Here is a 56,241-nt window from a genome sequence, read left to right on the forward strand (position 1 = left end):
GGCGCGACGGCGTCCCCGTGGCGCACAGCACCTTTCTGCTGGGGCTGCCCGGCCGCTATACCCGTGAATGGGATGCCCTCAAGGCCGACGACCGCACCCTCGGCGACCTGCATCGGGTGCAGGGCCGCTGCCAGGTGTTCGACTGCCGGGACGTGACGGCCTCGCCGAGCCTGGCCGCCCTAGGGCAGCGGTATGGCCTGGCCCACGGCCTGCGCATCGTGCTCACCGACGACCAGACCCGCCTGGGGGTGCACCTCACGCTGTTCCGCGACGATCCCGCCACCCCCTTCACCGCCCTGGAATGCCAACTGGTGGAATGGCTGATGCCGCACCTGCTGCATGCCGAGCGCGAGAGTTGCCTGCGCACCCTGGCGACCCTGAGAGACAGCCAGGGCAGCTTCGACGAACTGGCCCTGGCGGTGTGCGATCGCTATGGCGTGCTGCTGTCCATGGAGCCCGGCTTCGCCGCCCTCCTGGCGGGGGAGTGGGAGGGCTGGCAGGGCAATCGGCTGCCGCCCGCCTGCGATCCCCAGGGCACCTACCAGGGCCGTACCCTGCAGCTCGATGCCCAGCCGCTGGGCGATCTGCTGCTGCTCAAGGCGCGTCGGCGCAGTTCGGCGGAACGCCTCAGTGCCCGCGAACTGGAAGTGGCCCAGTGCTTCGCCCTCGGCCAGACCTACAAGGAAGTCGCCCGCAACCTGGGCATGGCGCCGGCCACGGTCCGCCATCACCTGAGGCGCATCTACGAGAAGCTCGGCGTCAACCGCAAGGCGCAGATCGCGCAACAGGTCGCCGCCGCGCCGGACTGATCTCCCCCTGATCCCCACGCCAAGACCGGGCGCCTCGCGCACCCGGTGAGGCCTCGCTCGCCCGCTCGAATGCCCTGAGGAATCCCGCCATGCCGTCTCTGCCCGGAATGCTGACCCGCGCCGCCGTCCTGTCACTCGCGGCCCTGGCCGCCACCAACCACGCCACCGAGAAGGGCATGCCGACCACCGCCGCCGGGGTGCAGGACTTCGGCGCCGGCTTCATGCCGCCGTCGACCCCGGTCGGTACGATCGGCATGCGCTTCAGCGATTACCAGGCCCGGGTGATCAAGGACAGCCATGGCCGGGACGACGGCAACGATTTCAACATCAACGTCCTGGCCATCGGCCTGGCCTACCTGCGCATGACCGATCAGCAGCTGTTCGGCGCGCGCTACGGCTTCGGCGCGGTCTCGGTGTTCTTTCGCATGGACGCCGACCTCGGTATCAACGCTGGCGGGCAGCGGGTGTTCAGCGACAGCGCCGAGCTGTTCCGCCCGGCCGACCTGCAGCTGATTCCGCTGATCCTCGCCTGGGAGCCGGCGCCCGGTGTGGGCATCAACACCCAGCTGTCGATCCAGGCGCCCACCGGCGACTACGACAAGAATCGCCTGGTCAGTCCCGGGACCAACCACTGGACGGTCTCGCCGATCTTCAATGCCAGCTACATCAGCCCCAGCGGACTGGAGCTGTCGTCCAGCTTCCAGGTCGACATCAATGCGCGCAACTCGGCCACCGACTACCGCAGCGGGGTGGAGTATCGCCACGAATTCGCCGTGGGCCAGCACGTCGGTCCCTGGACGGCGGGACTGGGCGGCTACTACTACCGCCAGCTCAGCGACGACGACGCCCCCGGTCTGACCCGTGGCAACCGCGCCCGGACCCTGGCCCTGGGTCCTGCGCTCAGCTACTTCGACCCTGCCTCGGGGCTGCCGGCCATCTGGCTGCACGCCTACAAGGAGTTCGAGACGCGCAACCGGGCGGAAGGCTATACGGTGGCGCTGAAAATCGGCGCCAGCTTCTAGCGGGCTAGCCGCCCATCATCTCGCGCACCCGCGCCGCCAGGGTGTCCACGGCGAAGGGCTTGGTCAGGATCTCCATGCCGGGATCCAGGTGGCCGTTGCCGATGGCGGCGTTCTCGGCATAGCCGGTGATGAACAGCGTCCGCAGCCCCGGGCGTGACTGGCGACCCGCATCGGCCATCTGCCGGCCGTTCATGCCCCCGGGCAGGCCGACGTCGGTGATCAGCAGATCCAGGTGCACATCGGACTGCAGGATCTTCAGGCCGGTGAGGCTGTCGGCGGCTTCGATCACCGCGTAGCCGAGGTCTTCGAGGATATCCACCACCAGCATCCGCACCGTCGGCTCGTCGTCGACGATGAGCACCGTCTCGCCCTGGGCGCTGCCGGCCATGTCCAAGCGCGTGGCCAGGTCTTCATCGGCCGGTGCCGCGCCCAGGTAACGCGGCAGGTAGATGCACAGGGTGGTGCCCTGGCCGACTTCGGAGTAGAGCCGCACCTGGCCGCCCGACTGGCGGGCGAAGCCATAGATCATCGACAGGCCAAGGCCAGTGCCCTGGCCGATGGGCTTGGTGGTGAAGAAGGGCTCGAACACCCGGGCCGCCACCTCCGGCGGGATGCCCACCCCGGTATCCGTCACGCACAGCGACAGGTACTGGCCTTCCAACAGGTCCTGGGCGCGGGCGGTCTCGCGGTCCATCCAGCGATTGGCGGTCTCGATGGTGATGCGGCCGCCGTCGGGCATGGCGTCGCGGGCATTGATGCAGAGATTGAGCAGGGAGTTTTCCAGCTGGCTGGGGTCGACCAGCGCCGGCCAGAGCCCCGTGGCGCCCACAGTCTCGACCTGGATGCCCGGGCCGACGGTGCGCTGGATGAGTTCGGTGAGGCCATCGATCAGCTGGTTGACGTCCACCGGTCGTGGCGCCAGGGTCTGACGCCGGGAAAAGGCCAGCAGCCGGTGGGTGAGGGCGGCGGCGCGCTTGGCCGCGCCCTGGGCGGCCACCAGGTAGCGATCGAGTTCGCGCAGCCGACCCTGGGCGATGCGCGTCTCCATCAGTTCCAGCGCGCCGGAGATACCGGCCAGCAGGTTGTTGAAGTCGTGGGCGAGGCCGCCGGTGAGCTGGCCGACGGCTTCCATCTTCTGCGCCTGGCGCAGCTTTTCCTCGGCCTGCATCAACTCGGCCGAGCGTTCGGCCACGCGCACCTCCAGGGTGTCGTTGAGGGTGCGCAGGGCGGCCAGGGCCTTGTCGCGCTCGGCCTCGATGGCGCGGCGCTCCTCGACGTCGATGAGCACGCCGGGAAAGCGCAGCGGCGTGCCGTCGGCGGCATGGTCGACCCGGCCGTTGGCCTCGATCCAGTAGTAGTGGCCGTCGGCCCGACGCACCCGGTACTGATGGGCGAAGGAGCCGGCCTGGGCGATCACCACCGCGATGGCCCGGGCGAGGCCCTCCTTGTCATCGGGATGGACGTTGGTGACCACCTGCGCCAGGCTCAGGCCCTCGCGGCCTAACTGCGGATCGAGACCGAAGACCGTGGCGAAGGCTTCGTCCACGGTGAATCTGTCGGTCGGCAGATCCCAGTGCCAGGTGCCGATGATGGCGCCGGCGGAAAGCGCCAGCTGCACCCGCTCGATGTTCTCCCGCGCCAGGGCCTCGCTGATGCGCAGCCGTTCCTCGGCGTTGCGCCGCTCGGTCACGTCGCTGAAGAGGATGGCGATCTGGCGCTCGTCCGGGTCGCCGACCCGCACGGCGCGCACGTCGAACCAGCGTTCGAAGGTGTTGGCGTAGTTCTCGAAGGTGGCCGGTTCGCCGGTCTTGGCCACATGGCCATAGGTGTCGAACCAGAACTGCTCCAGATTGGGGGCGAACTCGGTCACCCACTTGCCGCGCAGATTGACCCCGGCCTGGCGTTCGAAGGCCGGATTGGCCTCCAGGAAGCGGTAGTCGATGGGCTTGTCGTCGGCATCGAACTTGACCTGGACGATGGCGAAGGCCGAGCCGATGGTCTCGATGATGGCGCGAAAGCGCTCTTCGCTCTTGCGCAGGGCAGTTTCGGCCGTCTGCAGCTGGCTCATGTCCAGCAGGGCGCCGATCATCCGCAGCGGGCGGCCATAGCTGTCGCGGATCACCCGGCCGCGGTCGAACACCAGCGCATAGGAGCCGTCGGCCCGCTGGAAGCGGTATTCGTCGGTCCAGACCAGGCCGTCGCCGTCGATCACCGCGTGGATGGAGGTGCGGATGCGCAGGCGGTCGTCCGGATGGATCTGCTCCAGCCACCAGTCGGCGGTGGAGTCCTCCTGCCGCAGGACGTGGCCATAGGCGGTGTGCAGGGCCTCATTCCAGAGCACCTGGCCGGTGCTGAAATCCCAGTCCCAGATGGCATCGTTGGTGGCTTCGGCGACCAGCCGATAGCGCTCCTGGGTTTCCTTGAGCGCCAGGCCGGCCATATGTTCGACGGTGCGGTCGCGCAGGATCTTGACGAAGCCCAGCGGCTGGTCGTCGTCATCGGTCAGCGCCAGCATCTCGCCGGAGGCCCAGAAGCGCTGGCCGTCCTGGCGCAGATGCCAGCGTTCGTCGAGGGCGCTGCCGTCGCGCAACACCTTGGCCATCTCGTATTCGGCGCGGTAGTTGGCGCGGTCCTCGGGGGTGAAGAAGCGCGAGGCGTCCTGGCCGATCATGTCCGCGGCGGTCCAGCCCATCACCTGTTCGGCGCCCGGATTCCAGTCGGTAATGCGGCCCTCGCGGTCGCTGACCACGATGGCGACCTGGGTGGTGCTTTCCAGCACCGCGCGATTGCGCGCCTTGCCCAGGCAGGTGGCGTCCTCGTCCGGCAGGGTCTCCTGCAGGGCGGCACGCAGGCGCAGCACCTCGGCTTCGAGTTCGGCACGCGTCAGCGTGGCCAGGGGTCCCTCACTCATCTTGCTGGGCATCCTCGGGGGAAGAGATCTTCAGGGTCGTTCGACCGCAAAAAGTCGCAGAGTTTGGCAAGGGCCCGCAGGGGCGAAAAGGCCCTGCCGCTGATCGGCAAACCCGACGGATCGATGGCTTGCCGGTAGCCGGGCGAAACCGCTGCATGCCAGCGAAACGCTGCGCGCGCGCGGGCTCCCGGGCTAGACGAGGGCAAGCGCAGCGGTGGCTGACCGGCAGTTGGGGCTCAGGATCGCGCCACGCCCGCGCGCCTGCCCGTCCGGTCCGGGGGACGAACGGTCAGGGGCTGGAACCCGGTCGGCGCGCGGGCTCTCTACGGTTGCACGCGACGGGTTCGGCAAGGGCCCGCGTCCGTTTCTTCGACCGCTCCAGGAGCACCACGCCATGGCCACGGAATTTTCCCCCGCACCCACCACGCTCAAACGTGCCATCACCCTGCCCATGCTGCTGTTCTTCATTCTCGGCGACGTGCTGGGCGCGGGCGTCTATGCCCTGGCGGGGACCATCGCCGGGCGGGTCGGAGGCGCCATCTGGGCGCCGCTGCTGATCGCCTTGCTGTTCGCCCTGCTGACCGCCGCTTCCTATGCCGAGCTGGTCACCAAGTACCCCAGGGCAGGCGGCGCGGCGGTCTTTGCCGAACGTGCCTTCGGCCGACCCTGGCTGTCCTTTCTGGTGGGTTTCTCGATGCTGGCCGCCGGCGTCACCAGCGCTGCGGGGCTGGCGGTGGCCTTCGCCGGTGGCTATCTACAGGCGCTGGTGCCCTGGCCGGCCGGCTGGGTCTGCCTGGCCTTCCTGGTGCTCATCGGCCTGCTCAACGCCCGGGGCATCAGGGAATCGCTGTCGGTCAACCTGGTGATGACCCTGGTCGAATTGTCGGGCCTGGTGATCGTCATCGTGGCGGCGGCCTGGTTCGTCGCCCAGGGGCAGGGCGAGCCGGCGCGGCTGCTGGAGGTGGATGCGCCCTCGGCCACGGTGGCCATTCTCAGCGCCTCGCTGCTGGCCTTCTATTCCTTCGTCGGCTTCGAAACCTCGGCCAATCTGGCCGAAGAGGTGCGTGACGTCAGCCGCGTCTATCCGCGGGCGCTGTTTGGCGCCCTGGTCATCGCCGGCATCGTCTACATGCTGGTGGGGGCGGGCGCCGCCCTGGTGCTGCCGGTGGCGCAGCTCAAGGCCTCGGGCGCGCCGCTGATGGACGTCCTCGGTGCCTCGGGGCTGGGCGTACCGACCCGGCTGTTCGCCGTCATCGCCCTGATCGCGGTGGCCAATGGCGCGCTGCTGACCCTGATCATGGCCAGCCGGCTGGCCTACGGCATGGCCCGCCAGGGGCTGCTGCCGGCGGTACTCGGGCGGGTGCTGCCGCGGCGGCAGACCCCGGGGGTCGCCATCCTCGTCACCACCGCGGTGGCCATCGCCCTGACCTGTACCAGCGCCCTGGATGTGCTGGCCGAGACCGTGGTGCTCTTGCTCCTGGTGGTGTTCATCAGCACCAACCTGGCGGTGCTGGTGCTCAAGCGCGACCGGGTCGAACACGCGCATTTCCGCGTGCACTGGCTCTTTCCGGTGCTGGCCCTGGGTTCCTGCGCGCTGCTGCTGGCCCAGCAGGGTGCGGCGACCTGGTGGCGCGCCGGCCTGATGCTGCTGGTCGGCGTGGCGCTCTATGGGCTGACGCGATTGGCCGGTACGCGCCGGGTCACCGCCTAGGCGCCCACCAGTGCGTAGAGGGTCTGCATGTCGGCCGGCTTGGTCAGGTGATGATCGAAGCCCGCCGCCATGGCCTCGGCCTTGTCCTGGGCCTGGCCCCAGCCGGTCATGGCGATCAGCGTGACGGCCTGCCCGGCCGGGGTCTCGCGGATCGCCCGGGCCAGTTGGTGACCGGTCAGCCCCGGCATGCCGATGTCGGAGATGACGATGTCGGGGCCATAGCTGTGGAACAGTGTCAGCGCCGCCTGGCCGTCGTAGACGACCCGCACCTCGTGGCCATCCAGCTCCAGCAATTCGGCGATGGTGTCGGCGATGTCGGGGTTGTCGTCCGCCACCAGGATCCGCCGGGTGGCCGGCCGCGCCGGCGCCGCTGCGACGGGTTCCGGGGCGGCCGCCGGGGGCGCCACGGTCAGCGGCAGGCTCACGGTGAAGCGGCTGCCCTGACCCAGGCCGGCGCTGGTCGCGGTGATGTCGCCACCCTGCAACCGCGCCAGTTCGCGGGAGAGGGCCAGGCCGATCCCCAGGCCAGGCGAGCGTTCCGCCAGGCGTGGATCGATCTGGCCGAACATCTGGAACAGGTCGGTCAGGCGTTCGGGCGCGATGCCGATACCGTTGTCGGCGATCTCCACCCGCACCTCGTCGTCGGCCGCCCACACGGAGAGGGTGATGCGCCCACCCGCCGGCGTGTAACGGGCGGCGTTGCCCAGCAGGTTGATGAATATCTGCTCCAGACGCAGCGTATCGGCGTACAGCCAGAGCGGCGCCTCGGGCAACTGCAGCGTGAAGCTCTGGCCCTTGTCCTGCATCGGCGCCTGGGCCGCGTCGGCCGCCGCCTGGAGCACCGTCTGCAGGGTGACGAAGGCGTTGTGCAGGGTGATGCGCCCAAAGGTGATGCGCGAGATGTCCAGCAGGTCGTTGAGCAGGGCGCCCATGCGCTCCACCTGCCGCTCGATGGTCTGGCAACTGCGCTGCTGCTGTTCGGGCGAGACCTGGGGCGCGGCGATCAGCGCCGCCGCATGGCGGATGGGCGCCAGGGGATTGCGCAATTCATGGGCCAGCACGGCGAGGAATTCGTCCTTTTGCCGGTCGTTGTCGCGCAGTTGCTGTTCCTGGCGCTTGCGCTCGCTGATGTCGAGAAACCAGACCGCCACGTTGCCGTCGAAGGGCGTGGCGCTGATCTGCAGCCAGCGCCTGGCGCCACTGGCGTCGGCGCCCTGCACTTCGACGGACCAGGCCTCGTCGGCCTGGTGCTCACCACAGGCCTGCAGGATGCGCGGACCGGCCCAGGGCAGGCTGGGAGGCTCGCCGCTGCCGTCGTGGCCCAGGGTGGCGGCGCCGATGGGGTTGAGATAGTCCCAGACGAAGCCGCCTTCGGCCTTGGGCACGGCGATGCCAAAGGACACCTGCGAGCTTTCCAGCGCCACCCGCAGACGGCGTTGCGAGCGTAGTGCGGCCTCCTGGATCCGGGCGCGATCGATCACCAGCACCGCCTTGGAGGCGCACAGATCGGCCAGGCGCTGCTGGCGCGGCGTGGGTTCCCCGGCCTCCGGCAGGTGCACGGTGAGGGCGCCGAGGGTGCCGTGCAGGGTGCTGCGCAAGGGCACCGCATGCAGAGCGGCGAAGCCCAGGCGGTGGCCGAGCCTGGCCAGGGCGGCGAACTCGGGAGCGGTCGCCAGCTCCGGTACCACCACGCGGGTACCGCTGCGCAGGGCGGCGGCACAGGCGCTGTCCTCGGTCCGCAGGGCGGCCAGCTGCGCCTGCTCCTCGGCCGCGAAGCCGGGCGCGAAATACAGCTGCGCCGGCTTGCCGTCTTCCAGCAGCGAGACGCAGCCCTTGGCGGTCTGATGAAAGCGGCAGAGCACCTCGACGATCTCCTCCAGCTGTTGCGACAGCGAGGGCAATTGCAGCAGGCGATGATTGAGCCGCTGCAGGACCTCCAGATCGGCGACCTGCAGCTGCAACTGTTCCTGACTCAGCTGCAGGCCCCGCAGGTAGTCGTCACGCTCCTCTTCCAGCAGCCGGCGGGCGTCGGCGGCGGCCTGCAAGGCTTCGCCGACTTGGCGGATCTCCAGGACGTCACTGTCCGGCAGCACGGGTGGCTGGCGCTGGCCCAGGGCCTGGGCGGCGGCCTGCAGCGCCTGTACCGGCTGGCTGATCCGCCGCGACAGCAGCAGGGCCACCGCCCAGGCGAAGACCACCGACAGCACCAGGCCACCGCCATAGAGGGCGAAGGAGCGATTGGCGGCCGCGGTTACCTCCTCGGTAGGGATAGCCGTGGTCACCGCCCACCCCGACTCGGGCAGGCGGACGAAGGCGGTGTAGACATCCTGGCCTTCACGGGTTTGGGCGAGACCGACGCCCTCGTCGCCGGGCTGTGCCAGCAGCCTGGCCAGGCCCGGTGTGGCGCCCTGGCCGAGGGTCTCGTCGTGCAGGCTGGTCCGGGCGATGCGCAGGCCGTGGCGATCGAACACCGAGCCAACCCAGTTTTTGGGCAGGCTCCGGGTCATGCGGGCAACGCGGATGCTCTCAGGGGTCATCACGGCGGTCAGCACGAAGTCCAGCTGGCCGCGGCGCTGCACCGGCACCCGCACCGGAAAGGCCAGCTGGCCGGAGGGCCCCTTGCCCAGCTGGCCAATGACCGGGCGGCGCTGGGCGACGACCTCGGCGAAGCTTTCCGGCTCGGCCAGCGGCCCCGCGGGCTGCCGGTTGTGCGTCGAGATGCGGCGGACCACCTGGCCATCCGGCGTGGCGAGCAGTACCGTGCGCCACCCCGGCACCAGCGGCAGGACCCGCTCGACCAGGGTGGCGAAGCCTTCCAGGTCGCCCGCCGCCAGCAGGGGCGACTCCGCCAGGGCCTGGAGGATGGTCACTGAGCGGTGCAATTCGCTCTCGATGGTGGTGGCGGCCTGGCGGCTGGATTCCAGCGCCCGCTGTTCGGCTTCGTGCTGCTGGTGATGGACGAGCAGCCACAGCCCCAGGCCGGCGACCAGTGCCAGGGGCACGATCCCGGCGAAGGCGATGGCCAGCAGACGGTTGCGCAGGGGGACCAGGTGCGCCGGGCGGGGCTTGGTGGACGGCATAGGGATTTCGATGGTGGAAAAGGCTCAGTCTAGCCTGAGTTCGAGTGGCTCTTTGCCAGGACCATGATCAGGTCGTCGCCTCGGCGTATGGCGCTGGAGGCCGCGTCAGCTTTAGCCTGAGCCTTAGGGTGGCACGCCACTGATCGCCGATGGGTGGCTATTCAGCCAGAGGTGTTCAGCGCCGACCAAAGGGGTGAATACGCCTTTTCTGCCCGGAGTCATTCCATGCGTACCCTGAAACTGTCGGCCCGCTCGGCCGTGTGTTTTGCCGCCGTCACCCTGTTGCTGCTGGTGCTGGCGGTTACCTCGGCCGTGGGCCTCAACGCCTTGTACAAAGCCGAACAGGATGTCGAGACCAACTGGATGGCCAGCATCGCCCAGACGGCTAAGATGGATAGCCTGGTGCTGAGACTGCGCCTGGAGACGTTGCGCATGGTGGCCTCGGAAGAGGAGCAGATGAAGCAGACCTCCGCGGCGACCATCGCCCAGGCCCGCGGCCAACTGCAAAAGGAGGCGGCGGCGTACCAGGCGCTTGTCGCTTCGCCTGAAGAGCAGCGCCTGGCCGATGCCGTGTCCGCCGGTATCAAGGCGTACGATGCGCGCCTCGACGAGATCGTGGCTATCGCCCGGACCCGTCCGGCCAGCGAGGGAACCGCCTACATCAATGCCAACATCCGTCCCCTCACCAACGACCTGCAAGAGAGGATCGTCGCCCTGGCCACGTTCAACGAGCGTGGCGCCAAGCAGGCAGGTGAGCTGGCCAGCCAGACCTACAGCCGTAACCTTTGGCTGCTCGGGGTGATCTCCGCCGTGGCCGTGCTGCTCACCGTGGTGCTGGCCGTGCTCTACACCCGCAGCGTCCTGCAGCCGCTGCGCCAGGTGCTGGCCATCAACCGTCGTATCGCCGACGGCGATCTGCGGGTGTCGGCCGTGGCAGAGGGTCGCGATGAGATGGCCGACCTGATGCGCGCCACGGTGCAGATGCAGCAGACGCTGCGCGACACCGTCAGCCACATCGGCGAAGCCTCGACCCAGCTGGCGTCCGCTGCCGAAGAGATGAATGCCGTGACCGAGGAAGCCAGCCGTGGCCTGCAGCGCCAGAACAGTGAGGTGGAGCAGGCTGCCGCGGCCGTTAACGAGATGACCGCCGCCGTGGAGGAGGTGGCGCGTAACGCCGCCTCCGCCTCGACCTCGGCGCAGCAATCCGAGCGCTCGACCGGCCTGGGCACGGCTCGCGTCACCGAGACCGTCAATGCCATCCATTCGCTGACCGACACCGTGTCCCACACCAGCGAGCAGATCGTCGCTCTGGCCGGACAGGCGCAAGGCATCGCCACCGTGGTCGATGTGATCCGCGGCATCGCCGAGCAGACCAATCTGCTGGCGCTGAACGCCGCCATCGAAGCCGCCCGGGCCGGTGAACAGGGTCGTGGCTTCGCCGTGGTCGCCGACGAGGTGCGGGCCCTGGCCCACCGAACCCAGGAATCCACCCGCGAGATCGAGCAGATGATCGGCGGCATCCAGAGCGGTTCGGAAGGCGCCGTCCAGGCCATGCAACGCAGCCGCGACGAGGCCACCGCCACCCTGAAGATCGCCCACGAAGCCGGCGCCGCCCTGGCGGAGATCGCCCGCTCCATCACCGAGATCAACGAGCGCAATTTCCTCATCGCCACGGCGTCCGAAGAGCAGGCCCAGGTCGCCCGGTCGGTGGACCAGAATCTGGTCAGCATCCGCGACCTGTCGATCCAGACCTCGGCCGGGGCCCACCAGACCGCCGCCGCGGCCCATGAGGTCTCGCGCCTGGCGGTGGACATGAATCGCCTGGTCGGTCGCTTCTCGGTCTGATCCAGCTGAACGCCTGGAAAGGCCCTGCCGAGAGCCCCTCGGCAGGGCCTTTTCGTTGCCTGCCCACCGGCAGGCAGGCATGGCAGGACCCACGGCCGGGAACCGGTCCGGGGTGCCGAGGGGTCTGCAGCGAAAGATCCCAGGAGAGACGGCCATGTACCTCGTCCAGTTGCTGCTACCCCTGAACGACAACGACGGCCAGCGCCTGCCCGGGGCGCTGTTCCGGGAGGTCCGTGAGGAACTGGTGGCGCGCTTCGGCGGGCTGACCGCCTTCAGCCGGGCGCCGGTGGAGGGCCTTTGCCAAGGCGAGGCGGAGCGCGTCGAGGATGACGAGTTGCTGGTCTACGAGGTCATGACCGAGGCCCTGGACAGGGCCTGGTGGGCGGACTATCGGCGCCGGCTGGAAACGGCCTTTCGCCAGCGCGAAATCCTGATCCGCGCCCAGCCGACCGAACGGCTCTAGGCCTCGGCCAGCACCACCCGCGCCCGGCCGGCGCGCTTGGCCTGGTACAGGGCGCCGTCGGCGCGGCGGATCAGTTCATGGACATTCAGGCGGCCATCGGTGCAATGGGCGATGCCGATGGAGGAGGTGGTCTCGAGGCTGATGCCCTGCAGCTGCCAGGGTTGCTGCAGGGCGCTGCACAGGCGCTCGGCCAGGACCAGGGCCGCCGCGGCGGAGGTCTCGCGCAGGAAGACGATGAATTCGTCGCCGCCGATCCGGCCGAGCAGATCCCCGGCCCGCAGGCAGGCGCTGACCCGAGCGACGAAGGCCACCAGCAGCAGATCGCCGAATTCGTGGCCGAATTCGTCGTTGATCGCCTTGAAGCGGTCGAGATCCAGATAGAACAGGGCGCAGGGCAGGTGGCCGGCAGCGCCAGCCCGGTAGTGGGCGATCTGATCGAGGATGCTGCGGCGGTTGGCGATGCCGGTCAGGGCATCCAGGTAGGCCAGCGAGCGGAAGCGCCTTTCGCTTTCCTGCAGGGCGGTCTCGGCCAGTTTGCGCTCGGTGACGTTGCGGCTGACGATGGTCAGCAGCCGCCGTCCATCCCGGGCATCGAAGTGCGGGGTCTTGACCACTTCCCAGGTATTGATGCGGCCGTCCGGGCCCATGAAGGACTTTTCGATCTGGGTGGGCGCGCCGTTCTGCCAGGCCTGTTCGTCGGTCTCGATGTTGTAGCGAAAGGCCTCGGCATGGGCCGGAAACCGCTCGATCAACTCGACATCGGTGATGCCCACGTAGTCGAAGCCGACCATGGCATAGGCTTCGAGCACGATGCGATTGACGAACAGCCAGCGCCCCTGGCCGTCCTTGGCGACGATGAATTCCTGGATCGAATCGAGGAGGGTGCGCAGATCGACGTCGGAATCGGCGGGGGACATGGGCAGGGCCTGGCGGTCGTATGGATTTCCAGGCTATCGGCCTGCCAGGGTGGGAAATGAGGTCTCTCGTCAGTTCACCCGTCGCTTGGCTTGCCGAGCGGCAACGGGCGCAGCGGCGCGGATCGGCCGCCGACGAATGGCAGCGGCCGCAGGCCTGCGCCTTTGACGGCCACAAGCGAGGCGGCGCAGTCCTGGCGTGGGCTTGGCCAGGAACCAAGGCCTTACCCATGGGCCGAACGAGGTATTCATCAGCTGCCAGATGTGCCCCTCATGCAGACCACGACAAGAGCCGTTACCGGCCAGCGCACCGCCTCGAACCCGGTCACTCTCGAACCCGCCAAGGCGCTTTACCAGGCGTTGCTGGTAGACCACCCGGGTGTCCAGGCGCAGGAGCGGGCCCGTCTCTTTCTCGACGACCAGCTGCAGGCGGTAGCCGGTATGAGCGCCGACCTGCCGGAAGACTCCGACGGCCTGGAGGCCTGGGTGCTGGAGAACAACGCCCGGGTCGGCGCCCAGTACCGCGACTACCTGGCCGCGCGCAAGGCCGGGGCGCCGCGCCGCTATTTCGGCAGCAAGGCCCATGCACTCTATTTCCTGCGCGGCGTGGCGCCGACCAAACTGGTGGATGGCGCCTGGCTCTATGGCACCCTGGCCCACTGGGACGACCTGCGCTATCGCGCCGCCATCCAGATCTACCTCGAAGAACTGGGCGACGGCCAACCGGACAAGAATCACGTGGTGCTCTATCGCAAGCTGCTGGCCAGCCACGGCTGCGAGGACTTCGCCGAGCTGAGCGACGACCACTATGTGCAGGGCGCCATCCAGCTGGCCCTGGCCCATAACGCCGATCACTACCTGCCCGAGGTGCTGGGTTTCAACCTGGGCTACGAGCAGTTGCCGCTGCACCTGTTGATCACCTCCTACGAGCTCAACGAACTGGGCATCGACCCCTATTACTTCACCCTGCACGTGACCGTCGACAATGCCGGCACCGGCCATGCGCGCAAGGCCCTGCAGGCGGTGCACGACGCCATGCCCGCCGACGGCCGCGCGGCCTTCTACCAGCGCGTGGTCCAGGGCTATCTGCTCAATGAATTGGGCGCCAGCACCACCTCGGTGATCGCCGGCTTCGACCTCGAGCAGGCGGTGATCGAGGTGCTGGCGGAAAAGAGCAGCGTCGGCCGCTATGTGCATTCCGACTACTGCCGCATCGGCGGACGCAGCGTCAGCGACTGGCTATACGATCTGGCGCAGATTCCCGACTTCCTCGCGGTGATGCAGGAGCAGGGCTGGATCAAGCGCCATGAGGATCCCACCAACAGCCGCTTCTGGCGGCTGATCCAGGGCGAACGCGCGGAGATGTTCGGCGTCTTCACCGCCTACGAGCAGCAACTGATCCACGACTGGATCGCCGGCGACTTCGTGCACAACGGCGCCCGCAAGCAGGCCACCGGCGAGCGGGTGGCCGTGCTGCCGCGCCGCGAGGTGAGCTTTCGCGCCCGCCAGCGCCAGCAGGAACGCCTGTGCCCGGCGCTGGAAGCGGAGCAGGGCGGGGCGGCCAATGCGAGCAGGGCCCAGGCCAGCGATTTCGACAGCGAGGAGGCCGCACTGGAGCAACGGCTAGCGAGCCAACCCAGTCGCGCCGCCGCCATGGCGCTGCTGGTCGAACAGCTGTCGCCGGCGCGCCATCACAGCCGCGCCGGCCTATTGGCGACGCGGCTGTTCGTCTCGCTGTTGGGCTGACGCCCAGGCCAGGACCCCCGAGGGTCCTTTTTTCATCTTGATTGCCACCTAAGGACCTGCCCGTGACGGCCATGGAACATCCCGAACACCCCGCGACGACCCCGGACCCGACCAAGGCATTGGAGCTGCTGGTCGAGACGCTGCGTGCCGCCGACTATCACTTCATCACCCCGACCCCGGCCTCTCACGCCCGGGTCAATGCCCGACCTGGCAATGCCTGGGCGCGGGATCTGCAAGGCGTCTTCGGCTGGAGCCGGCCGTTTTCCCGCGAGGTGCTGCCGGAGCCCCTCATCGACGCCCTGGCCGCGGCCGAGCTGCTGACCCCGGTGCCCGGCGGCTGGCGCAGCCGGGTGCGAGTATCCAGCCTGGGCCACCAGCTGTTCGTGCATTCCGCCTATCCCACCGAAGAAGCCGACGCGGTGTTCTTCGGCCCCGATACCTATCGCTATGCCAATGCCCTGGAAGCCCAGTTGTGCTTCGAGACCGGCACCATCCGCCGTGCGGTGGACATCGGCAGTGGCGCCGGTCCCGGTGCCATCCTGGTCGCCCTGGCGCGGCCCGATGCGGAGGTGCTGGCGGTGGACATCAATCAGCGCGCCCTGGCGCTGACCCGGGTCAATGCCGCGTTGGCCGGGGCCGACAATCTGCAGGCGTGCTACAGCAACCTGCTCAAGGACGTGGACGGTGACTTCGACTTCATCCTGTCCAACCCGCCCTATCTGGTCGACCCGGGCGAGCGCGCCTATCGCCATGGCGGCGGCCTGCTGGGCGCCGGCCTGTCGCTGGCCATTCTCGACACGGCCCTGGAGCGCCTGGCTCCGGGCGGCACCCTGCTGCTCTACACCGGCGTCGCCATGGTCGAGGGGCGCGATCCTTTCCTGGAGGAAGTCCGCACCCGCCTGACCGGCCAGGACGTGGCCTGGCGCTATCGCGAACTGGACCCGGATGTCTTCGGTGAAGAACTGGAGAGCGGCGTCTATGCCCATACCGATCGCATCGCCGCCGTGGTCCTTACGGTGACCCGACCGCACTGAGGGCGTACGCCAGCGGCTACACTGGCGGGCACGTCTTTACTGCCCACCCGTGTCCCGGAGTCCGCCATGCAACTGCTGCTGAACCAGACCTCGCCCTATGCCCGCGCCGCGCGCGTCACCGCCCTCGAAGCCGGCTTCGGCGCGCGACTGACGCTGGTGTGGAGCGATCCCTGGAACGACGATTCGACCCTGCTGGCGGCCAATCCGGCCAACAAGGTCCCGGTGCTGATCACCGACGAGGGCATTGCCCTCAGTGAGACCCTGCTGATCTGTGTCCACCTGCACCAGTTGGGTGAGGGCAGTCCGCTCGCGGCCGAGCGCCTGCAACTGGCCGGCCTGGGCCAGGGCCTGATCGACGCCGCCTTCGGCACGGTGATCGCCCGCAAGCTTGGCGGTGCGGCTCAGGATGACTCGGTGCTGGGCGCGCGCCGGCTGGCGGCCATCGACCGGCTGCTGGCGCGCTTGGCGGAGACGTCCACGCTGGAGGCACAGGACCTGGATTTCAGCCACTACCTGGTGGCCGTCGGCCTGGACTACCTGAGCTTTCGCCTGCCGGAGATCGACTGGTCCGGGCACCGGCGGTTGGTGGCCTTCTACCAGCGGCTCACCGCACGTCCGAGCTTTGGCGCGACGACCTTCCAATAATGCAGGAAGAATTTGTAATGGCCGTATGATAAATGACTAATAGAATGACTATTTGATTTTATGGTTTGCTGTCTGTAGCTATGCAGTGAAGGACTGCTGGTCTTAAAGTTTCTGTTCGCGCTCTGGTGTGTGGCAGGTGCTATTGCTTGCTTTAATCGGCAATAGCATTTGCCACTTTTGTGTCATGCTTTGCTGGGGGTGGCTCTATTATGGAAGGCCGAAGACGTCCAAATTGGCGGGGTTGTAAAGAACTAACGGGCGCTTCATTGCAAGCTGTGATGGAATTATTTCGCGGGCGAATATGCTTTTAAGTTGTGTGAAGTCGAACATTAGGCGAGGATCATGCGTCTGGTGAAATGCCTCAGTTATTGATTTCGCTAATTCAGGGCTTTTAAGGTTGGAAATCCACTCTGGATCCAAAGCTTTAAATAGCTTGCTACCGGAGCAGTAGGCTCTAGAGTAAGAGGCGCCAGGATAGCCAAATTCTATATGTACGGCGTCCGAAACCCAGGATCGGAATGCTTGATCGACCATGTGCCCATTTAGTGAGCGACAGTCCGGTATACCGCATAGGACGATTAAGGCAGAAAAAGAAAAAGCAATATCTTCGTTTGTGTAAGGAAGATTCCGCATGCCATTCCATGCATCGCATATAGATGACTTAAATAGCGAATGATCGACGTTCTTCGGTATCTCAGTAAAATTCCAGTCGATCGCTTGGTGCCTAAGTGCTGGCTGGGAGTTTAATGCACTTTTGATTGAGTGGATTATCTGGTCCGCAGCACTCGGCGCTGCAGGTCCACTACGTAGAGGTAGAGTGATTTGGCGGCCTACGGTCGAATGAAAATCCTCGATTGGATTTGTATGCCATTCTTTTAATATCTGGTTGTCCCAAAGTTTAGAGGTCTTTGGAGGTAGTTTAAATGAGTTGCTTTCATGGGTCTCTGCTTTCTCAATCTGAAAGTAATGAAAAAGGTTTTTTCCTCCTTTGGTCATATTGCGTATCGCTGCCTCGCCCTCGAAGAGTCGCTCGTTGAAAAAATACATGTCGAGTAGCTGCTCTAACGGACTCTTGTGATTTGGGTATATCTGTTCGCGCGGCGGGAACGCGGGCATGCCAGTCCAAGGAAAAACGATCCTGTCCATATCATAAAGGCGATACCATGGATGATTCGCGAACAAAAAGTGGCCGTGCTGAGATTGCAACCTCCAAAGGTTGTTTACTTTGATTGTTAACGGTTCGGCCTTAAATGGTTCGCCTTCACTTGGAAAAGGTATGGATTTATAGAATGCTTCTAGGTCTTCGGTATTAAGACAGTAGATAACCGATTTTCCAAACTCTTCAGGTGGAGTTTGAGTGTCAGATGCAAAGAATCCAGCAATGGAGGGCTCGGTAGTAAAATCAATATATGCGGTAGGGAACCCGTAATGCTGAAGTACAGCGAACAATGAATCGACATGTTGTTCTTGTGCCAAATAGGCGAGAGGAGGCTGGCCTTCTACCCACTTTAAAAATCGGCTTAGTTTGGCGTCAAGGTGCTGCTTTGCATCAATACTCGAGCCAAGTTTTCGCTCAAGTGAAGAACATGGCTCCCAGTCTCGAAGCTGTCCTCGGAACCAGTTGTAACGACCTTCTTTTTTTAAGCGTTCAGCGAGTGAAACTGCTTCTTCAACGTTTGTTGCTTCAAATTTTTCCATACTTTATTTCATTTGTATTTTTAATTTAGAGGCTGATGTCGTTCTTTTGAAGATTTTGCACGGTCTTTATTTCAGTATTGCTGATGTGATGTGTTATCTTCGGTTTTCATTGCTTTGCAGGTAATAGGGTTTGGTTTTAAGGCGAATTGGGGTCGAAGTGATGTTTGGGTGTTGCTTTGTACGGCTATGCTGGATCTCATTTTCATTAATAATTTGGTACTGCGTTTTTAAGAAAGAAAGTTGTGGTGTAATTCATGTTGTTGGTGTGAAAAGAATAGCATTTTAATACTTGGTATATAGTCTCTGTGTCGGTACTGAAGGGAATTCTTTAGCCGCTATCACGTGAGTGGCTACTGGTTTTGACGTTATTTTATTAGGTGAAAGAGGTGCGGCCACTAATGGTTGGTGTATAGTCAGTGTTATTTGCGAAAGTTGGGTTTGCTTGGAAGCCTTAGAAGTGGAATGGCTATTCGGTTCGCCAGATAGCCCAGTCATCAGCTTACCAGATAGAAATCCATTTTCTCCAGCCCGCTGAGGTACATCGAAAGGTAACGGTCAATGTCTGAGGGCGCATTGGATTTTTGCTTTAAATTGAGAGCGTAAGCCAGTTGAATTATTTAGGTAACGGCCTTGCAAGGAACTCATCGCAATGACCGATTTTATTTAGACGGCTTCGGTAAGGTAGCGAAAAGCCCCACGTGGCGGCCCCCGCCGACCGCGTGGGCAAGCCCTACAGCTCGATCAGGATCTTCAACTGGGTCCCGGCCTTGTCCAGCAAGGCTTCGAAGCCCTGTTTCACCACGTCGTCCAGGGCGATATGGCGGGTCACCACCTTTTCCGCCGGCAGCTGGCCACTGGCGATCAGGGCCGCCACCTGGGGCCACATCAGCGTCGAGTAGCACCAGGAGCCGCGCAGGTCGACGTCCTTGTAGGTCAGGGTGAAGCCGTCCAGTGCCGGCGGCTTGCCCTGCATCCCCACCTGCACCACCACGCCCTGGCGGCGGACCGCCTCCAGGCACAGCCCCAGCGGTGCCTCGGCGCCGACGCATTCGAAGGCCACATCTACTCCCACTCCACCGGCGGTGTGGGCGCGCACCTCGCGCGGCACATCGGTGCTGCCGGGATTGAGGGTGATGAGGCCGTCCACCAGGCGCCGGGCCATCTCCAGGCGATTGTCGTTGAGATCCACCAGAAAGATCCGGGTGGCCCCGGCGGCGCGCGCGGCCATGACCTGCAACTGGCCGATGGGCCCGGCGCCGGCCACCAGCACGCTGTCGCCGGGTTTCACCCCGCCCCGGTGGGTGGCGTAGACGGTTACCGCCGTGGGTTCGATCAAGGCCGCGTGCGCGGTGCTGAGGTCGTCCGGCATGGGGATGGCGTTGTAGTCCTCCACCAGGGAGTACTCGGCCATGCCGCCCCAGGGATGGGACAGGCCGATGATCGCCAGCTGTTCGCTGAGCTGGTACTGGCCGCGGCGGCCATAGTAGTCGTCCCGCGGTGAAACCATGGGCTGGATGGAGACCCGGTCACCGGGCTTCACCGCGGTCACCTGGCTGCCCACGGCCTCCACCACGCCGGAATACTCATGGCCGAGGATCTGTGGCACTTGGCCGCCGGTGTAGCTGTGCGGCGCGGTGGGAATGAAGATGGGGCCGCCCAGGTATTCGTGCAGGTCGGTGCCGCAGATGCCACAGAACTGGTTCCTGACCAGCACCTGGGTGGGGCCCGGCGCGCCGGGTGGCGGGACGTCTTCCACCCGGATGTCGCGGGCGGCATGGAAACGGGCTGCTTTCATGATGGGACTCCTCTAGCGTTCGCAGCGGGGTAGGAAGGCCTGGATCAGGGCATTGACCCGGTCGGCGGCTTCCATCTGCACCATGTGGCCCTGGCCCTCCAGGACCTCGACCTGGACGGCCGCGGGCAGGCCATCGGCATGCTGGACCGGAATGATGGCGTCGGCCTTGCCCCAGATCAGCAGCGCGGGCATCTCGCCGCCCAGTACCTGGCGCAACACCTGGGCCTGCTGGCCGTTGGGGAAGAGGTTGCCTGCCAGCTGGTGCAGCGCCTGGTCCACGCCTTCCAGGCGCTTGTACTTGAGCAGGTCTTCCAGCAGCGGCCGCGTTACCAGTCCCGGATCGCTGAACAGTAGACTGACCGGGCCCTTGAGTTGGTTGCGGCTGGTAGCGGCGACGAAGCCTTGCAGATAGTCACCGTTGATCTCCGCACCCAGTCCGGCACTGCCGATCAGCACCAGGCCGGCGATCCGCTGGGGCGCCACCTGCGCCAGCTGCAGGGCCACGGCGCCGCCCATGGAATGGCCGACCAGCACGGCGCGGGGGATGTCCAGGTGATCGAGCAGCGCCAGCACCGCGGCGCCCAGCTCGGCGAGGTCGCCCGTGGCCAGCGTCTTGCCGGACTGGCCATGGCCGGGCAGGTCCAGGGCGATCACCCGGCGCTCGGCGGCCAGCGCCTCGTGGTTGAACAGCCAGTTGTCCAGATCGCCAGAGAAGCCGTGGATCAGCACCACGGGCAGGCCACCTTCACCGCGCTCCAGGTAGCGCAGCGGCCGGCCGTCGAGTTCGATGCGCTGGGCCTGGGGACCGGCCTCGGCGGCGTCTTCGGCACCGGGCACGAAGTCTTCCTGGAAGCGGGTGACTACGGCGTCGATCTCTTCGTCGCTGGCCTCGCCTTCCACCACGATGGCCAGCAGGGCGCCCACCGCCAGGGTCTCGTCCTCGCGGGCCAGGCAACGGCGCAGGGTGCCGGAGAAGGGCGCCTCGACGCTGCTACTGATCTTGTCGGTCTCGACGTCGAGCACCTCGTCGCCCTTGGCGATGGGGTCGCCTTCGGCCTTGAGCCAGGCGTTGACCCGGCCCTCGGTCATGGACAGCCCCCACTTGGGCATGGTCAGGGTATGGATCTGGCTCATGCGGCCTGCCTCCCTTGGGTGATCTTGACCACGGCGCGCTCGATCTTGGCCGCGTCGGGGATGTAGAGGTCTTCCAGGGCATCGGAGAAGGGCACCGGGGTGTGCGGCGCGGTCACCAGCTGCACCGGGGCGCGCAGGTCGTCGAAGGCCTGTTCGGCGAGCAGGGCGGCGATGTCGGTGGCCACCGAACAGCGCGGATTGGCTTCGTCGATGACCACCGCGCGACCGGTCTTTTCCACGCTTTCCAGGATGCTGTCGCTATCCAGCGGGCTGGTGGTGCGCAGGTCGAGCACCTCGCAGGAGATGCCCTGGCGCGCCAGGTTGGCGGCGGCCTCCATGGCCAGGTGCACCATGCGGCCATAGGTGATGAGGCTGACGTCGTCGCCCTCGCGCAGGAAGCTGGCCTCGCCGAAGGGGATGGCGTAGGACTCCTCCGGCACCTCGCCCTGCATGCCGTAGAGCAGCTTGTGCTCGCAGAAGATCACCGGGTCGTTGTCGCGGATGGCCTGGATCAGCAGCCCCTTGGCGTCGTAGGGGGTGGCCGGGCAGACCACCTTGAGCCCGGGGATGTGGGTCCACCAGGACGTCAGCATCTGCGAATGCTGGGCCGCGGCCCGCAGGCCCGCGCCGACCATGGTGCGCAGGACCAGGGGAGTGACCGCCTTGCCGCCGAACATGTAGCGGAATTTGGCCGCCTGGTTGAGGATCTGGTCCAGGCAGCAGCCGGCGAAGTCGACGAACATCAGTTCGCACACCGGCCGGGTGCCGCGGGCGGCAGCGCCCACCGCCGCGCCGACGTAGCCGATCTCCGACAGCGGGGTGTCCAGCACCCGCCCGGGAAACTTGTGGTAGAGGCCCTTGGTGACTCCGAGCACGCCGCCCCAGGCGTCCTGTTCGCCGGGCGCGCCGGCGCCGCCGGCGTTGTCCTCGCCCATGAGGAAGACGGTGGGATCGCGGCGCATTTCCTGTTCCAGGGCTTCGTTGATGGCTTGCTGGTAGCTGATCTTTCTGGCCATGGTGGCGCTCCTTGTTGTTTTCCGATCAGGCGTAGGTGACGTAGACGTCGGTGAGCAGGTCTTCCGGGCCGGGCTTGGGATCGGCCTTGGCCTTGCGCACGGCGTCCTCGATGAGCTGTTCCACCTCCTGGTCGATGCTGTCGAGCAGGGCGGGTTGCAACTGGCCGGAGCGCGTCACCCGCTCGCGGAACTGCATCAGGCAGTCGCGCTGCTCGCGGGCCTGCTTGACCTCGTTGGGATCGCGATAGGTCTGGGCGTCGCCCTCGAAGTGGCCGAAGTAGCGGGTGAACTTCACCTCGATCAGCGAGGGGCCTTCGCCGGCCCGGGCGCGGGCCACGGCGGCCGCGGCGGCTTCGTGGACGGCGAAGAAGTCGAAGCCGTCCACCGTCACCCCGGGCATGCCGAAGCCGGCGGCGCGGTCGGCGATGTGGTCGCAGGCCACCGACCAGTTGGAGGCGGTGGCCTCGGCGTAGCCGTTGTTCTCGGCGACGAAGATGCAGGGGAGATTCCACACCGAGGCCAGGTTCATGGCCTCGAACACCGCGCCCTCGTTGGAGCCGCCGTCGCCGAAGAAGGCCACGGCCACGGCGTCGCTGCCCTTTAGCTTGGCCGCCAGGGCGGCACCGGCGGCCAGGGGTGCCCCGGCGCCGACGATGCCATTGGCGCCGAGCATGCCTTTTTCCAGGTCGGCGATGTGCATGGAGCCGCCCTTGCCCTGGCAGACCCCGGTCTTCTTGCCGTAGATCTCGGCCATCATGCCGTAGACGTCCACGCCCTTGGCGATGCAGTGGCCGTGGCCGCGGTGGGTGGAGGCGATGCTGTCCTCGTGGCCCAGGTGAGCCATGACGCCGGCGGCCGAGGCTTCCTCACCGGCATAGAGGTGGACGAAGCCAGGAATCTCACCGGTGGCGAATTCGACGTGCAGCCGCTCCTCGAAGGCGCGGATGGTGCGCATCACCCGGTAGGCATGGCTCAGATTTTCGACGCTGGGGTTCTCGCTCATCTTATTGTTCTCCAGGATTGCCAAGGGCCGACGCGGGCCGGCGGCGGACCAGCAGGCGCTGCTGCGCCGCCAGCTCCAGCACCCGCTCCACGTCGATGCTCAGGGGGCCGTCGAGGTCCAGCGTCACCTGGGGACGCGCCTCGGGACCGAATTCGATTTCCCGCTCGCCATCCAGCGCCAGGGTGCCGGCAGCCAGCGCCAGGCTGCGTGGCTCGCCCGGCAAGAGCAGGCCGCTGGCGGCGATGCCGGCCTGAGCCAGCACGCCGGGGGCGAGGGGGACGGTCAGTTGCGCCGGTGCGTCCGGCTCCAGCCGCATCCAGCCGCCATGGGGGGCGCTGCGCGCGACCGGATGCCAGAGGCCGCACAGCGCCGATAGGCCGATGGCCCAGGGCTCGGCGAAGGTGGTGAAGACCTCGGCCAGGTCCTCCACCTGGGTCACTGCCCGGGCGCCGAGATAGGCCTGGCGACAGACCGCTACGTCCACTAGCGCCCAATCGCAGATGCCGCGCTCGGGCACCTCGACGCGCAGCCGCTTGTTACGCCGTAGCGCCAGGGCCGGATCGACCCGGCCGCTGGCCACCAGGCCGCCGGCCAGCCCGGCGCTGGTGGCCTCGCGCAATTCCGGAAAGGCATTGTTGGTGCCGGTGGACAGGGTCAGGAGCGGCAGGTCACCCACCTCGGCGGCCACCGCCTTGTGGGTGCCGTCGCCGCCGAGCACGGCGATCACCGCCGCGCCCTGGGCCAGCAACAGCCGTGCGGCGCGACGGGTGTCGTCCACCGTCTGGGTCAGCGGCAGGTCTAGAAAGGTGAGTTCCGGCCAGCGCTGCTCGCGGGCCTGGCGACTGCCACTGGCCTTGAGCACGGCGGCGGCGATGCCGGTCATGTCCGGCGGCAAGAGCACCCGCTCCACCCCGGTGGCACCAAAGGCCGCCAGCAGGCGCATCACCACCCCGGCCTTGTCGGTGCTGGAGGTGAGGGCGGCATTGCCGGTCAGGCGCCGCAGGTCGCGCCCCGAGGCGGGGTTGGGCAGGATGCCGACGGTTATGGGCATGGCTGACCTCCGCGGCCTGGGTCATCGGTCAGGGCAGCCGTGCGGCGATGCCGGGGTGCGCTCATGGGTCTGGCCCTCTTGTCGTTGTCTTGGGAGCGTCGCAGAGCCCTGAGCAAGGCGGGTGCCAGGTTGCTGCAGTTTCGCTACAGGCCAGGCTGGGTGCGGCTTTGCGGGGGATGGCCAGGTCCGGCGGGAGGGCCGTGCCGCGCCGGGGCGTCTCAGGGTTGCGACGGCGGGGCGAGACGCTGAGACGATACGTCTCAGGGCGCGGCGGACTTGAAGGCCGGGGCCGGGGGGCGCTAAATGAAGGGCAGAACAATGACCGGCCTTCCATGCCATGACCGGAATTCAGGGAGAGACGCCCATGTTGTCTACCCAGGCCCGCTATCACGCCCGCGCCATCGACCAGGCCCTGCGTGCGCCCTTGCGCTCGGCCAGTCCGCCCGGGCGCATCCTCGATTCCTGGCGTCGTTCCTTCGAGCAGTATCAGCTCGACCCGGGCAGCCTGCGCGGTCCGCGCATCCTCTCGCGCTACGAATTGCGCCAGCACCAGCAGGCGGCGGAAGACTTTCTGCGCGTGGCCGACGGCGAACTGGGCGCCCTGCATGCGCGGGTCGAGGCGGCCGACTACTGCGTGCTGCTGGCCGACGCCCAGGGCCATACCCTGGACTACCGGGTCAGCGATCGGCTGGACGACGAATGCCGCCGCGCCGGGCTCTACCTGGGCACCTGTTGGTCCGAGCAGGAGGAGGGCACCTGCGGGGTGGCCGCGGTGCTCACCGACCGGGCGCCGGTCACGGTGCACAAGGCCGATCATTTCCGCGTGGCCTTTACCGGCCTTACCTGCACCGCTGCGCCGGTGTTCGCGCCGAGCGGCGAGTTGCTCGGGGTGCTGGACGTCTCGGCGCCGCGCTCGCCGGACGACCGCCGCAGCCAGCTGCTGATCCAGCAATTCACCCGCGACAGCGCCCAGCGCATCGAGAATGCCTACTTCATGCACAGCGCCCGGGGCGACTGGGTGCTCTGCGGCCATGCGCAGGCCAGCTATCTCGACACCCAGCCGGAATTGCTGCTGGCCTGGGATCAGAGCGGACGCCTGACCGGGCTGAATCGCCCGGCCCGGCAACTCTGCCTCGCTCAGCTGGGCTATCTGCCGCAGCGTCTGGACGAGCTGTTCGGTCGCGATGCCCCGGCGCGGTTGCAGGAGGACCATGGCGAACCCCTGCGTTTGGGCGAAGCACATTTCCACGCCCGGGTACGGGCGCCGCGGCAGCGTCTTGGGGTGGTGATCCCGCTGGTCCGCGAGCTGCGTGCGGCGGACCCCGAGGAGGAGCCGCGGATCAGTCAGGCCCTCGCGACCGCCCTGCGGCTCTATCGCCATGGCCTGCCGATCCTGGTGACCGGCGAGACCGGCACCGGCAAGGAGGTCTTCGCCCGCGGCCTGCACCAGGGCGGTGATCGCAGCGGGCGGCCCTTCGTCGCCCTCAATTGCGCGGCGCTGCCGGAAAGCCTGATCGAGAGCGAATTGTTCGGCCATGCCGCGGGGGCCTTTACCGGCGCCCAGCGCCAGGGTCGCGATGGGCTGATCGTGGCGGCCGATGGCGGCACCCTGTTTCTCGACGAGATCGGCGACATGCCCCTGGCGCTGCAGACCCGGCTGCTGCGGGTGCTGGCCGAGGGAGAGGTGCTGCCAGTGGGCAGCGCCCAGGCGCGGCGGGTCGATGTGCGGCTGGTCTGCGCTACCCACCGCGACCTCCAGGCGCAGGTCGCCGCCGGGCTGTTTCGCGAAGACCTGCTCTATCGCCTCAATGGCGCCGTGTTCCAGCTGCCGCCGCTACGCACGCGTGCCGACCGGCTGGCGCTGGCGCGGCGGCTGCTCGACGAGGAATGCGGCGAGCGTCCCGCGCCGGAGCTGGCGCCCCAGGTGCAGGAAGCCATCCTGGCCCATGACTGGCCGGGCAACGTACGCGAATTGCGCAATGCGCTGCGCTACGCCTGCGCCCTGTGCGACGGCGCGCTCATCAGCCTCGATCACCTACCGGCCAGTCTGCGGCCCGGCGGCGCGCCGGCCATCGAGCCGCCACCCGAGGTCGACAGTCCCGAGCGACGGGCGATCCTGGCGGCCCTGGTGCGGCACCGCTGGAAGGCCATCCCGACCGCCCGGGCGCTGGGGATGTCCCGGGCCACCCTCTATCGCCGGCTCAAGTTGCACGGCATCGCCATGCCCCATCGCCAGTCCGAGGACTGAGGCGTTCCGCCGAACGGTCATGGTCAGCGTGGGCTGCCCTGGCACGGTAGTTACCGCAGACAACCGAAACGGCCGGCGCCGGCAGGCCCGGCCCCGGTCGTCTCGCTGCGGGACGTCAGCGCGGTCCTACTGGAGTCACACCTCAGACACAGACCCTGAGGAAGCCCCCTGATGCGTACCCTACCGCTGTTGCTTGCCCTGCCTGCCGCCCTGGCTCTGCTGAATCGCACCTCGTCCCGCCGTTCGCCGCGGATCGATCGCCAGCAGCTGAACGGCCGGACCATCGTTGTCACCGGCGCCTCAAGTGGCGTCGGCCGCGGCGTGGCCCTGGCGCTGGCTCGGCACGGTGCTAACCTGGTGCTGGCGGCGCGGCGGACCGAGGCGCTGGAAGCCCTGGCGGTGGAGGTCCAGGCCTTAGGCGTGGCCGCCCTGGCAGTGCCCACTGACGTGGCCGACGTGGCGCAGATGACCGCCCTGGCCGAGCAGGCCGAGCAGCGCTTCGGCCGCATCGACGGCTGGATCAACAATGCCGGCGTGGTCGCGGTCGGGCGTTTCGAAGAGGTGCCCCTGGAAGACCACCTGCGCCTGCTGGATACCAATGTGAAGGGTGTGGTGATAGGTACCCACCTGGCCCTGCAGCGTTTCCGCCGCCAGGGCTACGGCCGGCTGGTCAACGTGGCCTCGGTGGACGGCGAGATTCCCCACGCCTACCAGGCGTCCTATTCGGCATCCAAGGCCGCGGTGCTCAGTCTCGGCCGGGTGCTGCAGCAGGAATTGCGCCGTGGCCGCCAGCCGAACATCCAGTTGTCGACGGTGCTGCCCTGGGCGCTGGATACGCCAATCTGGGGCCATGCCGCCACCTATACCGGACACCGCGCCGACCTGCCCACCAAGGATTCGCCGGACAAGGCGGTGCAGGCCATCGTCGGCGCGCTGCTGCAGCCGCAAAAGGAGATCACCGTGGGCTACAAGGCCAAGCTGGCCTACTGGGGGCATCGCCTGGCGCCGGAACTTAACGAGCGCTTCACCGCTGCCGCGGTCCAGCGCGCCGAGATCGACTGGAATCCGGCCAAGGCCGCCACCTCGGGCAATCTGCAGCAGCCCGATCAGGCGGGACGGACGATCCGGGGTTCGAATTTCTAAGGCATGGACGTCCCAGCTAGTGCCAAGACGCGCTATCTGCCCCGGTACGCACTTCGGGACCGGTGATGGTCAGCGAGGGTAGCGCGCCAGGGTATAGGGCGGTCTGGAGTGTCTGGGCCAGGATGGCCCGGGTGCAGAGCAGGGCGGTCGGAGCAGCGCCTTGCAGGCGGATGGCGAGCTCGGGCCAGCACAGGATGGCTGCCGGATCGAGCTCCAGGCAGGGCAGCAGGGGCAACCCCTCCGCCAGCATGATCTGACTGTGAGCCTGCAAGTCGGCGATTGGCGGCTCCCCGGCGGTGACCAGCAGGATTCGCCGATGCCCGAGCACGATCAGCCGCTGGGTGGCCAGCGCGATGCACTGGCCGTGCGCCTCGGCGGAGCGGCAGTGGTCAAGGTCGTTAGCCAGCGCCAGCCTTTGCGATGGCGTGGCGAAAGGATCGAGCGGACGGATGGCGGGACGAGTATCCATGGATGTGCCTCTGCCACGGCGTGGTGGTCAAGAGGTCCAGCGTGCCGGTAGTGGATGGCAGCTTCGTGACAGCCTCGCATCCGTTGACGCCCCCGTGCCCAAGTGAACGGAGGGCATTTCCCGTCGGCGGACAGGTCCCGAGTAGAGGCCTTGCGTTCTCCACCGAGGCGGCTAGCCTGAACAGGGTGACGTTCCTCCGGGAGCCCTGCTGATGGACAGGTTGCATGAACGCTTGGCCCAACTCGATCCGCCCGTGCGCCACGAGCTGGAGCGGCGTAGCGACGGCTTGCTGATCACCCTCATCGAGGCCGATCACAATGTGCGGGTGTCGCGCCTGCTGAAAGCGGACGACATGCGTGAGGTGGAACAGGTCAATCTGATCCTGCTGCACGCCATCAACGAACTCAGACGCAAGGGTGCCCAGGTGCCCCTCGACAAGGATACCGTTCTGCTGACGCGGCTGCCCTGCGCGGGGGTCGGTACTCCGGGTTGAGCGGCGTTTCTAGTCCTCCAGCTCCAGATCCAGCAGCGCCGCACCCAGGCCCTTGCCGTGGGCGTCCAGCGCCAGCGAACGGGTGACGCCGCCGCGCAGGGCGCCCGGCAGCACGAAATTCAGCGCGCCCAGGGCCGGCAATTCGTAGCGGCGCACCGGCGCGGCGGCGGTCGGGCGGCTGTCGGCGAACCAGTCGGCGACCCGTTCCGCGGTAAGCGCCTGGCGCAGGCGCTCGAAGTCTTCGCGGCGATAGGCGATCACCGCCATGTTAGAAATGTCCCCCTTGTCGCCGGTACGGACGTGGGCGATCTCGCGCAGTTTCATGGCAGCGTCTCCAGCTCCAGGGTAGAAGTGACGGCCGTACGCGGCCACAGCAGCGAGGCCACGGCGATGACCTCACGGACCGCCTTGGTGGCGCCGCCACCGCCAGCCGGGCCATTGGTGTACAGGGTTTCCACCTCGTTGCCGATCTGCACCGCCGCCGCCCGGCTGGCGCAGCGGCCGACGACGCGCAGCCGCACCTCCCAGGGTTCGCCGCTGGCCCGGGCCGCTAAGGTGGCGCCGTGCAGGGCGTCGCAGCCGATCAGTTCGCAGCGCAGCTCTTCCACCGGTACGCCACAGAGTCGCAGACGCTCGCGCACCACCTCAGCGGCCAGCCTGGCTCGGCCCACGGCGCCCGGGCCGGCGTAGGAGATCTGGCCTTCGCCATGCCAGCCGTCGCGATAACCCACCGAGACCTTGAGCTGCTCGGGGCGCGGCTTGCCCCGGGCCCCGCTGACCGCGACCCGGTCGGGCGCGGACTGCTCCAGGGCGACGCCGGAAAAGTCGGCGGTGACGTCCGGGGTCAGGTAGGCCGCCGGGTCGTGGACCTCGTAAAGCAGTTGTTCGGTGCAGGTCGCCGGGGTCACGCAACCGCCGGAGCCGGCGACCTTGGTAAGGGTCGCCTGGCCGTCGGCGTCGACCTCGGCCAGGGGAAAGCCCAGGCGCGCGAGGTCGGGGACGTCCTTGTAGCCGGGATCGGCGAAGTAGCCGCCGGTGACCTGGCCGGCGCATTCCAGCAGATGGCCGACCAGGGTGCCGCGTCCGCGACGCTCCCAGTCATCTACCGCCCAGCCGAATTCATGCACCAGCGGCGCCAGGAACAGCGAGGGATCGGCCACTCGCCCGGTGACGATGACATCGGCGTCCGCCTGCAGGGCCTGGACGATGCCTTCCACCCCCAGGTAGGCGTTGGCCGAGATCAGGCGGTCACCCAGTTCGGCCAGGGTCTGGCCGTTGTCCAGCCGGGCGTCGGCGGGCAACTGGGCCAGCACGTCGTCGCCGGCCACGGCAGCGATCTTTAGCCCGCCTATGCCCAGCTCCCGCGCCAGGGCCGCGACCTTGCGCGCCGCGGCGGCGGGATGGGCGGCGCCCATGTTGGTGACGACCCGCAGGCGCGGTCGCCCGGCCTGGCGCAACAGCGGCAGGATGCGGCGCATCCGTGCCTCCAGCAGCGGATCGAAACCCGCCTCGGGATCGGCCAGCCGCGCCTGTTGCGCCAGGGCGATGGTGCGTTCGGCCAGGCATTCGAAGACCAGGTAGTCGAGCCGGCCGTGCTCGGCCAGCTCCACGGCGGGTTCGATGCGATCGCCGGAGTAGCCGGCGCCGCAGCCGATGCGAAGAAGACGGCTCATCTAGAAGACTCCCAGGAGCAGGGCGGTCAGGGTCATCAGCACCGAGGCCGCGAACAGGAAGGGGATGGTGAAGCGCTGGTGATCGGCCAGGTCCAGTTTGCACAGGCCCACCAGCAAAAAGGTCGCCGGGGTCAGGGGGCTGACCGGGAAACCGGTGGTGTGCACCCCGAGCAGCGAGGCCTGGGCCACCTGCACCGGATCGACCCCCAGGTTGCGGCCGACCTCGGCGATCACCGGCATGACGCCGAAGTAGAAGGAATCCGGGTCGAACAGCAGGCTCAGCGGCATGGACAGAAAGCCCACCACCGCCGGGATCAGCTGGCCATGCCCGGCCGGGATACCGGCCACCGCCACCTGGGCCATGGCCTTGAGCATGCCGCTGCCCTGCATGATGCCGGTGAAGACGCCGGCGGCGAACAGGATGCTGGCCATGGTCAGGGCGGTCTTGGCGTGGGCGTCGATGCGCGCCTTCTGGGCGTCCACCGAGGGGTAGTTCAGGCACAGCGCGGCCACGGTGCCAAGCATGAACATCACCACCGGATCGACCCAGCCGGCGATCATCACGCCCATCACCACCAGGGTCAGCAGCAGGTTGATCCAGAAGCGCTCTGGGCGACGCAGGGCGCGCTCGGCCTCGCTGAGCACCCGCTCCGGCGCGGCGCCGGCGCCACCGCCGGCCAGCCAGGGCGCCTGGCCGGCCAGGGTCAGGCGCTTCTCTTCGCGCCGCCCAAGCCACCAGGCACTGGCGAAGACGAAGGCCAGGCCGACCAGCTGCACCGGGATCAGCGGCTGGAAGAGGTCGGCCACCGGCACGTGGAGGGCAGCGGAGGAGCGCAGCACCGGCCCGGTCCAGGGCAGGAAGTTGACCCCGGCGGCCATGGCCGCCACGCAGGCGAGGATGCGCCGGTCCAGCCCCAGGCGGGTATAGAGCGGCAGCATGGCGGGAATGGTCACCAGGAAGGTCACCGCGCCGGAGCCGTCCAGGTGCACCAGCAGGGCGAGCAGGGCGCTGCCGCAGACGATGCGCGTCGGCCGGGTGCCGACGGTGCGCAGGATGCGGTCGATGATGGGATCGAGCATCCCGGCGTCGGTCATGATGCCGAAGAACAGGATGGCGAAGACGAACATGCCGATCACCGGGGCGACACCCTTGATGCCGGCGATGATGAAGGCGCTGGTGCCCAGGCCGAAGCCACCGATCAGGGCCGCGGCGATGGGGATGACGATCAGGGCGACCAGGGGCGAGACGCGTTTGCTCATGACCGCGACGAGCAACGCGAGAATGGTGACGACACCGAGCAGGGCGAGCATGGCGGACTCCTTGGACCGTGGCGCGGCGGGCGGGCGCACGGGAGGTTTTGTTGTTGTGGGTCCAGTATTCGAAGACGTCCGAGGTCCTGTAAATTGGAATCTTCCGAAGCAGCGTTCAGAAAAACAAAATGAAGAATCTGCTCCAGCACGTGCAGGCCTTTCTCGCCGTGGCCCGTCAGGGCTCTTTCGCCCGCGCCGCGGAGGAATTGCACCTGTCACCCCCGGCGCTCACCGTACAGATCCAGCAACTCGAAGCCTGGCTGGAGGTGCAGTTGCTGGAGCGCACCCCGCGGCGGGTCCAGCTGACCACCGCCGGGGAAGAGCTGCGCGGCCCCCTGGAGCGCATCCTGGTGGACCTGGGCGATGTCCAGACTCACGCCCGGGACCTGGCCGGTCTGCGCCGCGGGCGGATCACCCTGGCGGCCTTGCCGTCGTTTTTCATGGGGCCCTTTCCCGAATTGCTGAAGACCTTCCAGGCGCGTCATCCGGCCATCGAGGTTCGCCTGCAGGACGTGGTGGCCGGGCGGGTCGAGGCGCTGGTCAGGGAAGGGCAGGTGGACCTGGGCATCGGCGTTCGCCCGCGGGCCGTGGGCCTGGACTTCCAGCCGCTCTACGTCGATCACCTGCAGCTGTTCGTCCCCCGCGACCATCCCTGGGCGAGCCGTGCCGAGATCACCCTGGCCGAACTCGACGCCGTGCCCCTGCTGCTCACGGGTCGTGACAGCAGCGTGCGCGAGTGCCTGGACTTCGCCTTCGCCGCCGCCGGCCTGCGCCTGGTGGCAGCCCTGGAGGCCAACTACATGAGCACCCTGCTGGCGCTGGTGGCGGCCGGGCAGGGCCTGGCCCTGCTGCCGGAATCGGCGGGCGGCGAAGCCCCGGTGGTGGCCCTGCCGGTCCGCGGCGAGAGCCTGGCCCGGCCGCTGGGCATCCTCACGCCCACCGGCCGCAGCCTCACCCCGGCGGCCCAGGCCTTCGTCGCCTTGCTCCAGGAGCGGCTACAGGCCGGCTAGTACTCGAAGGGCTGCCCCAGCTCCTGTTGCAGCCAGTCGAGAAAGCGCCGCACCCGGGCGTAGCGCGAGTGCGCCCGGGGAAACACCAGGTGGTGAGCGGCCACCGGCAGGTCGTCATCCTGGGGCAGTACCCGTACCAGATCCCCCCGGGCCAGATAGTCCGCCGCCAGCACCGTGCTCTCCAGGGCGAAGCCCAGCCCGTGGCGGGCGGCTTCCAGGGTCATGTAGGAGCGATCGAAACTCAGGGTGTAGGGGCGTTCCGGCAGCGCCAGGCCCTGCTGGGCGAACCAGTTGGGCCACTTCATCAGGGTGGCCTCGGACAGGATCAGCTCGCTGTGCAGCAGATCCGCTGGCGAGTGGACCGGGCGTTTTTCCAGCAACTGCGGCGCGGCCAGGACCGCCAGGCGTTCGCGCTGCAGGGTGCGGATCTCCAGGTTCGGCCAGCTGGGCAGGCCGTGGCGGATGTCGATGTCGACCTTGTCGCGGCTGAAATGCAGGGATTCGTAGGAGCAGGAGAGGTTGATCTGCAGGTCGGGATGACTCTGGCGGAACTGTTCCAGCCGTGGCATCAGCCAGAGCAGGCCGAAGCTCGGTGCCGAATGCAGGCGCAGGCATTCCAGGCCGGCATCGCTGGCCGCGCGATCCGTGGCCATGGCCAGCCGGTGCAGCACCTCGCTGACCTCTTCCAGGTATTGCTCCCCGGCCGGGGTCAGGGTCATGCCGCGCGCACCGCGGACGAAGAGGGCGCGTCCCACCAGGGCCTCCAGCTTGGCCAGCTGATGGCTGACCGCCGAGGGCGTCAGCGCCAGCTGCTCGGCGGCGCGGGCGACGTTGGCGAAGCGGGCGGTCTGCTCGAAGGCTTGAAGGGCTTTCAGGGGTGGCAGGGAAAGCGTCTTGCCGGAATCCATGGGGCGCGGCTCCTGTGGCCAGTTCGAGGCTGATTGTCGAGAGACCTGGCCCGGCTGCCAAGCCACAGGCATGAATTTTATTCAGCACGGTCTGACGCAGGCTGCGTTGCTGGAGCCCTGGGGCAGGGGCACTCTGGCCCTCAGCGACAGCCCTCCACAACAACAAGAAGGATAGCGTCATGCCCCTGCATTCCCTGCTGCTGCAAGACAAGATCGCCCTCGTAACCGGCGCCGCCTCCGCCCGCGGCATCGGTCGAGCCACGGCCCAGGCCTTCGCCGCCCAGGGCGCGCGGGTCATCATCCTCGACCTCGATGCCAGCGCGGCGCGGGATGCCGCCGCCAGCCTCGGCGAGGGCCACCTGGGCCTGGCGGCCAACGTGGCCGACGAAGCCCAGGTCAGGGCCGCGGTCGACCAGGCACTCGCCCAGTACGGTCGCCTCGACGTGCTGGTCAACAATGCCGGCATCACCCAGCCGGTGAAGACCCTGGAGATCGGCCGCGCCGACTACGACCGTATCCTCGACGTCAACCTGCGCGGCACCTTGCTGATGTCCCAGGCGGTGATCCCGGCCATGCGCGAGCAGGGCGGTGGCAGCATCGTCTGCCTGTCCTCGGTGTCCGCCCAGCGCGGCGGCGGCATCTTCGGCGGTCCCCACTACAGCGCCGCCAAGGCCGGGGTGCTGGGCCTGACCAGGGCCATGGCGCGGGAATTCGGGCCGGACGGCATCCGCGTGAATGCCCTGACCCCCGGTCTGATCCAGACCGATATCACCGGCGGGCTGATGCACGACGAGCGCCGCCAGTCGATCATCGACGGCATCCCCCTGGGTCGTCTCGGCGAGCCCAGGGACGTGGCCAATGCCGCGCTGTTCCTGGCCAGCGATCTCTCCGGCTACCTGACCGGCGTCACCCTGGACGTCAACGGCGGCATGCTGATTCACTGATCGCCCCCTCGTTTTCAACGCTCTGCATCGACAAGGGCGCCGCGCCTGCGGCGTCCATAACAACAAGAGATCAGACCATGACTACGCTCACCCTGGCAGCGGCCACCTCGGCGCGCGCCAATGCCTATCGCAAGACCGCCTGGCGGCTGATGCCCTTCCTGATGCTGTGCTACTTCTGCGCCTATCTGGACCGGGTCAACGTCGGCTTCGCCAAGCTGCAGATGATGAACGACCTGGCGCTGAGCGAAGCCGTCTACGGCCTCGGCGCCGGCATGTTCTTCCTCGGCTACTTCCTCTGCGAGGTGCCCAGCAACATCATCCTGCACAAGGTCGGCGCCCGCCGCTGGATCGCCCGCATCATGATCACCTGGGGCATCCTTTCCGGGATGTTCGCCTTCGTCGAGACGGCCTGGCAGTTCTATCTGCTGCGCTTCCTGCTCGGCGTCGCCGAGGCCGGCCTGGCGCCGGGCCTGCTGCTCTATCTCACCTATTGGTTTCCTTCCTACCGCCGCGCCCGCATGACGGTGCTCTGGTTCGTCGCCATTCCGCTGTCGGGCATGATCGGCGGGCCGCTGTCCGGCTGGATCATGAATCAGTTCGCCGGCGTCCACGGCTGGGCCGGCTGGCAGTGGATGTTCGTCATCGAAGCCATTCCCACGGTGGTGGTGGGGCTGATGGTGCTCGGCTATCTCAAGGACGGCGTGCACCAGGCGACCTGGCTCGACGACGAGGAAAAGGCGCTGATCCAGAAGGAACTGGCCGAGGACAACCAGCACAAGACCGAGCACGCCAGCGTGCGCGACTTCATCCGTGATCGCCGGCTGTGGCTGCTGGCCGGCATCTACTTCTGCGTGGTCATGGGCCAGTACGCCATCACCTTCTGGCTGCCGACCCTGGTGCGCAATTCGGGGGTCGCCGATCCGCTGCACATCGGCCTGCTCACCAGCCTGCCCTACATGTGCGCTATCGTCGCCATGCTGCTCGCCGGACGCAGCGGCGACCGGCACCGCGAGCGTCGCTGGCACCTGGTGATTCCCATGCTGCTGGGCGCCTGCGGCCTCAGCCTCGCCGCGGTCTTCGGCCACAACGTCACCCTGTCGATCCTCAGCCTGTGCCTGGCCGCGGCCGGCATCCTTTCCGCGTCCTCGCTGTTCTGGATGCTGCCCACCACCTTGCTGGGCGGAGTCACCGCCGCCGCCGGCATCGCCGCGGTGAACAGCTTCGCCAACCTGGCCGGCTTCTGTTCGCCCTATCTGATCGGCTGGATCACCACCAGCACCGGCTCCAGCGCCATCGGCATGTTCCTCATCACCGGGGTGCTGGTGATCGGCGCCACGCTGGTCCTGCGCATTCCCGCCGCCCTGGTCAATCGCTAATCGAGGTACAGATCATGACCGCTTCTTCGCCACAGCTCGCAACGCTCTCCCTGGCCGAGCGCGCCCACAACATCCGCCGCCATGCCCTGCGCATGGGTCAGATCCAGGGGCAGGGTTATGTCGGCCAGGCCCTAGGTGTCGCCGACGTCCTGGCGGTCGCCTATTTCCATGCCCTGAGCTACCAGCCCCAGGAGCCCGAGTGGGAAGGGCGCGACCGCTTCTACCTGTCCATCGGCCACTACGCCATCGCCCTCTATGCCGCGCTGATCGAGGCCGGGATCGTGCCGCAGGAAGAGCTGGAGACCTATGGCTGCGACGACAGCCGCCTGCCCATGTCGGGCATGGCCGCCTACACCCCCGGCATGGAGATCACCGGCGGTTCCCTCGGCCAGGGCCTGGGCATCGCCGTGGGCGCCTGCCTCGGCCTCAAGCGCAAGCAGTCGAAATCCTTCGTCTACAACCTGCTCTCCGATGGCGAACTCAACGAAGGCGCCACCTGGGAAGCGGCCATGTCGGCTTCCCACTGGCAACTGGACAATCTCATCGCCCTGGTGGACGTGAACAACCAGCAGGCCGACGGCCACTGCCGCGAGATCCTCGCCTTCGAGCCCCTGGCCGAGCGCTGGCAGGCCTTCGGCTGGTTCGTCCAGCGCGTCGATGGCAACGACCGCGCGGCGCTGGTCGCCGCCTTCGACCGGGTTCGCCAGCACCCGGGCGCGCAGCCCCGGATCATTCTCTGCGATACCCGCATGGGCAAGGGCGTGCCCTTCCTGGAAACCCGCGACAAGACTCACTTCATCCGCGTCGAGGCGCACGAATGGGCCCTGGCCCTCGACGCCCTGGATGCCGGGAGGGACTTCTGATGACTACCACCGCCACCAAGCCACGCCTGACCACCTCGGCGATGATCGCTAGCATCGCCGCCGAGGGCCAGCCGACCCGACCGGCTCCCTTCGGCCACGCCCTGGCGGCCCTGGCCGAGCAGCGCCAGGACATCGTCGGCCTCACCGCGGACCTCGCCAAGTACACCGACCTGCACATCTTCGCCAAGGCCCATCCCGAGCGCTTCTACCAGATGGGCATGGCCGAGCAGTTGCTGATGAGCGCCGCCGCCGGCATGGCGCGCGAAGGCTGCGTACCCTTCTCCACCACCTATGCGGTGTTCGCCTCGCGACGCGCCTACGACTTCATCTGCATGGCCATCGCCGAGGAGAATCTCAACGTCAAGATCGTCTGCGGCCTGCCCGGGCTGACCACCGGCTACGGCCCCAGCCACCAGGCCACCGACGACCTGGCGATCTTTCGCGCCATGCCCAACCTCATGGTGATCGACCCCTGCGACGCCCTGGAGATCGAGCAGGCGGTGCCGGCCATCGCCGCCCACCAGGGGCCGGTCTACATGCGCCTGCTGCGCGGCAACGTACCCCTGGTGCTGGATCGCTACGACTACCGCTTCCAGCTCGGCAAGGCCCAGGTGGTGCGCCCCGGGCGCGACGTGCTGGTGGTGTCCACCGGCCTGATGACCATGCGCGCCCTGGAAGCCGCCGAGGCCCTGGCCGCGGATGGCGTGGACGTCTCGGTGCTGCACGTACCGACCATCAAGCCACTGGACGAAGCGACCCTCCTGGCGGAAGCCCGCAAGCCGGGGCGGCTGGTGGTGGCGGCGGAAAATCATTCGCTGATCGGCGGCCTGGGGGAGGCGGTGGCGACCACCCTGCTGCGCAACGGGGTGACGCCCACCTTCCGCCAGATCGCCTTGCCCGACGCCTTCCTCGACGCCGGGGCGCTGCCGACCCTGCACGACCGCTACGGCATCTCCACCACGGCGGTCTGCCAGCAGATCAAGGGTTGGTTGTAGGGCCGAAAGAGGGCGCCTGGTTCCCTCGGGATTGCACCGAGGGAGCCAGGCGCCGCCAGGGCGATTCGAAGACTCGACGCCGCCCGCCCATCCGGGCAAGGTGGGCAGCTGTCTCCTACCGCCCGCTGGCCGCCATGTCCGATACCGATGACCTCACCCTGCGCAAGCTGGAGATCTTTCTGGCCTTCATGCGCAGTCGCAACCTGGCGCGGGCCGCCGCCGAGCTGGGAACCAGCCATGTCAGCGTGCACCGCGCCATCCACTCGCTGGAGAACGCCCTGCGCTGTCCGCTGTTCAAGCACGAGGGGCGTACCCTGACGCCGCTGGACGGCGCCTTCGTGCTGGAGGCGCGGGCCGAGCGACTGATGCAGGACCTGGCGGAGACGGTGCGGCTGACCCGGCAGGCGGCGGGCTTCTCGGCCGATCGCTTTCGCCTGGGTGCGCTCTATTCGCTGACGGTCAAGACCGTGCCCCAGCTGATCATGGGCCTCAAGCTCAGGCGCAGCGAACTCAACATCGACCTGGTGCTGGGCTCCAACGCCGATCTCGCCGAGCAACTGCACGACTTCAAGCTGGACGCCATGCTGGTGGCCCTGGACGACGCCGTGGTGGATGCCGATTGCGAGAGCGTCGAGCTGTTCAGCGACGATATCTTCCTGGCCGCGCCCAGCGACTCGCCCTTCGCCGACCAGGCCGAGGTGGACCTGCGCGATCTCGCCGGGGTGCCCTTCGTGACCCTGACCCAGGGCTTCGCCACCTTTCGCGACGGCCGCCAGGTGTTCGCCCAGGCCGGCTTCGAGCCGGAGGTCATCATGCAGGTCAACGACATCTTCTCGCTGATGAGCATGGTCAGCTCCGGGGTGGGCTACGCGCTGCTGCCGGGGCGGGTCGAGGCGGTCTACCAGAACCGCCTCAAGCTGCTGCCCCTGGCGCCGCGCTACCGGCTGCAGCAGCGCATCGGCGCGGTCTTTCTGCGCAGCCGCGAGCGCGATCCCAATCTGCTGGCCTTCGTTGCCGAGTGCCGGATGTACGCACGCGGCTAGTTCTCAACCACCGACGACGGCGCGGGTCGCCAGAAACAACAGCGATGGGCCGAGCAGGCAGCCCAGGGCGGTGTAAAAGGCTGCCGTCAGGCAACCATAGGGCACCAGGCGCGGATCGGTGGCGGCGAGGCCCCCGGCCACACCGCTGGAGGTACCCATCAGGCCGCCAAAGATCACCGCGGTGCGCGGATTGTTCAGGCCGATGTAGGGCGCCAGGAAGGGCGTGGCGATCATCACCACGATGGACTTGACCAGGCCAGCGGCGATGGACAGCGCCATGACATCCGAGCTGGCGCCGATGGCCGCACCGGTGACCGGGCCGACGATATAGGTCACTGCGCCCGCACCTATGGTGGTCAGACTGACCGCGTCGGTGTAGCCGAACGCCAGGGCGATGGCGACCCCGGCGATAAAGGAAGAGAAGACCCCCATCAGCAGGGCGATGACGCCGGCGATACCCGCCTCGCGCAACTCGCGCATGTTGACGCCAAAGGCCGTGGCGGCAATGGCGAAGTCGCGCAGCATGGCGCCGCCGAGCAGGCCCAGGCCACCCAGCAGCGGCAGGTCCACCAGGCCCTTCTGGCCGCCACTGACGACCCCGCCGACATAGGCGAGCAGCAGGCCGAGAAAGATGGCGATGGCCGAGCCGTGCAGGCGCCCGCGGGTGAGCGTGTCGGAGAGCCAGTAGGAGACCCACATGATGACGCCGATGATGGCGAAGGAGGCGATCAAACCGTAGGACTGGGTGGTCTTGCTCAGGGCTTCGATCAGCATGGTGGTCACCGGGCGGTCTGGCTAAGGGGAGCGGGGGTGGCGGGGGTCGGCTTCTTGCGGCCCAGGCGGTCGAGCACCGGCACCAGCGCAAAGGCGATACCCACTGCCGTCAGGCCGGCGAGGATGGCCATGGGGCCGCTGTGCAGGGCGCCCACCACGTTCTGCTGCGCCGCCATGGCGACCACGATGGGGATGTAGATGGCACTCCAGAATTCCACGCCCTGTTCGGTCTTGGGCTTGAGGCCGGTGCCTCGATTGCTGATCCAGCTGCTGAAAAAGATCAGCAGCAACATGGCGATGCCGACCCCGCCGACGTTGGCGGGCACGCCGATGAGCCGGCCCAGGACTTCGCCGACGAAGATGCCGGCCAGGGTGCAGAGGGAGAGTAAAGCGACACCGTAGATGATCATTGTTGTTGTCCTCGGTTGTGCTTGGGGTGGGGGTGAAGCCTGGCACCGCTCTCGCTTTTTACCCCCTATCCCTAGGGGAGAGGGCTGGGGTGAGGGCAGCCGCCGTAGTCGGGATGCTCAATCCAGTCGTGCCGCCTCCTCGCGCCGCAGCGCGTCCAGGGTATCGGGGTGGGTATCCTGCCAGGCCAGCACGCCGCTGGCGGGCAATACGCGCCTGGCCAGCTGGGTGAGCACGCTGCCCGGCGCCAGCTCGATGGCCAGGCGTACGCCGCGCTCGCGCGCGGCTTCCAGGGTGGCGTGCCATTCGATGGGCCGCGCCATGTTGAAGGCCAGGTCGTCGCGCAGCTGCTCGGCGCGCACCAGCCGCCGGGCCGAGGTGCCGCTCAGATAGGCCAGGCGCGGCGCGCGCAGCTCGACGCCGGCGAAGGCCTGCTCCAGGGTCGCGGCGGCCTCCGCCAGCAGCGGGCAATGGGAGGGCACGCTCATGGCCAGGCGTTTGGCCGCCGCCGCGCCCTCGGTGCGCGCCGCCTCGGCCAGCACGGCCAGGCCGGCGTCGCTCCCCGCCACCACGTATTGCTGCTCGGCATTGGCATTGGCCAGGTACAGCGGCGCGTCAGGACGCTGGTGATCAGAGACCAGCTTCTCGACCGCGCCGCGCCCCAGGCCAAGGATCGCCAGCATGCCGTAGCCGGACGGATAGGCTGCCTGCATCAATTCACCGCGGCGGGCCACCAGGCGCAGGGCATCGGCGAAGTCCAGGGCCTCGGCCACTACCGCGGCGGCATAGGCGCCGATGGACAACCCGGCCACCAGTTGCGGCGCCGGTCCGCGATTCAAGAGCAGGCGCGCCGTGGCGACGCCGGCGATCAGCAAGCAGAGCTGCACGGCGCGGGTGTGTTCCAGGGCCTGGGCGGAGTCCAGGTCGAGGGGATCGGTGTCCAGCACCTCAGCGGCTTCCTCCAGCGTCCGCCGGATCTCGGCGTCCTCGGGCAGGGTATGCAACATCCCTGGGCGCTGCGCACCCTGGCCGGGAAACTGGAAGAGGGTACTCATGCGGCGCGCGCCTCCGGCCAGGGATCGCCTACCAGCCGGGGACCGGCAGCGGTCTTGAGCAGCACGTGTGGGGCGCTCCCGGCCCAGTCGGCCAGGGCCACGCCGCCGAGCGGGGTTTCCAGCAGGATGTCCAGACGACACAGCGCTTGCCCTTGCAGGGACACCAGCAAGGCCCGCGCCTGGTCGCGCGGCAGCGGAGCGGCGCAGCGGATCAGCAAATCCAGATCGCTCCCGGCATGCAGCGCCGGCCAGCCGGAGGCCAATTCATAACCCGCGGCGCCGGTGGGCCCCCAGGGCAGCCCCAGGTCGTCCAGCCGGGTTTGCAGGCGGGCAAAGGTGTCGAGGGGGGGTAGATCCCGGCAACCGTTTGTGATCCGCAGCTCTTCGGGAGACCGCCGCTGCAATACGGCAGCAGGCTGCAGCCAAGCCGCTAGCCGCTCGGCGCGGATGGTGCCACGTAGGCCGACGGGGATGCGGCCGGCCTCGGGTGCGGTTCGGCGCACCACCACGGGCAGGCCAGTCTGAGCGATCTGGTGGGCCCAGAGTGGAGCGTGCAAGGGCAAGGCGTCCGGGGGCAGGCCCCAGAGGAGGTCGTGGGGGCGGTGTTGGGCTTCGCTGCGCTCAACCCAACCTACGAAAGTGTCCCGTAGGTTGGGTTGAGCGCCAGCGAAGCCCAACGGGCCCATCCGCTCGCTCATCACGCCTTCCAAACTGCCCGCAGGCGTTCGCGCACCTCGCGAGAGGCCGCGCGATTGGCGCCATCCAGCCGCAGCCTGAGATCGGTGGCTCCGCTGGCCAGCACATCCGCCTGGGCGTCGGCCAGGGCCTGGCGCACCTGCTGCACATCTTCGGCCGAGGGCTGGCCGGGCTGGGCCACTTCCAGCTGGCGCCAGAGCAGGCCCAGGGAGGCATAGCTGTCCAGGTCATAGGCCATGGGTGGAATGTCGGCCGCCAGGCGTTCCAGGTCCTCGACGCTACGCAGGGTGACCCGCGCCGCCGAGGCCTTGCCCATGGCATGCACCTGCACCTGGGGATCGCGCAGGGCCAGCAGCCGATTGGCCTGGTAGCCATGGGCGAGAAAGCCGCCGGACATGGCCTTGCCCACCAGCAGCCCCAGCACCGGGTGCCCGGCCAGACGCGCCTCGGCATAAGCCCCGGCGGCCCCGGCCAGGGCCTGGTGGATGCCATAGGCTTCCTCGCGGCGCCCATAGGCCTGGCTGGGCACGTCCACCAGGGCGATCAGGGTGCGTTTCATCTCAGCGCCACCATCCTCGGCGATGGCCTGTTGGATGGCCCGGGCCAGGCCCCAGCCCTCCAGCAGGCCCACCTCGCCCTGACGGGCGCGGGGAAAGGGATTTTCGGCATCCGCTACCACCGCCAGCCAGCGCGCGGGGCGTCCGGCCAGTTCGAAGTCGGCGACGCGCAGGGAGGCGGGCAGGCCGGTGACGGCCTCGCCCTGACCGGCCAAGGCCTGGAACCAGGTCAGGCCGCGTTGCGAAGGCTGGGTGCTCATGGCTGGTCTCCGGCATAGAGGTGGCGAACCGCGGCGGCGTCCGCTTGGGGACGGGTGTCGAGATCGGCAAGACGCGTCAGATAGTGTTCGGCCTGCTGGCTGCGCAAGGCGCCGGCAACGCCCCGGGTGAAGCCCTGGCGGATGGCGGCGGTCACGGCGGCGCTGTCGTCAGCGACGAAGACATCGGCCAGGCCCGTGGCGACCCGTTGCTCGCCGCCGGTCAGGCTCCAGATGAAGGGGCGGTCGCGGGAGTCGTATTCCTCGATGCCGGCTTCCTGCTCGATCACCTGGGGTCCGTTGAGGCCCAGTCGCGCCTCGCGGGTGACGATCAGCTGACTGCATAGCCCCGCGGCGATGGACATGCCACCAAAGCAGCCGACGCTGCCGGCGATGACACCGATCACCGGCTGGTGGCTGCGCAAGGCGACGATGGCCGCCTGGATCTCGGCGATGGCCGCCAGCCCCAGGTTGGCTTCCTGCAGCCGTACACCGCCGGTTTCCAGCAGCAGCACGGCGCGGGTCGGGGTGCCGGAGAGGTTGTCTTCCAGGGCCAATTCCAGCGCCCCGGCGATCTTGGCGCCGCCCACTTCGCCCATGCTGCCGCCCTGGAAGGCACCTTCGATGGCGCAGACCACCGCCGGCTGGCCGTCGATCAGCCCCTTGGCCACCACCACGCCGTCATCGGCCTGGCAGACGATGCCCTGCCTGGGCAGCCAGGGCGACATCAGCCGCTCGAAGGGCCCGACCAACTCGCGAAAGCTACCGGCGTCGAGCACCGTGCGCGCCCGTTCGCGGGCACCGAGTTCGACGAAGCTGCGGCTGTGCAGCAATTCCTGCACGTCGGGAAGGGTGGCTTCAGCCATGGGCGGCTTCCTCCAGGTCGAGGGTTTCCAGACCTTGCTCCAGGCGCAGGCGCACCACGCCGGGGGTGGCGCCGAAGTCGTGGATGTCCAGGGTCAGGGCCGGCAGGTCGTTACGGGCGGCGAACAGCCGGTCGAAGAGGGCGCGCCAGCGCGGTTCGCTGCCATTGACCGAGGTGGTCACCCTGAGGGTGAAGTCGGCGTTGGCGGGTTCGAGGAGGACTTCGAGATCCCCCGAGCCGACGCAACCCACCAGGGCCCGACACCGGCGGCGCTGGCTGGCCGGATAGCTGCAGCTGAAATGTTCCATCAGAGGTCTCCAGGGAGCCGTGGCTCCAGGCGATCGACGAGAAGGGTGGCGGCCAGGAGATCGGCGGCGCCCCCGGGAGAGGCGTTGGCGGCCAGCAACTGGCGATCCAGCAACAACAGCTGGCGGCGCCCGGCGAGGCTGGCGCTGCCACCGGCGTCCAGTACCGCCTGGGCACCCTGGTGCATGGCGCTGAGTGCGGCGAGGCCGCCGCGGTGCAGCACGCAGGTGTCGTCCAGCCGGGTCATGATCGCCAGCAGGGCATCCAGGCGGGCGTTCTGCTCGCCGGCACCCGCCTGGCGGCTGGCGCGCAGTTTTGGCAGGCCGCGCTGGTGGATGGCTGGAAAGCCCGCGGCGGCTTCGGCCCGGGCGCCGCCGACGCCATAGCGCTGGGCGACACGCTGGCCATGGCTGGGCGCAGTGTTGGGTGCGTCCGGATCGGGCTGGCTGGCCAGGCGCCCGGCGGCTAGGCACAGCGCCTGCGCCGAGCCAGGCCGCGCCTGCACGGCCGCCGTCACCAGCAGCCCCAGCGCCCAGATGGCGCCGCGATGGGTGTTGACGCCACCGGTCACGCTCAGCATCGCGGCTTCGCCATCGCGACCCAGGCGGCCGATCAGGCGGCGCAGGTCGGCCGCGGGCAGCCCCAGCTCGGCGGCTTCGGCCATGGCCTGGAAGCAGGGCCTCAGCGCCTGGGCGGAGGTCAGCATCAGGCCAAGGCTGAGGTCCTGGTGGGCACCCTGGCCGCGACGATCCACCAGGGCCGGCTTGGGTGAGAGTTCGGCTTCGTCGACCAGGGCCGTCACGGCCAGGTCGGCCAGGCGTTCGGCGGGAGGCGGGGCAAGACGGGCGAGGGCGGGCATCACCAGCTCCTGAATTTGGCCGGGGGTTGATAGAGGCCGCCGGACCATTCCACCAGTTCGCCGATGCTCTTGGCGGCGAGCAATTCGCGACTGGCGTCGGTGCGGCGGATGCCGAGGTCCTCGGGCAGCGCGACCAGGCCTTCCTGGCGCAGCCGCCGCGCTTCGGCCGGATCGCTGCGCAGACCGATGGCGGTGACCCCGGCCACGGCGGCGATCATCGCCCGGCGCTCTTCCAGGGAGCGGGCGCGGTAGAGATAGGCGATGCCTTCCTCGGTGAGCAGGTGGGTCACGTCGTCGCCATAGACCATGATGGGCGCCAGCGGCATGCCGCTCTTGCGCGCCACCTCCACGGCATCCAGGGTGTCGACGAAGGTGGGTTTGCCGCCTTCCTGGAAGGTCTCGACCATCTGCACCACCAGCTTCTTGCCGCGCTCCAGCAGCGCCGGGGCGCTGTCGCCCGTCTGTTGGCGCATGTCCAGCCAGGCTGGGGTGGGATGGCGGCGGCCGCGCGGGTCATGACCCATGTTGGGCGCGCCGCCGAAGCCGGCCAGGCGCCCGCGGGTCACGGTGGAGGAATGGCCATCGCCGTCCACCTGCAGGGTGGCGCCGATGAAGAGGTCGACGGCGTACTGACCAGCCAGCTGGCACAGCAGGCGGTTGGATCGCAGCGAGCCGTCGCGACCAGTAAAGAAGATATCCGGGCGCTGGGCGATGTAGCCCTCCATGCCCAGCTCGGTGCCGAAGCAGTGCACGCTTTCCACCCAGCCGCTCTCGATGGCCGGGATCAGCGTGGGGTGGGGATTGAGCGTCCAGTGCCGGCAGATCTTGCCCTTGAGTCCCAGGCGCTCGCCGTAGGTGGGCAGGATCAGTTCGATGGCCGCGGTGTTGAAACCGATGCCGTGGTTGAGCGACTGCACCTGGTGGCGCTCGTAGATGCCGCGGATGGCCATCATCGCCATGAGCACGTGCACCGGCTTGATATGGCGCGGATCGCGGGTGAACAGGGGTTCGATATAGAAGGGCCGGTCGGCCACCACCACGAAATCCACCCAGTCCGCGGGGATGTCGACCCGCGGCAACTCGGACACGTCGTCCACCAGCTGGTTGACCTGGACGATGACGATGCCGTCGCTGAAGGCCGCCGGCTCGATCAGCGCTGGGCTGTCCTCGGTGCTGGGGCCGGTGTAGATGTTGCCGGCGCGGTCGGCCATGAAGCCGGCACTGAGCACCACCTTGGGGATGAGGTCCACCAGCAGCCGGGCGTAGAGTTCGATGTAGGTGTGGATGGCGCCCACTTCCAGCAACCCGTCTTCCAGCAGCTGACTGATCCTCAGGCTCTGGGTGCCGGCAAAGGAGAAGTCCAGCTTGCGGGCGATGCCGCGTTCGAAGAGATCCAGGTGCTCGGCGCGACCGACGCTGGGCATGATCATGTGCAGGTCATGCAGCCGGGCCGGATCGACCTGGGCGAGACTGCGGGAGAGGAAATCGGCCTGCTTCTGGTTGTTGCCTTCCAGCACCACCCGGTCGCCGGGGGCGAGCAGCTGTTCCAGGGCCGCGACGATGGATGCGGTGGGCAGCACCTTGCCATCGGCCAGCGCGGCCACCCGGTCCAGGCGCTGCTGCTTGTCACCGCGGCGCCTGGCGATCCGAGCCGGTGGGTGGGATGTCGTTGTCATTGGAGTCTCCACGAATCACCTGTCGTGGAGTCACCCTAGACCTCGCCTCCCTGGCGTTCAATCAACCTGAAGGCGGAATCGTTACGCTGAAGTTAACGATCCCACCTGCATCAGGCCGCCGCGACCGGCTCAGGTCTTGTCGACCGGGGTGAACACCGTGGTGGTCTTGGAGAACCAGCCGGTGGGGGTCACGTCGACGTTGGCGTTGTCATATCTCAGGCTGTTTTGCACCTGCTTGAGCGTCAGGTTGGCCTGCCAGTATTGCTCGTGGCCCAGCTCCTGATTGGCCCGGTGCACCAGATCCAGGGTTTCCTGGGCCGGCAGCACGGCGGTGGAGTAGTCGACGTCGACGCCGGCCACCTTGAGGATCTCGCCGGCGGCCTTGGTATCGCCCTGCTGGATCTTCTCGTTGGCCTGGACCACGGCCTGGTTCTTGGCCGGGGTGGCGACATAGTCGTCACGCAGCGCCATGCCGCTCCAGATCGGCAGCCAGGACGTGGCCTTGGCGTCCTGCGCGGAGACCTGCATGAGTTTGCCGTCCTGACCGCGCAGGTCCCTGGCCGACTTGAGGTAGGCGGTCTTGTCGGTCTGGGCGGTCTGCAGCGCGCTCTCGGCGGCGGCCAGGTGCTGCTTGGCCTGATCGACATGGGCCTCGAAGAGGTCCTGGCGGGCGGCGACCACGTCCATGAAGGCCTGCTGTCCCTGCTGGGAGATCGCCGGCAGGGTGGCGACCTGCTGGGTGGCGATGTCGGGTCGGGTGTCGGCCAGGGCGGCGGTGGAAAACACCGAGGCGATGGTCAGGACGAGGAGGCTCTTGGCGATACGACGATTGAGGTTCATGTGCTTCTCCCGGATACGAAAGTAACTGGAACCGCGGGGGTATCGGGCAGGGTTGCGAGATACCTTGGGGTCAGTGTCCATCCGGTGAGCTTAACGAACGCTTAGCAGGCTATCGGTAGGTGTAATTCCAGGTGTCGGACGCTGGAACGGAAACAGCGCCCGCCCCGGAGAGTCCGGAGCGGGCGCTGTTGGCGGGCCGAAGGGCCTAGCGCACCAGGCAGGGCTTCTTGTTATCGAAGGTCCAGTTGGGCGAGAGGAATTGCATGGCCATGGCGTCGTCGCGCGCGCCGAGGCCCTTGGCCTTGTACAGCTCGTGGGCGCGGGCCAGGGCGTCCAGGTCCAGCTCCACGCCCAGGCCACCCTGCTGCGGCACCGCCACCAGGCCGCCCTTGATTTCCAGCGGTTGCCTGGTCAGGCGCTGGCCGTCCTGCCAGATCCAGTGGGTGTCGATGGCAGTGATCTTGCCCGGCGCCGCGGCGGCGACGTGGGTGAACATGGCCAGGGAGATGTCGAAGTGGTTGTTGGAGTGCGAACCCCAGGTCAGGCCCCAGTCGTTGCACATCTGCGCCACCCGCACCGAGCCCTGCAGGGTCCAGAAGTGCGGATCGGCCAGGGGGATGTCCACCGATTGCAGCTGGATGGCGTGACCCATCTGGCGCCAGTCGGTGGCGATCATGTTGGTGGCGGTGGGCAGGCCGGTGGCGCGGCGGAATTCGGCCATCACCTCGCGTCCGGAATAGCCGTTCTCGGCGCCACAGGGATCCTCGGCATAGGCCAGGACGTGGTGCTGGTCGCGGCACAGGCGGATGGCTTCCTTGAGCGACCAGGCGCCGTTGGGGTCCAGGGTCACGCGCGCCTCGGGGAAGCGCTCGGCCAGGGCGGTGACCGCCTCGATCTCGGCGTCGCCGCTGAGTACGCCGCCCTTGAGCTTGAAGTCCTTGAAGCCGTAACGGTCATAGGCCGCCTCGGCCAGGCGCACCACGGTCTCGGGGGTCAGGGCCTCTTCGTTGCGCACGCGAAACCAGGCGTCGTCGCTCTCGGCTTCGCTGCGGTAGTCCAGGGTGGTCTTGTTGCGGTCGCCGACATAGAACAGGTAGCCGAGCATCTCTACGGCGTCGCGCTGCTGGCCTTCGCCGAGCAGGGCCGCCACCGGCACCTCCAGGTGCTGGCCGAGCAGGTCGAGCAGGGCGGCTTCCAGGGCGGTGACGGCGTGGATGGTGATGCGCAGGTCGAAGGTCTGCAGGCCACGGCCGCTGGCATCGCGACCGGCGAAGGCCTGGCGGACCTGGCCGAGGATGCGCTGGTACTGCCCCAGCGGCTGGCCGATGAGGAATTGGCGGGCGTCTTCCAGCGTCTGGCGGATGCTCTCGCCGCCGGGCACCTCGCCGACGCCGGTGCGGCCGGCGCTGTCCTTGAGGATCAGCACGTTGCGGGTGAAGTAGGGGCCATGGGCGCCGCTCAGGTTGAGCAGCATGCTGTCCTGGCCGGCGACGGGCACGACTTCCAGCGAGGTGACCACCGGGGTGCCGGTGTGCAGGGCGGGGGTGGCGTTGAATTGGGTCATGGTCGGGCTCCTTGGCGATCAGCGAGAGGTTTCAGCGGCGAGCGGGGCTTCGGCAGGCGGCGTGGGCACGCCGCGCAACTCGACGCGCTTGATCTCGCCGACGACGAACAGGTAACTGATGGCGGCCACCAGGGCATTGGCACCGACGAACACCAGGGCCATCTTGAAGGAACCGGTGGCGGCGATGATGTAGCCGATGATGATCGGGGTGGTGATGGACGACAGGTTGCCGATGGTGTTGAACAGGCCACCGGAGAGGCCGGCGATCTGCTTGGGCGAGGTGTCGGAGACCACCGCCCAGCCCAGGGCACCGATGCCCTTGCCGAAGAAGGCCATGGCCATGAAGCCCACCACCATCCAGTCGGCGTCGACGTAGTTGCAGAGGATCATGCTCATCGACAGCAGCATGCCGGCGACGATGGGGGTCTTGCGCGCCACGCTCAGGCTGCTGCCGCGACGCAGCAGCCAGTCGGAGATCACCCCGCCGAGCACGCCGCCGATGAAGCCGCAGATGGCCGGCAGGGAGGCGATGATGCCGGCCTTGAGGATGGTCATGCCGCGTTCCTGCACCAGGTACACGGGGAACCAGGTGAGGAAGAAGTAGGTGAGGGCGTTGATGCAGAACTGGCCCAGGTAGATGCCGGCCATCATGCGATTGGTCAGCAGCTGGCCGATGTAGCTCCACTTCGGACCTTCGCTCTTCTTGCCGGGGGTGTCCAGGTCGACCAGGCCGCCGTTGCTGGCGATGTACTCGACCTCGGCGCTGTTGGCGCGGGGATGTTCGCGGGGGCTGTAGATCACCGCCATCCACACCGCCGAGAAGGCGATGCCCAGGGCGCCCATCACCACGAAGACGTGCTGCCAGCCGAAGTGGTAGACGATCCAGCCCATCAGCGGCGCGAACAGCACGGTGGCGAAGTACTGCGCCGAGTTGAAGATGGCCGAGGCGGTACCGCGCTCCTTGGTGGGGAACCAGGCGGCGACGATGCGGGCGTTGCCGGGGAAGGAGGGCGCTTCGGCCAGGCCGACCATGAATCTCAGGGCGAACAGCAGGAACACCGCGGTGCCGATGCCGAATTCACCGATGTAGCCTTGCAGCATGGTGAACACCGACCAGGTGAAGATGCTCGCCGCATAGACCTTCTTCGACCCGAAGCGATCGAGCAGCCAGCCGCCGGGGATCTGGCCGAGCACATAGGCCCAGCCGAAGGCGGAGAAGATGTAGCCGAGGGAGACGGCACTGATGCCGAGGTCTTTTTGCAGGGCGGAGCCGGCGATGGAGATGGTGGCGCGGTCGGCATAGTTGATCGTGGTCACCACGAACAGCATGAACAGGATCAGATAGCGGACGCGCGTCTGCTTGGTTTCGTGCATGGAGAGCTCCCACTGGTTTGTTTTTGTGTGCGGGCTGACATCGTGTAGCGGGCTTAGGTTGTAAGTCGTCTGACAACGATAGCGTTATCATTAAACAGATAACGCTATCATTCAACCGTTAAATCTGTGGCCGGGCGCAAAAAAGTGACTAGGAGCTCTGCCGCTCGATCAGGGCGAAACCGGTGTCGAGGCTTACCGCAGTTTGATCGCCCGCGAGGCGGTCGAGCAGCGCCTGGGCGACGCGCTGGCCCATGGCATCGGCATTGACGCTGACCGTGGACAGCGCCGGGGTGGCGAAGCGGCCGTTGGTGGTGTCGCCGAAGCCGACCACCGCCAGCTGTTCGGGGATGCGCAGGCCGCGGCTGCTGGCTTCGGCGACCACGCCCAGGGCCAGGGTGTCGGAGCTGCACAGCACCAGCTCCGGCGGTTCGGGGCGTTCCAGCAGGCGCGCCAGGCCGATGCGGCCGACTTCCCAGGTGGCGGGCAGGGGCAGCACTTCCATGGGCAATTCGGGGATGCCCAGTTCGACCAGGCGGGCCTGCAGAGCCAGGTTGCGGCGCATGGCGCGGGGATCGTCCACCGAGATCACCCCGAAGCGGCGATAGCCGCGGGCGACGAAGTGCTCCGCCAGGGCCACGCCGACCTGCTCGTGGGAAAAGCCCACCTGCATGTCCAGGGCCTCGGCGCTCAGGTCCCAGGCTTCCACCACCGGGATGTTCAGCGCCGCCAGCCGCGCGCGACTCGCCGGGGTGTGCAGGGTGCCGGTGAGGACGATGCCATCGGGGCGGCGGCCGAGGATGGCTTCCAGCAGTTCCTCTTCCTTTGCCGGTGAATAGCCGGTCGGACCGATCAGCGCCTGGTAGCCCGCCGCGGTGAGGCGATCCATGATCGCCTGCACCACGGTGGCATAGATGGAATTGGCGATGGTGGGCAAGAGGATGGCCACCAGCCGGCTCTTGCTGGAGGCCAGGCTGCCCGCCAGGAGATTGGGCACATAGCCCAGTTCCTTGACCACGGCCAGGACATGCTCGCGGGTGGCGGCGCTCACCAGGCTCGGGCGGTGCAGTGCCCGGGACACGGTAATGGGCGACACCCCGGCGGCGAGGGCAACCTCGCGCACGGTGAGGGGCAGCTCGGTGGTGCCATCGAGCTGGGCGAGTTCGCGTCGGGACTTCCTGGCCAAAGCGGGTCCTTGGATGAGAGAGGCTGCCATTATGAGAGCAAGCCCCGGCGGTTGCCATGGGCGCCGGCCAGGGCCCCGGCTAGTCGACCGCTCGCGTTGCCCGGGCGCGGCCGACCCGCGATTGATTGGGGCGACCGAGCAGGGCGGAAACGTCCCGTCCGGCGCGGACCAGTCTCTCCAGGTCGACGCCGGACGCTATGCCCAGGCCATCCAGCAGATAGACCAGGTCCTCGCTGGCGACATTGCCGCTGGCGCCCTGGGCATAGGGACAGCCGCCGAGCCCGGCGACGGAGCTGTCGAACACCGCGACGCCTTCGAGCAGGCTGGCGTAGACGTTGGCCAGGGCCTGGCCGTAGGTGTCGTGGAAATGCCCGGCCAGTTGGCTAAGGGGCACCTCCCGGCCCAGTCGCTGCCAGAGCGCCCGGGTCCGGCCCGGGGTGCCGACGCCGATGGTATCGCCCAGGGAGACCTCGGCGCAGCCCAGCTCCAGCAGTTCGCGGGTCACGCTCGCCACCTGGTCGGTTGCGACCTCGCCATCGTAGGGGCAGCCCAGCACGCAGGACACATAGCCGCGCACCCGGATGCCCGCCGCCCGCGCGCCCTCGACCACGGGCACGAAGCGCGCCAGGCTCTCGGCGATGGAGCAATTGATGTTGCGCTGGGAGAAGCCCTCCGAGGCGGCGGCGAACACGGCGATCTCGTCCACCCCCGCCGCCAGTGCGGCTTCGAAACCTTTCAGGTTGGGCACCAGTACCGAACGCACCACGCCCTCGGGCCGGCCGAGTCCTGCCAGCACCTCGGCGGTCCCGGCCATCTGCGGCACCCAGAGTGGCGAGACGAAGCTGCCCACCTCCAGATGATGCATTCCACTGGCGACCAGCGCCGTGCACAGCTGGATACGCTCGGCGATGCCCAGCGCCTGGGGCTCGTTCTGCAGGCCATCGCGGGGTCCGACCTCGACCAGCCGCACCCGGGACGGCAGGGCATCGCTCATGGTGCCACCTCCTCCAGTTCCACCAGCGGGGCGCCCTCGGCCACCAGCTCGCCCGGGCTACAGAACAGCGCCGCCACCACGCCTGCACGGGGCGCGCGGATGCTGTGCTCCATCTTCATCGCCTCCAGCACCACCAGAGGGGCCCCGGCTTCCACGGCGTCGCCGACGGCCACCGAGACGGCTACCACACTGGCGTTCATCGGCGCGGTAAGACCACCGGCATCCGCCTGGCGCGCGACCTCGGCCAGCGGATCGGCCCAGGTGACGGCTTCGAAACGGTCCTGCCATTCGACAAACAGCGTCGGCCCTCGGCGATGGAGGCGGGCGCTGTGGCGAACGCCGTCCACCTGCCAGTGGAGCCGATCACCGCTCAAAGCGACGGCCAGCGGGTCGACCAGGCTCAGGGTGCGCACCTCGCCACGACAGGCCAGGCGCAGCGCGATGCGCGGTGGTCCACCCAGGCGCCAGCCCTGGCGGGACGCCCAGGGTGACGTGGGATCGGCAGCGGCGGACAGCGTCGCCAGCCAGGCCTGGCCCGCCAGGGTCCAGAAGGCCTCCGGCAGTTCTGCGGGTGCGGGCAGCAAGGCCGCCTGATGCCGCTCGATGAAACCGGTGTCCAGCTCTGCCGCGGCAAAGGCCGGATGGGCGAGCAGGCGCTGCAGGAAGGCGAGGTTGGTGGCGAAGCCGCCCACCGCGGTGTCCTGGAGCATGGCCAGCAACCGCTTGCGCGCCTGTTCGCGGCTGTCGCCCCAGGCGATCAGCTTGGCCAGCATGGGATCGTAGAAGGGCGACACCTCGTCACCTTCCTCCACGCCGCTATCCACTCGTCGCCCGGGACCGGCCGCGGGCTCGTGATAGAGCTGCAGGGTGCCCGAGGCCGGCAGGAAGCCCTGGTCGGTGTCCTCGGCATAGAGGCGCACCTCGATGGCATGGCCGTGCAAGGGCACCTGCGCCTGGGTGACGGGCAGGGGTTCGCCTGCGGCCACGCGCAGCTGCCAGGCCACCAGGTCCAGGCCGGTGATGGCCTCGGTGACCGGGTGCTCCACCTGCAGCCGGGTGTTCATCTCCATGAAGAAAAAGTCGCCACGGGCGTCGAGCAAAAATTCCACGGTGCCGGCGCCGACATAGCCGATGGCCTGGGCCGCCTGCACCGCCGCCTCGCCCATGGCCCGGCGCAATTCGGGCGTGAGACCCGGCGCGGGCGCCTCCTCGATCACCTTCTGGTGGCGGCGCTGGATGGAGCAGTCGCGTTCGTTGAGATAGAGGCAATGGCCGTGCCCATCGGCGAACACCTGGATCTCCACGTGGCGCGGTTGCAGCACGTATTTCTCCACCAGCATCCGCGCATCACCAAAGGCCGAGAGCGCTTCGCGCTGGGCCGAGGCGAGGCCCTCGGCCAGGTCGGCTTCGTGTTCGACGATCTTCATGCCCTTGCCGCCGCCGCCGGCGGTGGCCTTGAGCAGGACCGGATAGCCGATGCGCGCCGCGGCGTCGCGAAAGGTGGCCAGGGACTGGTCCTCGCCGTGATAGCCCGGCACCAGGGGCACCCCGGCATCGGTCATCAGCGCCTTGGCCGCGGACTTGCTGCCCATGGCGCGGATCGCCGCGGCGGGAGGACCGACGAAGACCAGCCCGGCCGCGGCCACCGCCTCGGCGAAGGCGGCATTCTCGGACAGGAAGCCGTAGCCCGGATGGATCGCCTGGGCGCCGGTGGCCAGGGCGGCGGCGATGATGCGCTCGCCCAGCAGATAGCTGTCGGCCGGCTTGGTCCCGCCCAGGTCCACTGCCTGATCGGCCTGGCGCACATGGCGGGCGTCGGCATCGATGGCGCTGTGCACGGCGACGGTACCCAGGCCGAGGGCCTTGGCCGTACGCATCACCCGGCAGGCGATCTCGCCGCGGTTGGCGACGAGCAGACGGTCGAAGGTCATGGCGAGGTCTCCTGCCAGGCGGGACGACGTTTTTCCAGAAAGGCCTGCAGGCCTTCCTGGGCTTCGGGGGTGACGCGCACCTCGGCGATCAGGCCTTCGGTAAAGGAGCGCACCTCGGCGCGGGGTGCGCCCGCGCCCGCGCCGTCCAGCAACCGCTTGCAGGCGCGCAATGCCTGGGGCCCGTTGTCCAGCAGCCGGGCGATCCAGGCCTCGACCAGGGTGTCCAGATCGGCAGCCGGCGCCGTCTCGGTCACCAGGCCCAGTTCGGCGGCGCGTTCGCCGGAAAAGCGCTCCGCGCCGAGCATGTAGCGCCGCGCCATGCGCTCGCCCAGGGCGCGAGTCACGAAGGGCGCGATGACCGCCGGCACCAGGCCGATGCGCACCTCCGACAGGCAGAAGATGGCGTCGCCCGCGGCCAGGGCCAGGTCGCAGCAGCTGACCAGGCCCACCGCGCCGCCAAAGGCCGCGCCCTGGACCACCGCCAGGGTCGGCATCGGCAAGGCCTGCAGGCGATACATCACCTCGGCCAGGCGCTCGGTGTCGGCGCGATTGGCGGCGGCGTCCAGGCGGGCCGCGGCCTGCATCCAGGCGAGGTCGGCGCCAGCGCAGAAGTGCCGCCCGCGACCGCGCAGGAGCAGAAAGCGCACTTGCGGGTCGCTGGCGATCTCCGCGAGCACGGTCCCCAGCTCCGCGATCAGCTGCGCATCCAGGGCATTGTGGCGATCCGGGCGATCGAGCCAGAGGGTGGCGAAGCCGCGTGGATCACGGATCAGTTCCAGGGTGTGGAAGTCAGTCATGGCCTACATCCGGAAGACGCCGAAGGTCGTCGGCTCGAGAGGGGCGTTGAGACTGGCCGACAGGGCCAGGGCGAGGACCTCGCGGGTCTGGGCCGGGTCGACCACCCCGTCGTCCCACAGCCGCGCGCTGGAATAGTGGGCATGGGCCTGGCGTTCGTACTGCTCGACGATGGGGGCCTTGATCCGCGCCGCCTCCTCGTCTTCCAAGGCTTCGCCGGCGCGTTCGGCCTGCTCGCGCTTGACCTGCACCAGCACTCCGGCCGCCTGCTCGGCGCCCATCACGCCGATGCGCGCGTTGGGCCACATCCACAGAAAGCGCGGATCGTAGGCGCGACCGCACATGCCGTAGTTGCCGGCGCCAAAGCTGCCGCCGATGATCACGGTGAACTTGGGCACCCGGGCGCAGGCCACCGCCGTGACCAGCTTGGCGCCGTGCTTGGCGATGCCGCCTTCCTCGTATTTCTTGCCGACCATGAAGCCGGTGATGTTCTGCAGGAACAGCAGCGGGATGCGTCTCTGGCAGGCCAGTTCGATGAAGTGCGCGCCTTTCTGCGCCGATTCGGCGAAGAGGATGCCGTTGTTGCCGAGGATGGCCACCGGATGGCCGTGCAGGTGGGCGAAGCCGCAGACCAGGGTGGTGCCGAATTGCGCCTTGAATTCATCGAAGACGCTGCCGTCCACCAGCCGCGCGATCACCTCGCGCACCTCCAGCGGCTGCTTGGGATCGGCCGGCACCAGGCCGTGCAGTTCCTCGGCCGGATATAGCGGCGCGCTGGGCGTCTTCAACTGCAAGTCGCCCAGCTTGCGCCAGTTGAGGTTGGCGATGCAGCGCCGGGCCAGCGCCAGAGCATGGGCATCGTCTTCGGCGTAGTGATCGGCCACGCCGGAGGTCCGGCAATGGACATCGGCGCCGCCCAGTTCCTCGGCGCTGACCACCTCGCCGGTGGCGGCCTTCACCAGCGGCGGGCCGGCGAGAAAGATGGTGGCCTGCTGGCGCACCATGATGGTCTCGTCGCTCATGGCCGGCACATAGGCGCCACCGGCGGTGCAGGAGCCCATCACCACGGCGATCTGCGGGATGCCCTGGGCGCTCATGGTCGCCTGGTTGAAGAAGATTCGCCCGAAGTGCTCGCGGTCGGGGAAGACGTCCTCCTGGCGCGGCAGGTTGGCGCCGCCGGAATCCACCAGATAGAGGCAGGGCAGCCGATTCTGCAGGGCGATGGCCTGGGCGCGCAGGTGCTTCTTCACCGTGAGCGGATAGTAGGAGCCGCCCTTCACCGTGGCGTCGTTGGCAATGATCATGCACTCGACGCCCTCGATGCGGCCGATGCCGGCCACCACCCCGGCGGCCGGTACCTCTTCCTCGTAGACGTCGAGGGCGGCCAGGGCGCCGATTTCCAGGAAGGGCGAGCCTGGGTCCAGCAACAGATCGATGCGCGCGCGGGGGAGCAGCTTGCCGCGCGCGGTATGGCGCGCCTGGGCCCTGGCCCCGCCGCCTTCGCGGATGCGCGCCAGCAGCCCGTCGAGCCGGGCCAGTTGTTCGGCCATGGCGGCGGCGTTGCGCTGGTAGTCCGGGGTGCGCCGGTTCAGCGTGGAGGTCAGCACGGTCATGGCAGGCTCCTCACCGGGTTTCGTTGAACAGCTCGCGACCGATCAGCATGCGGCGGATCTCGCTGGTGCCGGCGCCGATCTCGTAGAGCTTGGCGTCGCGTAGCAGGCGGCCGGTGGGGTATTCGTTGATGTAGCCGTTGC

General features: G+C 67.9%; 49 protein-coding genes and 1 pseudogene (2 of these 50 only partly in view). 18 read left to right on the forward strand and 32 right to left on the reverse strand.

The annotated features are described in order from the left end of the window. Positions 1-809 carry the 3' portion of a helix-turn-helix transcriptional regulator gene (locus CFE50_RS04915; protein WP_286731718.1) on the forward strand. The gene continues 184 nt to the left of window position 1, outside the view, so only the last 809 of its 993 coding nucleotides appear in the window; its start codon lies beyond the left edge, outside the window; it ends in the stop codon at positions 807-809. Between the two features lie 107 nt (positions 810-916). After that, on the forward strand, positions 917-1,831 hold the full coding sequence (locus CFE50_RS04920; RefSeq protein ID WP_502694680.1) for a SphA family protein: 915 nt from the start codon (positions 917-919) through the stop codon (positions 1,829-1,831). Positions 1,832-1,835: 4 nt separating this feature from the next. Here the strand turns inward: CFE50_RS04920 and CFE50_RS04925 are convergent, their stop codons facing one another. Next, positions 1,836-4,742, reverse strand: coding sequence for a PAS domain-containing hybrid sensor histidine kinase/response regulator (locus CFE50_RS04925; RefSeq protein ID WP_286731722.1), 2,907 nt, complete (start codon positions 4,740-4,742; stop codon positions 1,836-1,838). A 394-nt stretch (positions 4,743-5,136) separates the two neighbouring features. On the opposite strand from CFE50_RS04925, the gene CFE50_RS04930 reads away from it, so the two are divergent. Beyond that, positions 5,137-6,453, forward strand: a complete 1,317-nt coding sequence (locus tag CFE50_RS04930; RefSeq protein ID WP_286731724.1) for an APC family permease — start codon at positions 5,137-5,139, stop codon at positions 6,451-6,453. On the opposite strand, the gene CFE50_RS04935 is transcribed toward CFE50_RS04930, so the two are convergent. Continuing rightward, on the reverse strand, positions 6,450-9,533 hold the full coding sequence (locus CFE50_RS04935; RefSeq protein WP_286731726.1) for a hybrid sensor histidine kinase/response regulator: 3,084 nt from the start codon (positions 9,531-9,533) through the stop codon (positions 6,450-6,452). The genes CFE50_RS04930 and CFE50_RS04935 overlap by 4 nt on opposite strands. A 225-nt stretch (positions 9,534-9,758) precedes the next feature. Between CFE50_RS04935 and CFE50_RS22730 the strand changes: the two are divergent. From CFE50_RS22730 to CFE50_RS04945, 3 genes and pseudogenes are all read left to right on the forward strand, one after another. Next, positions 9,759-10,523 (forward strand): annotated as a pseudogene (locus CFE50_RS22730) (MCP four helix bundle domain-containing protein); the annotation flags it as partial. Between the two features lie 66 nt (positions 10,524-10,589). Further along, positions 10,590-11,378, forward strand: a complete 789-nt coding sequence (locus CFE50_RS22735) for a methyl-accepting chemotaxis protein (RefSeq protein ID WP_502694681.1) — start codon at positions 10,590-10,592, stop codon at positions 11,376-11,378. Positions 11,379-11,532: 154 nt separating this feature from the next. Beyond that, entirely contained in the window at positions 11,533-11,841 is a 309-nt protein-coding gene (locus tag CFE50_RS04945) for a hypothetical protein (RefSeq protein ID WP_241809752.1), read from the forward strand. Here CFE50_RS04945 and CFE50_RS04950 read toward each other — a convergent pair. Next, the gene (locus tag CFE50_RS04950; protein ID WP_286731731.1) at positions 11,838-12,758 is read right to left on the reverse strand and encodes a GGDEF domain-containing protein; all 921 of its coding nucleotides are present in this window, start codon (positions 12,756-12,758) and stop codon (positions 11,838-11,840) included. The genes CFE50_RS04945 and CFE50_RS04950 overlap by 4 nt on opposite strands. 270 nt (positions 12,759-13,028) lie before the next feature. Here CFE50_RS04950 and CFE50_RS04955 point away from each other — a divergent pair, with 270 nt between their 5' ends. From CFE50_RS04955 to CFE50_RS04965, 3 genes are all read left to right on the forward strand, one after another. Beyond that, positions 13,029-14,501, forward strand: a complete 1,473-nt coding sequence (locus tag CFE50_RS04955; protein WP_286731734.1) for an iron-containing redox enzyme family protein — start codon at positions 13,029-13,031, stop codon at positions 14,499-14,501. Between the two features lie 71 nt (positions 14,502-14,572). Next, positions 14,573-15,535 (forward strand): methyltransferase, encoded by a 963-nt coding sequence (locus tag CFE50_RS04960; RefSeq protein WP_286731962.1) that lies wholly within the window; start codon positions 14,573-14,575, stop codon positions 15,533-15,535. Positions 15,536-15,601: 66 nt separating this feature from the next. After that, a complete protein-coding gene (locus CFE50_RS04965) occupies positions 15,602-16,180 on the forward strand; it encodes a glutathione S-transferase family protein (RefSeq protein ID WP_286731737.1) in 579 nt (192 codons plus the stop codon). A 207-nt stretch (positions 16,181-16,387) separates the two neighbouring features. Here CFE50_RS04965 and CFE50_RS04970 read toward each other — a convergent pair whose 3' ends face one another. From CFE50_RS04970 to CFE50_RS04995, 6 genes are all read right to left on the reverse strand, one after another. Further along, a complete protein-coding gene (locus CFE50_RS04970) occupies positions 16,388-17,878 on the reverse strand; it encodes an FRG domain-containing protein (RefSeq protein WP_286731739.1) in 1,491 nt (496 codons plus the stop codon). 730 nt (positions 17,879-18,608) lie between these two features. Further along, a complete protein-coding gene (locus CFE50_RS04975) occupies positions 18,609-19,673 on the reverse strand; it encodes a 2,3-butanediol dehydrogenase (protein WP_286731742.1) in 1,065 nt (354 codons plus the stop codon). 12 nt (positions 19,674-19,685) lie between these two features. Next, complete coding sequence (locus tag CFE50_RS04980) at positions 19,686-20,807, reverse strand: acetoin dehydrogenase dihydrolipoyllysine-residue acetyltransferase subunit (RefSeq protein WP_286731744.1); 1,122 nt, start codon at positions 20,805-20,807, stop codon at positions 19,686-19,688. Then, positions 20,804-21,823, reverse strand: coding sequence for an alpha-ketoacid dehydrogenase subunit beta (locus CFE50_RS04985; protein ID WP_286731747.1), 1,020 nt, complete (start codon positions 21,821-21,823; stop codon positions 20,804-20,806). The genes CFE50_RS04980 and CFE50_RS04985 overlap by 4 nt, the downstream gene beginning before the upstream one ends. Positions 21,824-21,848: 25 nt before the next feature. Continuing rightward, entirely contained in the window at positions 21,849-22,826 is a 978-nt protein-coding gene (locus tag CFE50_RS04990) for a thiamine pyrophosphate-dependent dehydrogenase E1 component subunit alpha (protein ID WP_231355111.1), read from the reverse strand. 1 nt (position 22,827) lies between these two features. Then, positions 22,828-23,877 carry an ATP-NAD kinase family protein gene (locus CFE50_RS04995; protein ID WP_241809745.1) on the reverse strand — a complete coding sequence of 350 codons (1,050 nt, stop codon included), beginning with the start codon at positions 23,875-23,877 and terminating at the stop codon, positions 22,828-22,830. A 364-nt stretch (positions 23,878-24,241) separates the two neighbouring features. Here CFE50_RS04995 and CFE50_RS05000 point away from each other — a divergent pair, with 364 nt between their 5' ends. Continuing rightward, on the forward strand, positions 24,242-26,125 hold the full coding sequence (locus CFE50_RS05000) for a sigma-54-dependent Fis family transcriptional regulator (RefSeq protein WP_286731754.1): 1,884 nt from the start codon (positions 24,242-24,244) through the stop codon (positions 26,123-26,125). 171 nt (positions 26,126-26,296) lie between these two features. Continuing rightward, on the forward strand, positions 26,297-27,268 hold the full coding sequence (locus tag CFE50_RS05005) for an SDR family NAD(P)-dependent oxidoreductase (RefSeq protein WP_286731757.1): 972 nt from the start codon (positions 26,297-26,299) through the stop codon (positions 27,266-27,268). Between the two features lie 16 nt (positions 27,269-27,284). On the opposite strand, the gene CFE50_RS05010 is transcribed toward CFE50_RS05005, so the two are convergent. Continuing rightward, positions 27,285-27,737, reverse strand: coding sequence for a type 1 periplasmic-binding domain-containing protein (locus CFE50_RS05010; RefSeq protein WP_241809847.1), 453 nt, complete (start codon positions 27,735-27,737; stop codon positions 27,285-27,287). Positions 27,738-27,948: 211 nt separating this feature from the next. On the opposite strand from CFE50_RS05010, the gene CFE50_RS05015 reads away from it, so the two are divergent. Next, a complete protein-coding gene (locus CFE50_RS05015) occupies positions 27,949-28,230 on the forward strand; it encodes a hypothetical protein (RefSeq protein WP_042133866.1) in 282 nt (93 codons plus the stop codon). Positions 28,231-28,239: 9 nt separating this feature from the next. Here the strand turns inward: CFE50_RS05015 and CFE50_RS05020 are convergent, their stop codons facing one another. The 3 genes from CFE50_RS05020 to CFE50_RS05030 are packed head-to-tail and all read right to left on the reverse strand — an operon-like array spanning position 28,240 to position 31,214. Beyond that, positions 28,240-28,554: an AtuA-related protein gene (locus tag CFE50_RS05020; protein ID WP_241809846.1), complete on the reverse strand. Its 315-nt coding sequence runs from the start codon at positions 28,552-28,554 to the stop codon at positions 28,240-28,242. After that, the gene (locus CFE50_RS05025) at positions 28,551-29,903 is read right to left on the reverse strand and encodes an acyclic terpene utilization AtuA family protein (RefSeq protein WP_241809845.1); all 1,353 of its coding nucleotides are present in this window, start codon (positions 29,901-29,903) and stop codon (positions 28,551-28,553) included. The genes CFE50_RS05020 and CFE50_RS05025 overlap by 4 nt, the downstream gene beginning before the upstream one ends. Then, positions 29,904-31,214: a CitMHS family transporter gene (locus CFE50_RS05030; protein WP_093251558.1), complete on the reverse strand. Its 1,311-nt coding sequence runs from the start codon at positions 31,212-31,214 to the stop codon at positions 29,904-29,906. It abuts the gene before it with no gap. A gap of 128 nt (positions 31,215-31,342) precedes the next feature. Here CFE50_RS05030 and CFE50_RS05035 point away from each other — a divergent pair, with 128 nt between their 5' ends. Then, positions 31,343-32,224 carry a LysR family transcriptional regulator gene (locus CFE50_RS05035; protein ID WP_286731768.1) on the forward strand — a complete coding sequence of 294 codons (882 nt, stop codon included), beginning with the start codon at positions 31,343-31,345 and terminating at the stop codon, positions 32,222-32,224. Here CFE50_RS05035 and CFE50_RS05040 read toward each other — a convergent pair. Next, positions 32,221-33,132, reverse strand: coding sequence for a LysR substrate-binding domain-containing protein (locus CFE50_RS05040; RefSeq protein ID WP_241809843.1), 912 nt, complete (start codon positions 33,130-33,132; stop codon positions 32,221-32,223). The genes CFE50_RS05035 and CFE50_RS05040 overlap by 4 nt on opposite strands. A 194-nt stretch (positions 33,133-33,326) precedes the next feature. Between CFE50_RS05040 and CFE50_RS05045 the strand changes: the two genes are divergently transcribed. From CFE50_RS05045 to CFE50_RS05065, 5 genes are all read left to right on the forward strand, one after another. Next, on the forward strand, positions 33,327-34,076 hold the full coding sequence (locus CFE50_RS05045; RefSeq protein ID WP_145248634.1) for an SDR family NAD(P)-dependent oxidoreductase: 750 nt from the start codon (positions 33,327-33,329) through the stop codon (positions 34,074-34,076). A 77-nt stretch (positions 34,077-34,153) separates the two neighbouring features. Next, a complete protein-coding gene (locus CFE50_RS05050) occupies positions 34,154-35,452 on the forward strand; it encodes an MFS transporter (protein WP_241809842.1) in 1,299 nt (432 codons plus the stop codon). 14 nt (positions 35,453-35,466) lie between these two features. Beyond that, positions 35,467-36,315, forward strand: coding sequence for a transketolase (locus CFE50_RS05055; protein WP_286731772.1), 849 nt, complete (start codon positions 35,467-35,469; stop codon positions 36,313-36,315). Next, entirely contained in the window at positions 36,315-37,310 is a 996-nt protein-coding gene (locus tag CFE50_RS05060) for a transketolase family protein (RefSeq protein ID WP_286731774.1), read from the forward strand. The genes CFE50_RS05055 and CFE50_RS05060 overlap by 1 nt, the downstream gene beginning before the upstream one ends. A gap of 134 nt (positions 37,311-37,444) precedes the next feature. After that, a complete protein-coding gene (locus tag CFE50_RS05065; protein WP_007158542.1) occupies positions 37,445-38,353 on the forward strand; it encodes a LysR family transcriptional regulator in 909 nt (302 codons plus the stop codon). A gap of 3 nt (positions 38,354-38,356) precedes the next feature. On the opposite strand, the gene madM is transcribed toward CFE50_RS05065, so the two are convergent. The 18 genes from madM to CFE50_RS05155 form a co-directional block, all read right to left on the reverse strand. Beyond that, on the reverse strand, positions 38,357-39,124 hold the full coding sequence (gene madM, locus CFE50_RS05070; RefSeq protein WP_286731966.1) for a malonate transporter subunit MadM: 768 nt from the start codon (positions 39,122-39,124) through the stop codon (positions 38,357-38,359). Positions 39,125-39,132: 8 nt separating this feature from the next. Next, positions 39,133-39,537, reverse strand: coding sequence for a malonate transporter subunit MadL (madL, locus tag CFE50_RS05075; RefSeq protein ID WP_286731779.1), 405 nt, complete (start codon positions 39,535-39,537; stop codon positions 39,133-39,135). Positions 39,538-39,654: 117 nt separating this feature from the next. Beyond that, positions 39,655-40,590 carry a malonate decarboxylase subunit epsilon gene (mdcH, locus tag CFE50_RS05080; protein WP_286731781.1) on the reverse strand — a complete coding sequence of 312 codons (936 nt, stop codon included), beginning with the start codon at positions 40,588-40,590 and terminating at the stop codon, positions 39,655-39,657. Next, positions 40,587-41,276, reverse strand: a complete 690-nt coding sequence (locus CFE50_RS05085; protein WP_286731968.1) for a malonate decarboxylase holo-ACP synthase — start codon at positions 41,274-41,276, stop codon at positions 40,587-40,589. Before CFE50_RS05085 ends, mdcH begins: the two co-directional genes overlap by 4 nt. Before the next feature lie 11 nt (positions 41,277-41,287). Beyond that, entirely contained in the window at positions 41,288-42,103 is an 816-nt protein-coding gene (mdcE, locus tag CFE50_RS05090; RefSeq protein ID WP_286731783.1) for a biotin-independent malonate decarboxylase subunit gamma, read from the reverse strand. Then, positions 42,100-42,966, reverse strand: a complete 867-nt coding sequence (locus CFE50_RS05095; RefSeq protein WP_169853781.1) for a biotin-independent malonate decarboxylase subunit beta — start codon at positions 42,964-42,966, stop codon at positions 42,100-42,102. Before CFE50_RS05095 ends, mdcE begins: the two co-directional genes overlap by 4 nt. Then, entirely contained in the window at positions 42,959-43,273 is a 315-nt protein-coding gene (locus CFE50_RS05100; protein ID WP_169853783.1) for a malonate decarboxylase subunit delta, read from the reverse strand. Before CFE50_RS05100 ends, CFE50_RS05095 begins: the two co-directional genes overlap by 8 nt. Next, positions 43,273-44,130 (reverse strand): triphosphoribosyl-dephospho-CoA synthase, encoded by an 858-nt coding sequence (locus CFE50_RS05105; RefSeq protein WP_286731787.1) that lies wholly within the window; start codon positions 44,128-44,130, stop codon positions 43,273-43,275. The genes CFE50_RS05100 and CFE50_RS05105 overlap by 1 nt, the downstream gene beginning before the upstream one ends. After that, entirely contained in the window at positions 44,130-45,806 is a 1,677-nt protein-coding gene (gene mdcA, locus CFE50_RS05110; protein WP_115945548.1) for a malonate decarboxylase subunit alpha, read from the reverse strand. Before mdcA ends, CFE50_RS05105 begins: the two co-directional genes overlap by 1 nt. Positions 45,807-45,935: 129 nt before the next feature. Further along, the gene (locus tag CFE50_RS05115; RefSeq protein WP_027599545.1) at positions 45,936-46,646 is read right to left on the reverse strand and encodes a YfdX family protein; all 711 of its coding nucleotides are present in this window, start codon (positions 46,644-46,646) and stop codon (positions 45,936-45,938) included. 205 nt (positions 46,647-46,851) lie between these two features. Continuing rightward, a complete protein-coding gene (gene gudD / locus CFE50_RS05120) occupies positions 46,852-48,210 on the reverse strand; it encodes a glucarate dehydratase (protein ID WP_007158531.1) in 1,359 nt (452 codons plus the stop codon). 18 nt (positions 48,211-48,228) lie between these two features. Next, positions 48,229-49,584 carry an MFS transporter gene (locus CFE50_RS05125; protein WP_027602164.1) on the reverse strand — a complete coding sequence of 452 codons (1,356 nt, stop codon included), beginning with the start codon at positions 49,582-49,584 and terminating at the stop codon, positions 48,229-48,231. A gap of 148 nt (positions 49,585-49,732) precedes the next feature. Further along, positions 49,733-50,767: a LacI family DNA-binding transcriptional regulator gene (locus CFE50_RS05130; RefSeq protein ID WP_286731794.1), complete on the reverse strand. Its 1,035-nt coding sequence runs from the start codon at positions 50,765-50,767 to the stop codon at positions 49,733-49,735. Positions 50,768-50,846: 79 nt separating this feature from the next. Continuing rightward, entirely contained in the window at positions 50,847-51,761 is a 915-nt protein-coding gene (locus tag CFE50_RS05135; protein WP_286731796.1) for a hydroxymethylglutaryl-CoA lyase, read from the reverse strand. Next, positions 51,758-53,692, reverse strand: coding sequence for an acetyl/propionyl/methylcrotonyl-CoA carboxylase subunit alpha (locus CFE50_RS05140; protein WP_286731799.1), 1,935 nt, complete (start codon positions 53,690-53,692; stop codon positions 51,758-51,760). The genes CFE50_RS05135 and CFE50_RS05140 overlap by 4 nt, the downstream gene beginning before the upstream one ends. Further along, positions 53,689-54,489: an enoyl-CoA hydratase-related protein gene (locus CFE50_RS05145; RefSeq protein WP_286731801.1), complete on the reverse strand. Its 801-nt coding sequence runs from the start codon at positions 54,487-54,489 to the stop codon at positions 53,689-53,691. The genes CFE50_RS05140 and CFE50_RS05145 overlap by 4 nt, the downstream gene beginning before the upstream one ends. Positions 54,490-54,492: 3 nt before the next feature. Further along, positions 54,493-56,100 (reverse strand): carboxyl transferase domain-containing protein, encoded by a 1,608-nt coding sequence (locus CFE50_RS05150; RefSeq protein WP_286731803.1) that lies wholly within the window; start codon positions 56,098-56,100, stop codon positions 54,493-54,495. Between the two features lie 10 nt (positions 56,101-56,110). Beyond that, positions 56,111-56,241, reverse strand: the 3' end of a protein-coding gene (locus CFE50_RS05155) for an isovaleryl-CoA dehydrogenase (protein WP_286731806.1). 1,033 nt of this gene lie beyond the right edge of the window; the window shows 131 of its 1,164 coding nt (coding positions 1,034-1,164); its start codon lies off the right edge, out of view; its stop codon occupies positions 56,111-56,113.

Origin of the sequence: Pseudomonas sp. PGPPP4, from assembly GCF_002256045.1 — a bacterium.
In the GTDB taxonomy this organism is placed as follows: Bacteria; Pseudomonadota; Gammaproteobacteria; order Pseudomonadales; family Pseudomonadaceae; genus Chryseomonas; species Chryseomonas oryzihabitans.

Bases quoted from the DNA above. Each gene is read 5' to 3' on its own strand.
- CFE50_RS04920 (WP_502694680.1), top strand. From the start codon at position 917: ATGCTGACCCGCGCCGCCGTCCTGTCACTCGCGGCCCTGGCCGCCACC.
- CFE50_RS04925 (WP_286731722.1), bottom strand. From the start codon at position 4,742: ATGAGTGAGGGACCCCTGGCCACGCTGACGCGTGCCGAACTCGAAGCC.
- CFE50_RS04930 (WP_286731724.1), top strand. From the start codon at position 5,137: ATGGCCACGGAATTTTCCCCCGCACCCACCACGCTCAAACGTGCCATC.
- CFE50_RS04935 (WP_286731726.1), bottom strand. From the start codon at position 9,533: ATGCCGTCCACCAAGCCCCGCCCGGCGCACCTGGTCCCCCTGCGCAAC.
- CFE50_RS22735 (WP_502694681.1), top strand. From the start codon at position 10,590: ATGAATGCCGTGACCGAGGAAGCCAGCCGTGGCCTGCAGCGCCAGAAC.
- CFE50_RS04945 (WP_241809752.1), top strand. From the start codon at position 11,533: ATGTACCTCGTCCAGTTGCTGCTACCCCTGAACGACAACGACGGCCAG.
- CFE50_RS04950 (WP_286731731.1), bottom strand. From the start codon at position 12,758: ATGTCCCCCGCCGATTCCGACGTCGATCTGCGCACCCTCCTCGATTCG.
- CFE50_RS04955 (WP_286731734.1), top strand. From the start codon at position 13,029: ATGCAGACCACGACAAGAGCCGTTACCGGCCAGCGCACCGCCTCGAAC.
- CFE50_RS04960 (WP_286731962.1), top strand. From the start codon at position 14,573: ATGGAACATCCCGAACACCCCGCGACGACCCCGGACCCGACCAAGGCA.
- CFE50_RS04965 (WP_286731737.1), top strand. From the start codon at position 15,602: ATGCAACTGCTGCTGAACCAGACCTCGCCCTATGCCCGCGCCGCGCGC.
- CFE50_RS04970 (WP_286731739.1), bottom strand. From the start codon at position 17,878: ATGGAAAAATTTGAAGCAACAAACGTTGAAGAAGCAGTTTCACTCGCT.
- CFE50_RS04975 (WP_286731742.1), bottom strand. From the start codon at position 19,673: ATGAAAGCAGCCCGTTTCCATGCCGCCCGCGACATCCGGGTGGAAGAC.
- CFE50_RS04980 (WP_286731744.1), bottom strand. From the start codon at position 20,807: ATGAGCCAGATCCATACCCTGACCATGCCCAAGTGGGGGCTGTCCATG.
- CFE50_RS04985 (WP_286731747.1), bottom strand. From the start codon at position 21,823: ATGGCCAGAAAGATCAGCTACCAGCAAGCCATCAACGAAGCCCTGGAA.
- CFE50_RS04990 (WP_231355111.1), bottom strand. From the start codon at position 22,826: ATGAGCGAGAACCCCAGCGTCGAAAATCTGAGCCATGCCTACCGGGTG.
- CFE50_RS04995 (WP_241809745.1), bottom strand. From the start codon at position 23,877: ATGCCCATAACCGTCGGCATCCTGCCCAACCCCGCCTCGGGGCGCGAC.
- CFE50_RS05000 (WP_286731754.1), top strand. From the start codon at position 24,242: ATGTTGTCTACCCAGGCCCGCTATCACGCCCGCGCCATCGACCAGGCC.
- CFE50_RS05005 (WP_286731757.1), top strand. From the start codon at position 26,297: ATGCGTACCCTACCGCTGTTGCTTGCCCTGCCTGCCGCCCTGGCTCTG.
- CFE50_RS05010 (WP_241809847.1), bottom strand. From the start codon at position 27,737: ATGGATACTCGTCCCGCCATCCGTCCGCTCGATCCTTTCGCCACGCCA.
- CFE50_RS05015 (WP_042133866.1), top strand. From the start codon at position 27,949: ATGGACAGGTTGCATGAACGCTTGGCCCAACTCGATCCGCCCGTGCGC.
- CFE50_RS05020 (WP_241809846.1), bottom strand. From the start codon at position 28,554: ATGAAACTGCGCGAGATCGCCCACGTCCGTACCGGCGACAAGGGGGAC.
- CFE50_RS05025 (WP_241809845.1), bottom strand. From the start codon at position 29,903: ATGAGCCGTCTTCTTCGCATCGGCTGCGGCGCCGGCTACTCCGGCGAT.
- CFE50_RS05030 (WP_093251558.1), bottom strand. From the start codon at position 31,214: ATGCTCGCCCTGCTCGGTGTCGTCACCATTCTCGCGTTGCTCGTCGCG.
- CFE50_RS05035 (WP_286731768.1), top strand. From the start codon at position 31,343: ATGAAGAATCTGCTCCAGCACGTGCAGGCCTTTCTCGCCGTGGCCCGT.
- CFE50_RS05040 (WP_241809843.1), bottom strand. From the start codon at position 33,132: ATGGATTCCGGCAAGACGCTTTCCCTGCCACCCCTGAAAGCCCTTCAA.
- CFE50_RS05050 (WP_241809842.1), top strand. From the start codon at position 34,154: ATGACTACGCTCACCCTGGCAGCGGCCACCTCGGCGCGCGCCAATGCC.
- CFE50_RS05055 (WP_286731772.1), top strand. From the start codon at position 35,467: ATGACCGCTTCTTCGCCACAGCTCGCAACGCTCTCCCTGGCCGAGCGC.
- CFE50_RS05060 (WP_286731774.1), top strand. From the start codon at position 36,315: ATGACTACCACCGCCACCAAGCCACGCCTGACCACCTCGGCGATGATC.
- CFE50_RS05065 (WP_007158542.1), top strand. From the start codon at position 37,445: ATGTCCGATACCGATGACCTCACCCTGCGCAAGCTGGAGATCTTTCTG.
- madL (WP_286731779.1), bottom strand. From the start codon at position 39,537: ATGATCATCTACGGTGTCGCTTTACTCTCCCTCTGCACCCTGGCCGGC.
- mdcH (WP_286731781.1), bottom strand. From the start codon at position 40,590: ATGAGTACCCTCTTCCAGTTTCCCGGCCAGGGTGCGCAGCGCCCAGGG.
- CFE50_RS05085 (WP_286731968.1), bottom strand. From the start codon at position 41,276: ATGGGCCCGTTGGGCTTCGCTGGCGCTCAACCCAACCTACGGGACACT.
- mdcE (WP_286731783.1), bottom strand. From the start codon at position 42,103: ATGAGCACCCAGCCTTCGCAACGCGGCCTGACCTGGTTCCAGGCCTTG.
- CFE50_RS05095 (WP_169853781.1), bottom strand. From the start codon at position 42,966: ATGGCTGAAGCCACCCTTCCCGACGTGCAGGAATTGCTGCACAGCCGC.
- CFE50_RS05100 (WP_169853783.1), bottom strand. From the start codon at position 43,273: ATGGAACATTTCAGCTGCAGCTATCCGGCCAGCCAGCGCCGCCGGTGT.
- CFE50_RS05105 (WP_286731787.1), bottom strand. From the start codon at position 44,130: ATGCCCGCCCTCGCCCGTCTTGCCCCGCCTCCCGCCGAACGCCTGGCC.
- mdcA (WP_115945548.1), bottom strand. From the start codon at position 45,806: ATGACAACGACATCCCACCCACCGGCTCGGATCGCCAGGCGCCGCGGT.
- CFE50_RS05115 (WP_027599545.1), bottom strand. From the start codon at position 46,646: ATGAACCTCAATCGTCGTATCGCCAAGAGCCTCCTCGTCCTGACCATC.
- gudD (WP_007158531.1), bottom strand. From the start codon at position 48,210: ATGACCCAATTCAACGCCACCCCCGCCCTGCACACCGGCACCCCGGTG.
- CFE50_RS05125 (WP_027602164.1), bottom strand. From the start codon at position 49,584: ATGCACGAAACCAAGCAGACGCGCGTCCGCTATCTGATCCTGTTCATG.
- CFE50_RS05135 (WP_286731796.1), bottom strand. From the start codon at position 51,761: ATGAGCGATGCCCTGCCGTCCCGGGTGCGGCTGGTCGAGGTCGGACCC.
- CFE50_RS05140 (WP_286731799.1), bottom strand. From the start codon at position 53,692: ATGACCTTCGACCGTCTGCTCGTCGCCAACCGCGGCGAGATCGCCTGC.
- CFE50_RS05145 (WP_286731801.1), bottom strand. From the start codon at position 54,489: ATGACTGACTTCCACACCCTGGAACTGATCCGTGATCCACGCGGCTTC.
- CFE50_RS05150 (WP_286731803.1), bottom strand. From the start codon at position 56,100: ATGACCGTGCTGACCTCCACGCTGAACCGGCGCACCCCGGACTACCAG.